This is a genomic window from Pantoea sp. ARC270, assembly GCF_003236725.1.
Lineage (GTDB): Bacteria > Pseudomonadota > Gammaproteobacteria > Enterobacterales > Enterobacteriaceae > Pantoea > Pantoea anthophila.
Window position 1 is genome coordinate 1 of record NZ_PUGA01000006.1, and the last position, 56,979, is coordinate 56,979.

51 protein-coding genes (1 of these 51 only partly in view) are annotated in these 56,979 nt (G+C 58.0%); 24 read left to right on the forward strand and 27 right to left on the reverse strand.

The features are described from left to right. The 3 genes from nlpI to CKF42_RS04485 all read left to right on the forward strand — a co-directional run. A partial coding sequence (gene nlpI / locus CKF42_RS04475) for a lipoprotein NlpI (protein WP_111207624.1) occupies positions 1-625 on the forward strand: 625 nt, incomplete at its 5' end. A 105-nt stretch (positions 626-730) separates the two neighbouring features. Further along, positions 731-787, forward strand: a complete 57-nt coding sequence (gene yrbN, locus CKF42_RS21480; protein WP_098053093.1) for a protein YrbN — start codon at positions 731-733, stop codon at positions 785-787. Positions 788-803: 16 nt separating this feature from the next. Then, a complete protein-coding gene (locus CKF42_RS04485) occupies positions 804-2,696 on the forward strand; it encodes a DEAD/DEAH family ATP-dependent RNA helicase (RefSeq protein WP_009092402.1) in 1,893 nt (630 codons plus the stop codon). 55 nt (positions 2,697-2,751) lie between these two features. Here the strand turns inward: CKF42_RS04485 and CKF42_RS04490 are convergent, their stop codons facing one another. Further along, positions 2,752-3,498 carry an SDR family NAD(P)-dependent oxidoreductase gene (locus CKF42_RS04490; protein WP_111207625.1) on the reverse strand — a complete coding sequence of 249 codons (747 nt, stop codon included), beginning with the start codon at positions 3,496-3,498 and terminating at the stop codon, positions 2,752-2,754. A gap of 173 nt (positions 3,499-3,671) precedes the next feature. Between CKF42_RS04490 and CKF42_RS04495 the strand changes: the two genes are divergently transcribed. Next, a complete protein-coding gene (locus CKF42_RS04495; protein ID WP_185155355.1) occupies positions 3,672-4,592 on the forward strand; it encodes an AraC family transcriptional regulator in 921 nt (306 codons plus the stop codon). On the opposite strand, the gene CKF42_RS04500 is transcribed toward CKF42_RS04495, so the two are convergent. The 3 genes from CKF42_RS04500 to CKF42_RS04510 form a co-directional block, all read right to left on the reverse strand. After that, entirely contained in the window at positions 4,593-5,603 is a 1,011-nt protein-coding gene (locus CKF42_RS04500) for a luciferase-like monooxygenase (RefSeq protein WP_111207627.1), read from the reverse strand. 115 nt (positions 5,604-5,718) lie between these two features. Next, the gene (locus tag CKF42_RS04505) at positions 5,719-6,597 is read right to left on the reverse strand and encodes a U32 family peptidase (RefSeq protein ID WP_111207628.1); all 879 of its coding nucleotides are present in this window, start codon (positions 6,595-6,597) and stop codon (positions 5,719-5,721) included. 9 nt (positions 6,598-6,606) lie between these two features. After that, a complete protein-coding gene (locus CKF42_RS04510) occupies positions 6,607-7,602 on the reverse strand; it encodes a peptidase U32 family protein (protein WP_058957627.1) in 996 nt (331 codons plus the stop codon). A 206-nt stretch (positions 7,603-7,808) separates the two neighbouring features. Between CKF42_RS04510 and CKF42_RS04515 the strand changes: the two genes are divergently transcribed. Beyond that, on the forward strand, positions 7,809-8,333 hold the full coding sequence (locus CKF42_RS04515) for an SCP2 domain-containing protein (RefSeq protein ID WP_009092395.1): 525 nt from the start codon (positions 7,809-7,811) through the stop codon (positions 8,331-8,333). Next, positions 8,327-8,833, forward strand: coding sequence for a GNAT family N-acetyltransferase (locus tag CKF42_RS04520; RefSeq protein ID WP_009092394.1), 507 nt, complete (start codon positions 8,327-8,329; stop codon positions 8,831-8,833). Before CKF42_RS04515 ends, CKF42_RS04520 begins: the two co-directional genes overlap by 7 nt. Here CKF42_RS04520 and CKF42_RS04525 read toward each other — a convergent pair. Next, positions 8,817-9,110 carry a GIY-YIG nuclease family protein gene (locus tag CKF42_RS04525; RefSeq protein ID WP_009092393.1) on the reverse strand — a complete coding sequence of 98 codons (294 nt, stop codon included), beginning with the start codon at positions 9,108-9,110 and terminating at the stop codon, positions 8,817-8,819. The two genes, CKF42_RS04520 and CKF42_RS04525, sit on opposite strands and share 17 nt — an antisense overlap. Positions 9,111-9,187: 77 nt before the next feature. Here CKF42_RS04525 and CKF42_RS04530 point away from each other — a divergent pair, with 77 nt between their 5' ends. Then, a complete protein-coding gene (locus CKF42_RS04530; protein WP_111207629.1) occupies positions 9,188-9,616 on the forward strand; it encodes a YhbP family protein in 429 nt (142 codons plus the stop codon). Positions 9,617-9,649: 33 nt separating this feature from the next. Here the strand turns inward: CKF42_RS04530 and CKF42_RS04535 are convergent, their stop codons facing one another. After that, a complete protein-coding gene (locus tag CKF42_RS04535; RefSeq protein WP_009092391.1) occupies positions 9,650-10,171 on the reverse strand; it encodes a type 1 glutamine amidotransferase domain-containing protein in 522 nt (173 codons plus the stop codon). A 146-nt stretch (positions 10,172-10,317) separates the two neighbouring features. Between CKF42_RS04535 and CKF42_RS04540 the strand changes: the two genes are divergently transcribed. After that, a complete protein-coding gene (locus CKF42_RS04540; RefSeq protein WP_111207630.1) occupies positions 10,318-10,953 on the forward strand; it encodes an NAD(P)H-binding protein in 636 nt (211 codons plus the stop codon). Here CKF42_RS04540 and nrdG read toward each other — a convergent pair. The 3 genes from nrdG to galR all read right to left on the reverse strand — a co-directional run bounded on the left by nrdG (position 10,945) and on the right by galR (position 14,760). After that, positions 10,945-11,412 (reverse strand): anaerobic ribonucleoside-triphosphate reductase-activating protein, encoded by a 468-nt coding sequence (gene nrdG / locus CKF42_RS04545; protein ID WP_111207631.1) that lies wholly within the window; start codon positions 11,410-11,412, stop codon positions 10,945-10,947. The genes CKF42_RS04540 and nrdG overlap by 9 nt on opposite strands. Then, positions 11,409-13,547, reverse strand: coding sequence for an anaerobic ribonucleoside-triphosphate reductase (gene nrdD / locus CKF42_RS04550; protein WP_111207632.1), 2,139 nt, complete (start codon positions 13,545-13,547; stop codon positions 11,409-11,411). The genes nrdG and nrdD overlap by 4 nt, the downstream gene beginning before the upstream one ends. Before the next feature lie 211 nt (positions 13,548-13,758). Continuing rightward, positions 13,759-14,760, reverse strand: a complete 1,002-nt coding sequence (galR, locus tag CKF42_RS04555; RefSeq protein WP_009092386.1) for an HTH-type transcriptional regulator GalR — start codon at positions 14,758-14,760, stop codon at positions 13,759-13,761. A gap of 190 nt (positions 14,761-14,950) precedes the next feature. On the opposite strand from galR, the gene CKF42_RS04560 reads away from it, so the two are divergent. The 4 genes from CKF42_RS04560 to lplT all read left to right on the forward strand — a co-directional run bounded on the left by CKF42_RS04560 (position 14,951) and on the right by lplT (position 22,954). Then, positions 14,951-17,224, forward strand: coding sequence for a molybdopterin guanine dinucleotide-containing S/N-oxide reductase (locus CKF42_RS04560; protein ID WP_111207633.1), 2,274 nt, complete (start codon positions 14,951-14,953; stop codon positions 17,222-17,224). A 277-nt stretch (positions 17,225-17,501) separates the two neighbouring features. Beyond that, on the forward strand, positions 17,502-19,241 hold the full coding sequence (locus CKF42_RS04565; protein WP_009092384.1) for a penicillin-binding transpeptidase domain-containing protein: 1,740 nt from the start codon (positions 17,502-17,504) through the stop codon (positions 19,239-19,241). Between the two features lie 375 nt (positions 19,242-19,616). Continuing rightward, positions 19,617-21,767 (forward strand): bifunctional acyl-ACP--phospholipid O-acyltransferase/long-chain-fatty-acid--ACP ligase, encoded by a 2,151-nt coding sequence (aas, locus tag CKF42_RS04570; protein WP_009092376.1) that lies wholly within the window; start codon positions 19,617-19,619, stop codon positions 21,765-21,767. Continuing rightward, positions 21,764-22,954 carry a lysophospholipid transporter LplT gene (lplT, locus tag CKF42_RS04575; protein ID WP_111207634.1) on the forward strand — a complete coding sequence of 397 codons (1,191 nt, stop codon included), beginning with the start codon at positions 21,764-21,766 and terminating at the stop codon, positions 22,952-22,954. Before aas ends, lplT begins: the two co-directional genes overlap by 4 nt. A gap of 53 nt (positions 22,955-23,007) precedes the next feature. Here the strand turns inward: lplT and ridA are convergent, their stop codons facing one another. The 4 genes from ridA to argF all read right to left on the reverse strand — a co-directional run bounded on the left by ridA (position 23,008) and on the right by argF (position 26,171). Beyond that, complete coding sequence (ridA, locus tag CKF42_RS04580; protein WP_058957616.1) at positions 23,008-23,394, reverse strand: 2-iminobutanoate/2-iminopropanoate deaminase; 387 nt, start codon at positions 23,392-23,394, stop codon at positions 23,008-23,010. Between the two features lie 72 nt (positions 23,395-23,466). Then, complete coding sequence (pyrI, locus tag CKF42_RS04585) at positions 23,467-23,931, reverse strand: aspartate carbamoyltransferase regulatory subunit (protein WP_009092371.1); 465 nt, start codon at positions 23,929-23,931, stop codon at positions 23,467-23,469. 12 nt (positions 23,932-23,943) lie between these two features. Next, on the reverse strand, positions 23,944-24,879 hold the full coding sequence (gene pyrB, locus CKF42_RS04590; protein ID WP_009092369.1) for an aspartate carbamoyltransferase: 936 nt from the start codon (positions 24,877-24,879) through the stop codon (positions 23,944-23,946). Between the two features lie 284 nt (positions 24,880-25,163). Then, positions 25,164-26,171, reverse strand: a complete 1,008-nt coding sequence (gene argF / locus CKF42_RS04595; protein WP_111207635.1) for an ornithine carbamoyltransferase — start codon at positions 26,169-26,171, stop codon at positions 25,164-25,166. A gap of 162 nt (positions 26,172-26,333) precedes the next feature. Here argF and rraB point away from each other — a divergent pair, with 162 nt between their 5' ends. From rraB to CKF42_RS04615, 4 genes are all read left to right on the forward strand, one after another. Next, positions 26,334-26,750, forward strand: coding sequence for a ribonuclease E inhibitor RraB (rraB, locus tag CKF42_RS04600; protein WP_009092365.1), 417 nt, complete (start codon positions 26,334-26,336; stop codon positions 26,748-26,750). Between the two features lie 56 nt (positions 26,751-26,806). After that, positions 26,807-27,568 carry a tRNA-(ms[2]io[6]A)-hydroxylase gene (locus CKF42_RS04605; protein ID WP_111207636.1) on the forward strand — a complete coding sequence of 254 codons (762 nt, stop codon included), beginning with the start codon at positions 26,807-26,809 and terminating at the stop codon, positions 27,566-27,568. Between the two features lie 361 nt (positions 27,569-27,929). Further along, entirely contained in the window at positions 27,930-29,249 is a 1,320-nt protein-coding gene (locus tag CKF42_RS04610; RefSeq protein WP_111207637.1) for a hypothetical protein, read from the forward strand. Positions 29,250-29,262: 13 nt separating this feature from the next. Further along, positions 29,263-30,051, forward strand: coding sequence for a histidine phosphatase family protein (locus CKF42_RS04615; protein WP_111207638.1), 789 nt, complete (start codon positions 29,263-29,265; stop codon positions 30,049-30,051). Here the strand turns inward: CKF42_RS04615 and CKF42_RS04620 are convergent. Further along, complete coding sequence (locus tag CKF42_RS04620) at positions 30,046-30,546, reverse strand: GNAT family N-acetyltransferase (RefSeq protein WP_046101110.1); 501 nt, start codon at positions 30,544-30,546, stop codon at positions 30,046-30,048. The two genes, CKF42_RS04615 and CKF42_RS04620, sit on opposite strands and share 6 nt — an antisense overlap. A gap of 96 nt (positions 30,547-30,642) precedes the next feature. Here CKF42_RS04620 and CKF42_RS04625 point away from each other — a divergent pair, with 96 nt between their 5' ends. Continuing rightward, positions 30,643-31,863: a hypothetical protein gene (locus tag CKF42_RS04625; protein ID WP_146239916.1), complete on the forward strand. Its 1,221-nt coding sequence runs from the start codon at positions 30,643-30,645 to the stop codon at positions 31,861-31,863. Between the two features lie 247 nt (positions 31,864-32,110). Here the strand turns inward: CKF42_RS04625 and CKF42_RS04630 are convergent, their stop codons facing one another. From CKF42_RS04630 to pepA, 3 genes are all read right to left on the reverse strand, one after another. Beyond that, positions 32,111-34,966, reverse strand: a complete 2,856-nt coding sequence (locus CKF42_RS04630; protein WP_111207640.1) for a valine--tRNA ligase — start codon at positions 34,964-34,966, stop codon at positions 32,111-32,113. A gap of 5 nt (positions 34,967-34,971) precedes the next feature. After that, entirely contained in the window at positions 34,972-35,430 is a 459-nt protein-coding gene (locus tag CKF42_RS04635) for a DNA polymerase III subunit chi (RefSeq protein WP_009092358.1), read from the reverse strand. 65 nt (positions 35,431-35,495) lie between these two features. After that, positions 35,496-37,007, reverse strand: coding sequence for a leucyl aminopeptidase (gene pepA / locus CKF42_RS04640; protein WP_009092357.1), 1,512 nt, complete (start codon positions 37,005-37,007; stop codon positions 35,496-35,498). A 268-nt stretch (positions 37,008-37,275) separates the two neighbouring features. On the opposite strand from pepA, the gene lptF reads away from it, so the two are divergent. Together lptF and lptG are read left to right on the forward strand one after the other, a co-directional pair. Further along, complete coding sequence (gene lptF / locus CKF42_RS04645; RefSeq protein ID WP_058957610.1) at positions 37,276-38,376, forward strand: LPS export ABC transporter permease LptF; 1,101 nt, start codon at positions 37,276-37,278, stop codon at positions 38,374-38,376. Then, on the forward strand, positions 38,376-39,452 hold the full coding sequence (gene lptG, locus CKF42_RS04650) for an LPS export ABC transporter permease LptG (RefSeq protein WP_009092354.1): 1,077 nt from the start codon (positions 38,376-38,378) through the stop codon (positions 39,450-39,452). The genes lptF and lptG overlap by 1 nt, the downstream gene beginning before the upstream one ends. Positions 39,453-39,547: 95 nt before the next feature. Here the strand turns inward: lptG and CKF42_RS04655 are convergent, their stop codons facing one another. From CKF42_RS04655 to CKF42_RS04680, 6 genes are all read right to left on the reverse strand, one after another. Next, entirely contained in the window at positions 39,548-40,660 is a 1,113-nt protein-coding gene (locus CKF42_RS04655) for a M20 family metallopeptidase (protein WP_111207691.1), read from the reverse strand. Further along, positions 40,660-41,415, reverse strand: a complete 756-nt coding sequence (locus tag CKF42_RS04660; protein WP_111207641.1) for a glutamine amidotransferase — start codon at positions 41,413-41,415, stop codon at positions 40,660-40,662. The genes CKF42_RS04655 and CKF42_RS04660 overlap by 1 nt, the downstream gene beginning before the upstream one ends. Before the next feature lie 12 nt (positions 41,416-41,427). Next, positions 41,428-42,507, reverse strand: a complete 1,080-nt coding sequence (locus tag CKF42_RS04665) for a phosphotriesterase (protein ID WP_111207642.1) — start codon at positions 42,505-42,507, stop codon at positions 41,428-41,430. A 3-nt stretch (positions 42,508-42,510) separates the two neighbouring features. Then, on the reverse strand, positions 42,511-43,512 hold the full coding sequence (locus tag CKF42_RS04670; protein WP_162484734.1) for an ABC transporter permease: 1,002 nt from the start codon (positions 43,510-43,512) through the stop codon (positions 42,511-42,513). Positions 43,513-43,534: 22 nt separating this feature from the next. Next, on the reverse strand, positions 43,535-44,281 hold the full coding sequence (locus CKF42_RS04675) for an ATP-binding cassette domain-containing protein (protein WP_199559858.1): 747 nt from the start codon (positions 44,279-44,281) through the stop codon (positions 43,535-43,537). A gap of 375 nt (positions 44,282-44,656) precedes the next feature. Then, positions 44,657-45,679, reverse strand: a complete 1,023-nt coding sequence (locus tag CKF42_RS04680) for a LacI family DNA-binding transcriptional regulator (RefSeq protein ID WP_111207644.1) — start codon at positions 45,677-45,679, stop codon at positions 44,657-44,659. Between the two features lie 323 nt (positions 45,680-46,002). Here CKF42_RS04680 and CKF42_RS04685 point away from each other — a divergent pair, with 323 nt between their 5' ends. Further along, the gene (locus tag CKF42_RS04685; protein ID WP_111207645.1) at positions 46,003-46,953 is read left to right on the forward strand and encodes a substrate-binding domain-containing protein; all 951 of its coding nucleotides are present in this window, start codon (positions 46,003-46,005) and stop codon (positions 46,951-46,953) included. Here the strand turns inward: CKF42_RS04685 and CKF42_RS04690 are convergent. Next, entirely contained in the window at positions 46,946-47,827 is an 882-nt protein-coding gene (locus CKF42_RS04690) for a ribokinase (protein WP_111207646.1), read from the reverse strand. The genes CKF42_RS04685 and CKF42_RS04690 overlap by 8 nt on opposite strands. Before the next feature lie 29 nt (positions 47,828-47,856). Between CKF42_RS04690 and CKF42_RS04695 the strand changes: the two genes are divergently transcribed. Then, positions 47,857-48,702, forward strand: coding sequence for a BtpA/SgcQ family protein (locus CKF42_RS04695; protein ID WP_058957603.1), 846 nt, complete (start codon positions 47,857-47,859; stop codon positions 48,700-48,702). 65 nt (positions 48,703-48,767) lie between these two features. On the opposite strand, the gene CKF42_RS04700 is transcribed toward CKF42_RS04695, so the two are convergent. After that, positions 48,768-50,057 (reverse strand): DUF445 domain-containing protein, encoded by a 1,290-nt coding sequence (locus CKF42_RS04700; protein WP_111207647.1) that lies wholly within the window; start codon positions 50,055-50,057, stop codon positions 48,768-48,770. A 248-nt stretch (positions 50,058-50,305) separates the two neighbouring features. Between CKF42_RS04700 and CKF42_RS04705 the strand changes: the two genes are divergently transcribed. Further along, complete coding sequence (locus CKF42_RS04705; protein WP_009092341.1) at positions 50,306-50,800, forward strand: hypothetical protein; 495 nt, start codon at positions 50,306-50,308, stop codon at positions 50,798-50,800. A gap of 32 nt (positions 50,801-50,832) precedes the next feature. Here CKF42_RS04705 and CKF42_RS04710 read toward each other — a convergent pair whose 3' ends face one another. Beyond that, positions 50,833-52,335: a helicase HerA-like C-terminal domain-containing protein gene (locus tag CKF42_RS04710; protein ID WP_111207648.1), complete on the reverse strand. Its 1,503-nt coding sequence runs from the start codon at positions 52,333-52,335 to the stop codon at positions 50,833-50,835. 160 nt (positions 52,336-52,495) lie between these two features. After that, positions 52,496-54,067 carry an ABC transporter substrate-binding protein gene (locus CKF42_RS04715; protein ID WP_111207649.1) on the reverse strand — a complete coding sequence of 524 codons (1,572 nt, stop codon included), beginning with the start codon at positions 54,065-54,067 and terminating at the stop codon, positions 52,496-52,498. 692 nt (positions 54,068-54,759) lie between these two features. Here CKF42_RS04715 and CKF42_RS04720 point away from each other — a divergent pair. Both CKF42_RS04720 and CKF42_RS04725 read left to right on the forward strand, forming a co-directional pair. Continuing rightward, positions 54,760-55,488 carry a gluconate 2-dehydrogenase subunit 3 family protein gene (locus CKF42_RS04720; RefSeq protein ID WP_111207650.1) on the forward strand — a complete coding sequence of 243 codons (729 nt, stop codon included), beginning with the start codon at positions 54,760-54,762 and terminating at the stop codon, positions 55,486-55,488. Between the two features lie 31 nt (positions 55,489-55,519). Then, positions 55,520-56,979, forward strand: partial view of a GMC family oxidoreductase gene (locus tag CKF42_RS04725; protein ID WP_111207651.1) — the 5' portion only. 310 nt of this gene lie beyond the right edge of the window; the window shows 1,460 of its 1,770 coding nt (coding positions 1-1,460); its start codon is at positions 55,520-55,522; the stop codon falls past the right edge of the window.

Below are 56,979 nucleotides of genomic sequence, written 5' to 3' on the forward strand. Positions count from 1 at the left end.
AGCGCTGTCTATAAGACCAGATATGCCTGAAGTGTTTAACTACTTAGGCATATATTTAACGCAGGCGGGCAACTTTGATGCCGCCTATGAAGCGTTCGATTCTGTACTTGAGCTTGATCCAACTTACAACTATGCGCATTTAAACCGTGGTATCGCCCTCTATTACGGCGGTCGATACAAGTTAGCGCAAGATGATCTGCTGGCGTTTTATCAAGACGATCCTAACGATCCTTTCCGCAGTCTGTGGCTCTATCTGGCTGAACGCGAGATGGATGCCGATAAGGCAAAAGTCGCGCTTCAACAGCGTCATGACAAAGCGGTCAGAGACCAATGGGGATGGAATATTGTCGAGTTCTACCTTGGAGATATCAACGAGAAAACGTTGATGGAAAGTCTCAAGGCGGACGCAACGGATAACACCTCGCTCGCTGAACATCTCAGTGAAACCAACTTCTATTTAGGTAAGTACTACCTAAGTCTGGGGGAGAAGGACGACGCGAAAGCGTTGTTCAAACTGGCGGTGGCCAACAACGTCAATAACTTTGTTGAACACCGATACGCATTGTTGGAACTGGCGCAACTCGGCCAGGCACAAGACGATTTATCAGAATCTGACCAGCAATAGCTGACGAACTAAATTTGCCCGTAACACCTGTAAAGTCATCATCTTCAGGGATGAGGGCTTTTCTGTTCGTCAAAACTTCTAATTTGAGCCGGTTCACACTTTTTGATGAAAATGACTGAAAGTTTTCACGACGAGTTATGTAGACTGGCCGCCGCAATCTAAGAGGCACGTGTACTACATGACTGATATTCAAACCACTTTTGCTGACCTTGGCCTGAACGCCGACATCCTTGAATCACTGAATGGCATGGGCTACGTAAAGCCTTCCCCAATCCAGGCTGAGTGTATTCCTCACCTGCTGGCGGGCCGTGACGTGTTAGGTATGGCGCAGACCGGGAGTGGTAAAACTGCGGCGTTCTCTCTGCCGCTGTTAAACAACATTGACCCTTCTGTAAAAGCACCTCAGATCCTGGTGCTGGCACCGACCCGCGAACTGGCGGTTCAGGTTGCCGAAGCTGTCACCGAATTCTCTAAACACATGCGTGGCCTGAACGTAGTTGCCCTGTACGGCGGCCAGCGTTATGACGTGCAGCTGCGTGCACTGCGTCAGGGACCACAGGTTGTTGTGGGTACGCCTGGCCGTCTGCTGGACCACCTGAAACGCGGCACGTTAGACCTTTCTAACCTGCGCGGCCTGGTGCTGGACGAAGCAGACGAAATGCTGCGTATGGGCTTCATCGAAGACGTTGAAACCATCATGGCGCAGATCCCGGAAGGTCATCAGACCGCTCTGTTCTCTGCCACCATGCCAGAAGCGATTCGTCGCATCACGAAACGCTTCATGAAAGATCCACAGGAAGTGCGTATTCAGTCAAGCCTGACCACGCGTCCTGACATCAGCCAGAGCTACTGGACCGCTTACGGTCGTAAAACTGACGCACTGGTTCGCTTCCTGGAAGCGGAAGATTTTGATGCGGCGATTATCTTCGTACGTACCAAAAACGCGACCCTGGAAGTTGCAGAAGCGCTGGAGCGCAGTGGCTACAACAGCGCCGCGCTGAACGGTGACATGAACCAGGCACTGCGTGAGCAGACGCTGGAGCGCCTGAAAGATGGTCGTCTCGACATCCTGATTGCGACTGACGTTGCGGCCCGTGGCCTGGACGTTGAGCGTATCAGCCTGGTTGTTAACTACGACATCCCGATGGATGCAGAATCTTACGTTCACCGTATCGGCCGTACCGGTCGTGCCGGTCGTGCTGGCCGCGCGCTGCTGTTCGTTGAGAACCGCGAGCGTCGTCTGCTGCGCAACATCGAACGTACGATGAAGCTGACTATTCCGGAAGTTGAACTGCCAAACGCAGAGCTGCTGGGTCAGCGTCGTCTGGCGAAGTTTGCCGCGAAAGTTCAGCAGCAGCTGGAAAGCAGCGATCTGGATCAGTACCGTGCTCTGCTGACTAAAATGCAGCCAGAAGACGAACTGGATCTGGAAACGCTGGCCGCGGCACTGCTGAAGATGGCACAGGGCGAACGTCCTCTGATTCTGCCACCGGAAGCGCCACGTCCGCCACGTCGTGAATACCGCGATCGTGACGATCGTGATGGCCGTCGTGACAGCCGCGAAGCGCGTGGACCACGTGACAGCCGCGATGGCGACCGTCCACGTCGCGAACGTCGTGACGTTGGCGAGATGCAGCTCTACCGCATCGAAGTGGGTCGCGATGATGGTGTTGAAGTTCGTCACATCGTTGGCGCGATCGCTAACGAAGGCGACATCAGCAGCCGTTACATCGGTAACATCAAGCTGTTCGGTAACCACTCGACTATCGAGCTGCCGAAAGGCATGCCAGGCGATGTGCTGCAGCACTTCACCCGTACACGTATTCTGAACAAGCCGATGAATATGCAGTTACTGGGTGATGCTCAGCCAAACGAAGGTCGTGGTGACCGTCGTCCGGCCGGTGGCGATCGTCGTAATGGCCCAGGCGCTGGCAACCGTGAAGGTGGTCGTCGTTTCTCTTCTGAGCGCCGTGACGGTGGTCGTGAAGGCGGTCGCAGCTTTAACCGCGAAGGCGGCCGTGGTCCACGTCGTGAAGATGGCGCAGCCGCACCACGTCGTCGTGACGCATAACGACTTCATGTCGTAACAAAAAGGGAAGCCACTGGCTTCCCTTTTTTTATGCCGATCAGGCTCCGCCGCTGATGATGACGCGCTCGCCGCTGACCCAGGCGGACTCCTCCGAGGCCAGAAACAGCGCCACCTGTGCCACATCTTCCGGCAGACCAAAGCGCCCCAGCGGCGTGGCGGCCAGCAGTTGCGCTTTAAGCTGCGGGCTCATCCTCTTCGCCGCCAGCAATCCCTCTGTCAGAATCATTCCCGGTGCCAGGGCGTTAACCCGAATGTTTCTGGCACCCAGTTCGCGCGCCAGCCCCTGTGTCAGGGTATCCACCGCGCCCTTGGTCGCCGCCCAGAGCACGGAACCCGGCGTGCTGTTCTGGCTGCTCAGGGCGCTGAGGTTGATAAGGGTGCCGCCGTGGGCAGGAAAGTGATGAATCGCCTGCTGACAGACCAGCAGCGTGCCAAGCAGGTTAACGTTGATCTGCTGCTGCATCTCCTCCTGGGTCAGCGCCTCAAAAGCGCCGTGATGAAAGCGGCCCGCGTTATTCACCACAATATCTGGCGCGCCGAAACAGGCGACGGTGGTTGCAAACAGCCGCTCCACGTCCTGCTGTACAGAGATATCCGCCTGCACCGCCACCGCGTCACTGCCCAGGGCAAGAATGTCGCTGACCACGTCAGCCGCACCCACCTCGTCCTGTTGATAATTGACGATTACCCGTGCGCCCGCCGTCGCAAAGGCGATGGCGATAGCAGCACCAATGCCTTTTGATGCTCCCGTTACCAGCGCGATTTTATTCTGTAGTGCCTTCATTATCCTGATCTCCGCCGTAATGATTGCGTTGACAGACTATGCGCGCCGCTGACCCATCCGGGTAGCGCAATCCTGCAAGCTTTTTGCCCGATCCTGCAAAAGTGTCGCTGCGACACAGGCATGGCGCACCGGCTCAGGTAATATCGGCTGAGATGATGAAGGGAGATGACCTGGTGACAGAGAATGATACGTGGCAGGCGCTGGCCCGGTTGATTGCGCGGCATGCGCCGGAGGATGGACGGCACGCGAGTGCCATTGACTACCTGTTCTTTGGTCGCAGCTCCGCACCAACGAAGCCCGTGCACTTTGCCCAATGGGCCAGTTTCGCGCTGGTCGCACAGGGCAGCAAGGCGCTGCACATCGGTGATGAGGTGCTGCATTATGGCCCGGGCGATCTGCTGCTGGTGACGCTGGATATGCCGGTGCGCGCCTGCGTCACGGTCGCCACGCCGGAAAAACCTAACCTGGGGATTGGCATCGCCATCAATGAATCCCGGCTGATGCGCTACCTCGACCAGTTTCCCCCGACGCTGTCACCCGCCACGGCCCGCAACGAACGCGGCATTACCGTGCATAAGATGTCGCCGTGGCTGGTGGAGGCGGTAACGCGGCTGGTGCGGCTGCTTGACCATCCTGAGGATATCCCGGCGCTCGCCCCGCTGATCGAGCAGGAGATTTTCTACCGGCTGCTGACCGGACCGGAAGGATCGCGCATTCTGAATATGGCGCTGGCTGAGCGGCCGGGTAACCGGGTGGCGCAGGCGGCCCGCTGGCTGCGGGAGAATTTTCATCAGCCGCTGAAGATTGACCAGCTCGCCAGCAGCGTCGGCATGAGCATCTCTTCGCTGCATCATCACTTCAAAGCGGTCACGGCAATGACGCCGATGCAGTATCAGAAACAGCTGCGGCTGAATGAGGCGCGACGGCTGATGATGGTGGAAAAGCTGGATGCCGGGACGGCAGGCTATCGGGTAGGGTATCAGAGTGCGTCACAGTTCAGCCGGGAGTATCGCCGCCTTTACGGGCAATCCCCGGCCAGGGACAGTCGTCAGTTGGCGGTGAGCGCGGAAACTGCGCCCCCACCGCAGAACTGACTACAGGCTTTTGGCGGCCTCCATCGCAATGGCGAAGGAGCGCAGGCGCGCCGCGGAGTCAAAAATCTGGCCGTTGACCATGATCTCATCCGCCTGGGTTTCACGCATCAGTGACGCCAGCCCGTGACGCACCTTATCCCCATCGCCGACCAGCGACATGCTGAGCGCCTGCTGAACCCCATACTGCTCTGACGGTGACCAGAGGTTATCCATGTTCTCAACCGGCGCCGGTAACGGGCCCGGTTTGCCGCGGCGCAGGTTAATAAACTGCTGCTGCTGCGAGGTAAACAGGAAGCGTGCCTCACGCTCGCTGTCAGCGGCGACCACGTTGATGCAGACCATGGCATACGGCTTGTCGAGTCGCGCCGAGGGCTGGAAGTTTTCGCGGTAGACGTGCAGCGCCTGGAACAGCTGATCCGGCGCAAAATGTGAGGCGAAGGCAAATGGCAGACCCATCCGGGCTGACAGTTGTGCACTGTAGAGGCTGGAGCCGAGCAGCCAGACCGGGATCTTCAGGCCGAGGCCCGGCACCGGTTGTACCGGCGGCTGTGCATCCGTTTCCGCATCAAACCAGTTAATCAGTTCAGCCACATCTTCAGGAAAGGTGTCGGCGTGCATGCTGGCCTGATGACGACGCAGCGCCATCATCGTGCGCTGGTCAGAGCCGGGTGCACGACCCAGGCCGAGATCGATACGGCCGGGATAGAGAGAAGCCAGTGTGCCAAACTGCTCGGCAATCACCAGCGGCGCATGGTTAGGCAGCATGATGCCGCCCGATCCCAGCTGCAGCGTCTCGGTATTGGCCGCCAGATAGCCGATCAGCACCGACGTCGCAGCACTGGCAATCCCCGTCATGTTGTGATGTTCAGCCAGCCAGTAGCGTTGGTAGCCCAGTTTTTCAGCCTGACGCGCCAGCGCCAGCGAATTGTGGAACGCATCCCGCGCGGTCGCACCCTGAGGGATCGGCGCGAGATCCAGCACGGACAGGCGAAGAGGTTTTTTATCAGACATGACTACTCCCGTTGTATGGCGCAGGCATTAAAGTCTGCATCATTTAGTATTACGCATCATTCCTTATATTAAAACTGCTAACCTCAGCAGGAATATAGCCGGTATGTGCTTTTACTCAGGATGCCAGCGTCATACCCGCCAGTTTGCGCCAGTAACCATTGCAATCGCAGCCTTTCGCAACCATTAACGGAGCCTGACCATTCTCATTGGCCCGGAAACGATCTATCTCTGCCAGCGTGGTGGTGTCCTGCGGAGAGAGCCGGACGCAGTCGACCCACTCCCGCATCCCTGCCAGATCGTTCCCCAGGTTGTAACAGTAGCCGCTCATGGTCTGAATGCCGTTGAGCACGAACACCGGCTGCCCCTCCTGCGAGCTGACGCGGCGGCCTGTCGGATAGTTGATGCAGCAGGTTTCGCAATCGTCCTTCGCGCGGTTTTCCGAGCGGGCGGTAAAGCAGCGCGCCGAGAGCGCCAGCGGCAGATGACCGTAGCCCATTACCTCCACCTCAAACTGCTGCCGGATACCGCGCGTTTCGCACTGTCCCAGCAGCTGCAGCAGCCAGTCGCGTGACATCTCAACCGGCATACACCAGCGCGTCATTCCCTCCCTGACCAGCAGTTGCAGGGTGTCAGCGTTGTAGACGTTCAGCGTCGGGCCTGCCACAAAGGGCAGGTGGCGCTCAGCGGCCATGTTAACCGTGCCGATATCATTCGCTTCAATCAGGAACTCGCCGTTTTCGACATAACGCTGCAGCTCTTTCAGTTCAGAGGGGGACTGCAGCAGCGCCAGGGTGCTCAGCACGACCTGTTTGCCGCTGGCCGCGACGTCACGGGCCATCTCCATCCAGCGGCCATAAGGCGTCGCGCGGCGTTTACTGCACACCGCTTCGCCGAGGTAAATAATCTCCGCGCTACTGCGGGCAGCCTGCTGATAAAACTCCTCCAGCGTGGGGGTTGGCCAGTACCAGAGCACCGGCCCGACGGCATATTGCATCATGACTCCTTATTGCCATTCACGATGATAAGCACCCAGCGTGGTTTGCGTGCCTTCAGAGAGATCGCCCAGCGTCTGCATCCACCGGGGTGCCACCTCAAACTGTTCCGGCTGGGCCTGACAGCGGTCGATCGCCTGACGCCAGACGCGCGCGACGTCAGCAACATAGGCGGGACTGCGCTGGCGACCCTCAATCTTGACCGAGGCGACCCCGGCCCGCAGCAGCTCCGGCAGCAGCTCCAGCGTGTTCAGGCTGGTGGGCTCTTCCAGCACGTGATAACGCTGGCCGCTGACCTCATACCGTCCTTTGCACAGTGTCGGGTACCCCGCGCTTTCATCCGCCGCGTAGCGATCGATCAGTACTTCGTTCAGGCGGGATTCCATACCCTGCGGCGTCTGCTGCCAGCGCACAAATTTCGCCGGAGAACAGGCACCGGCGCTGTTAGGCGACTCACCGGTCAGCCACGAGGAGAGGTAGCAGCGGCCTTCCGCCATAATGCACAGGCTGCCAAACGCGAACACCTCCAGCGGCACCGGCGTGCTGCGCGCCAGCTGCTTTACCTGATGCAGAGAGAGCACCCGCGGCAGCACCACACGCTGCAGGTTAAAGTGGCGATGATAAAAGCGAATCGCCTCCAGGTTGGTAGCTGACGCCTGCACGGAGAGATGGCGCTCCACCTGGGGGTAGTGCGTCGCCGCATACTCCAGGGTGGCGATATCGGCGAGGATCAGCGCGTCGGCCCCGTTCTGCGCCGCCACATCAATGGCCCGCTGCCAGCGTCCCATGCCGTCCGGATGGGCGAAGGTATTGATTGCCACATGCAGTTTGCGGCGATGCTGATGCAGATAGCGAGCCGCTTCGGCCAGCTTTTTGTCGGTGAAGTTCAGGCCCGCGAAGTGGCGGGCGTTGGTATCATCTTTCAGCCCCACATAGACCGCATCCGCGCCATTCTCGACGGCGGTGCGCACTGCGGGCAGGTTGCCTGCCGGGCAGAGCAGTTCCATAGGTGTTCCTCTCAACATGCAGATGGGCGTCGAGTCTAGGCATCTGCGCCGGGAGACGTATTGATTTGGGGCAGTGAATTTTCCGTTCCTCCCTGCCGGCGCGGCTTTTTTTCCCTCCCGGGAGCGCGATTTTTATTGATCCCGGATGAGGTGTGTCGAAACGGATATGGCAATATACGTAAAATTTTCTGAAGGGAGGGACAAAAGTGTTAAAGCGGATTCATGCCCATTTTGTAAAAAAGGCTCCGGAAATCTTAGGTTTACCCGCAGCGCTTACCCCATTCCCGGTCAAGAAGCGGCTTCTGCAACAACTCTTAAACTGGCAATTTCGTCATGCTTTAGCTGAAGGTGAGTTAGACTTTCTGGAAGGTCGCCTGCTGGGTATCGGGATTGCCGATCTCAATCTGCAATGGATTACCACGCTGCAGGACGGCCGGCTGGTGGTATTGCAACAGTCCGAAGCGGATGTCTGGTTTCGGGGCAATGCCAATGATTTGTTGCTGGTGGCAGCACGTAAAGCAGATCCCGACATGCTCTTCTTTCAACGCCGTCTGGTGATTGAAGGGGACACTGAACTGGGACTTGAGGTGAAGAACGTAATGGATGCTATTGAACCCGAGGCTATGCCCACCGCGTTACGCACGGCAATTCAGCAGATGGCGGCCTTTGTCGACGCCGGGATGAAACAGGACGCGAAGGCCGGACAGGCACGCGCAGGTGCCCTATGTTGATCCGTAGCGAAATTGGCGTGGATGCCGCAGGCATCGACACGCTGCTCAGACGCTGTTTCACGTCGCCCGCCGAGGCGGAACTGACGCAGTCGCTGCGCGAAGATGGCCTGTTAACCTTAGGCGTGGTCGCCACTGACGATGAGGGACAGGTGCTGGGTTATGCTGCATTTAGTCCGGTCAGCGTTAAAGGTGAAGATCGTGGCTGGGTGGCGCTGGCCCCGCTGGCGGTGGATGAGACGCTACGCGGGCAGGGCATTGCCAGCAAACTGATTTATGAAGGACTGGATACCCTCAACGAGTTCGGTTACAGCGCGGTGGTCGTGCTGGGCGATCCGGCATTCTTCAGCCGCTTTGGCTTTGAACCGGCAGCCCGCGTCGGCCTGCACAGCCGCTGGCCGGACAGCGAGGCGACGTTCCAGGTCTATCGCCTGGCAGAGACGGCGTTTGAGGGCGCAGACGGGGAGATCGACTTCGCCGAGCCCTTTAATCGCCTGCTGTAATACCCAGCCAGCTCTCCAGGCTGACCGGCTGACCCGCCACTAACTGTAGTTTCTGCTGACGGGTCAGCTGCTTGACCTGATACTCCAGTCTGGAGGCGCTGGCACGGTCACCTGCATCACAGTGAAACACCAGCGCCAGTGGACCTTTGCCGCGCAACGCGCGGGCGCCGCGTCCGGTCTGGTGCTGATCAAACCGGCGCATCACATCCGTGGTGATGCCGGTGTACAGGCTCCCTTTCGCCGTACGGACGATGTAGAGTTGCCACTGCTGACTCATTCGCAATCATTTCCCAAAAAAAAGGTGCCGGGCAGTGTAGCGCGCTTCACGCTCCGGTGCATCGCCAGGAGTTTACCTTGTCCGATCACGCCCATCTGGTTCGCTATCTCCGAAAGCAACATGTGCTTTCTCTCTGCTCTGCCGCCGACGACCAACTCTGGTGCGCCAACTGCTACTACGTCTTCGATGAAGCGCGCATGGTGTTCTGGATTATGACCGAGCCCGACACCCGTCACGGGGCGTTGATGCTGAAGAATCCGCTGGTCGCGGGCACCGTCAATGGCCAGCCCAGAAGCGTGCTGCTGATAAAAGGGGTGCAGTATCGTGGCCGGATTGTGCGGCTGGAGGAGGAAACGGAGAAAGTCGCCAGAGACGCCTATCAGAAACGGTTTCCGGTGTCGCGCAAAGTCTCAGCACCGCTGTGGGAGATTCAGCTTGATGAGGTGAAGATGACCGACAATGCGCTGGGATTTGGTAAGAAGATCAGCTGGCTGCGGGAAAGCTGAAACGCCCTTTTCAGCGAAAAGGGCGCAACGGATTTACAGCGCTTCGAGGATACGCAGAGATTCGCGATTGAAGGCAGGTAAATCGGCCGGGGTGCGGCTGGTCACCAGCTTATCGCCGTCAACCACCACTTCCTTATCATGGAAGTCGGCACCGGCGTTGATCAGGTCGATGGCAACGGCTTTTACGGTGGTCATCTTGCGACCACGCACGCCGTTGGCGCTGATCAGCAGCTGGGGTCCGTGGCAGATAGCAAAGATAGGCTTGCCGCTGGCAACGAACTCTTTGGTGAAAGCGACAAAGCGGTCATCGCCACGCAGCGAATCCGGCGAGTGACCGCCTGGCAGCAGCAGCGCATCAAACTCAGCCGGGCTGACGTCGTCAATGCTGCGATCGATGGTCACTTCGGCTTCGCCTTTTTTGCCTTTTACGACATTTCCGGCCTGGTTCTCAATGGTCACTACCTCAAACCCGGCGCGTTTGTAGACCTCAGCAGGTGACGTAAATTCTGAGTCTTCAAATTCATCGGTAATCAAAACCGCAACTTTCTTGCTCATTTTGTTTCCTCCTTAAAGCAGTGGAGCGCGAGGCGCGCTTTCCGGATCAGGATTTAAGCCTGGCCGCTATGGGCGAGAACGCAAGCCAGACCGTTAAGATCAGCTATCTTTTAAGCTGTCAGCAGTGAAATAAGGATGAATCTGAGATGAATCGCGTATTACTGACCGGAGCCACCGGCTTAGTCGGGTCGCATCTGCTGCGCTTACTGATTGAGGATCCGCGCGTCGATGAGATCATCGCGCCAACCCGTCGTCCGCTGCCTGTCCTGCGTAAGGTCGTCAACCTGGTGGAGGCCGACCTGACCGATGTACTCGGGCCGTTGCACTCTTCGCTGGATACGGTGTTCTGCTGTCTGGGCACCACGCGCCGGCAGGCGGGCAGCAAAGCGGCGTTTATTCACGTCGATTACACCCTGGTGGTGGACAGCGGATTGAGCGGACTGCGGCTGGGGGCAAAACAGATGCTGGTGGTGAGTGCCCACGGTGCCAGCCGTCACTCACCTTTCCTGTACAGTCGCGTGAAAGGCGAAATGGAAAACGCATTGCGCCATCAGGGCTGGCCGCACCTGACGCTGGTACGGCCTTCGTTACTGCTGGGCGATCGGGCGCAGAAGCGTCCGGGGGAACGCCTGATGGCCCCGCTCTTTTCTCTGCTGCCGGGTCACTGGCGGGCGGTGAGCGCACGTGACGTGGCCCGCTGTCTGCATCAGCAGGCGTTCACCCCGGCGGGCGAAAGCGTCACTATCATTGAGTCGGGCGACATCCCGCGTCACTCAGCGTAGCTGCCAGAGGATCTGATTGCGGCTGCCGCGCCAGGGCAGCGAGGCATCCTTCTCCTCTTCGACAAAACGGCCATCTATCAGCACGTCGAGATAGATCAGCACGGCGCGCTGCGCGGCATTCAGCTCCTGCATCCGGTAACCGGTCCAGAGCCAGATATCTTTACCGGGACAGCTCTGGCGCACCCGCTTCACCAGACGGCGAATGTGCGGCACGTTGTGCGGATGCAGCGGATCGCCGCCGCTCAGCGACAATCCCTGACGCGGAATGCGCGTGTCCTGCAAATCCGCCAGCAGCTTTTCCTCCATCGCCAGCGTAAAAGGCACGCCGGAGTCGGTTCGCCAGGTACTCTGGTTGTAGCAGCCGCGACACTGATGTTCACAACCGGCGACAAACAGCGTGCAGCGGGTGCCGGGGCCATTAACGATATCCACATCGTAGTAGCGATGGATATGCATCATCCCAGCGGTCCTTCTGCCAGATGTTTCACCCGGCGCTGCACTTCCTGCTGTTTTCCGGCGTTAAAGGGCCGCGCATCCGGGCTGCCGAGATAACCGCAGACCCGCCGGGTGACGGAGACGCGCGCCGGATCGTGGTTGCCGCACTGCGGACAGGTAAAGCCGCGGCTGGTACAGGTAAACTCACCGTTGAAGCCGCAGTCGTAGCACTCATCAATCGGGGTGTTGGTGCCGTAGTAGGGCACGCGGTCGTAGCTGTAGTCCCAGACATCCTCCAGCGCCCTGAGGTTGTGCTGCACGTTCGGGTATTCGCCGTAACAGATGAATCCGCCATTCGCCAGCGGTGGATAGGGGGCTTCGAAGTCGATTTTATCGTAGGGATTCACCTTCTTCTCAACGTCGAGATGGAAGCTGTTAGTGTAGTAGCCCTTGTCCGTCACACCCGCCACCAGACCAAACTGCGCCGCGTCCAGACGGCAGAAGCGGTCACAGAGATTCTCGCTCGGCGTGCTGTAGAGGCTGAAGCCGTAATGGGTTTCCGCTTTCCAGCGATCGGTGGCAGCGCGCAGATAGGCGATGATCTCCACCCCTTTAGCGCGCAGCGCCGCGTCATCATAGGGGTGCTTCTGGCCGCCGCTGAGGGCATTCAGGGTTTCATGCAGGCCGATATAGCCCAGCGACAGGGAGGCGCGGCCATTGCGGAAAATCGGCCCCACCTCATCATCGGCGTTGAGCCGGACACCGCAGGCCCCTTCCATGTAGAGGATGGGGGCCACGCGCGCTTTGGTTTTCTCCAGCCGCGCCACCCGCGTCATCAGCGCCCGCTTCGCCAGCAGCAGACGCGCATCCAGCAGTTGCCAGAAGCGCGCTTCATCGCCGCCCGCTTCCAGCGCGATGCGCGGCAGATTGAGGCTGATCACCCCGATGTTGTTGCGGCCCTCATGGATCTGTTCGCCGTTCTCTTCGTAGACGCCAAGAAAACTGCGGCAGCCCATCGGGGTTTTAAACGAGCCGGTGACTTTCACCACCTGATCGTAGTTGAGGATGTCGGGATACATCCGCTTGCTGGCACACTCCAGCGCCAGCTGTTTGATGTCATAGTTAACGTCGCCTGCACGCCGGTTAACGCCTTCGCGAATGGTGAACACCAGTTTGGGAAAGACGGCGGTTTTACGGTTTTTACCGAGTCCGGCCAGGCGGTTGAGCAGAATCGACTGCTGGATCAGGCGGGCTGCCCAGTCCGTTCCCAGACCAAAACCAAAGGTGACAAACGGAGTCTGTCCGTTGGCGGTGTGCAGGGTATTCACCTCATACTCCAGCGACTGAAAGGCGTCATAGCACTCTTTGTCGGTGCGCTGGCGCGCATACGCTTCTGCCTGCGGGATCTGCCACTGTTCCGCGATCGCCAGATGCCGGGCATAGCTCTGCTTAACAAACGGCGCCAGCACCTCATCAATGCGATTGATGGTGGTGCCGCCGTAAATGTGGCTGGCGACCTGCGCGATGATCTGGGCCGTCACGGCGGTGGCGGTGGCGATCGATTTGGGCGGCTCGATCTCGGCATTGCCCATTTTGAAACCGTTGGTCAGCATGCCTTTGAGATCGATCAGCATGCAGTTGAACATCGGAAAGAAGGGGGAGTAGTCGAGATCGTGGTAGTGGATCTCGCCGCGCTCGTGCGCCAGCACCACATCGCGTGGCAGGATCTGCTGCTGCGCATAGTGCTTCGCCACGATCCCGGCCAGCAGGTCGCGCTGCGTCGGGATCACTTTGCTGTCTTTGTTGGCATTCTCATTCAGCAGCGCGGCGTTGGTCTGATCGACCAGCCCGCGAATGGCGTGATGCAACTGGCTCTGCCGATCGCGGGCCACATCGCGATCGTGACGGTATTCAATATAGGCGCGAGCCAGTTGCGGCCAGGGGCCCGCCATCAGCGTCTCTTCGACTGCGCACTGAATCTCACCGATCTCCACTTCCGGACGATTGGCCAGCTGCGCCGCGACGCGCTCAGCGACCTGCGCGCACCAGGCGCTGTCATCGACCTTTACGGCCCGTGCCGCCGCCAACACCGCATGCTCAATACGCTGCGCATCGAAGCCTGTCCGGCACCCATCACGTTTGATTACCACCGTCGCCATTTTTCTCTCCATGAACCACATATTGGGGTTCTGAGGATTCTATTCCCTACATGTAGTGATTTCCGGAAATTAATGCGCGCGGTTTTGACCTGAAACAAAGAAGGCTCTACATAGTGGATCGTGCTGGCGGGTATAAAAAGAGAGGGCAGGTTACCGTCTGGTGCGGGGGAGCGGCGGGGAGCGCGGATGCGCCGGACCCGCCGCCGTGACATCAGGCCGGGCCGCTTACCGAATGGCGGCGCACCAGCGTCGGGCTGAACATATGGGTGACTTCCGGCAGCGGCTGGTCGTTGGCCAGCGCCAGCGCCAGCTGAGCCGCCTGCTGCGCCATGGTGACAATCGGATAGCGCACGGTGGTGAGGCGGGGACGCACATAGCGCGACACCAGCACATCATCGAAGCCAATCAGCGACATCTCTTCCGGCACGCGCACGCCGTTGTCGCTCAGCACCGCCAGCGCGCCTGCCGCCATGGAGTCGTTGTAGCAGGCGACGGCGGTAAAGTTCCTGCCGCGCCCTAGCAGTTCCGTCATCGCCTGCTCACCGCCCACCTCATCCGGTTCGCCCCAGGTGACCAGCCGATCGCTGCAGGGCAGGCCATGCTCCTTCAGCGCATCGTAGTAGCCCTGCAGGCGATCTTCAGCATCGGAGATGGTGTGAGTTGAACAGATAAAAGCGATATTCTGGTGGCCAAGCTGGATGAGATGGCGGGTCGCCAGCCAGGCGCCGTAGCGGTCGTCGAGCGCAATACAGCGCTTTTCAAAGCCTTTTATCAGCCGGTTCAGCAGCACCATACCGGGCACCTGCTTCATCAGCACTTCCAGCTCCGCATCGGGAATTTTCTTGGCGTGAACCACCAGCGCCGCACAGCGGTGGCGCATCAGCTGTTCAATCGCCTGCCGCTCTTTTTGCTCATTATGGTAACCGTTACCAATCAGCAGAAAGTTACCGGTGTCGCCTGCGACCTCATCCACGGCTTTCACCATGGCGCCAAAAAAGGGGTCGGAGACGTCGCCCACAATCAGACCCAGCGTTTCGGTCGATTGCTGCGCCAGCGCGCGTGCGTTGGCATTCGGGTGATACTGAAGCTGCTCCATCGCCTGGCCTACGGCCTGTCGGGAGCTGTCGCTGGCTTTGGGAGAATTATTGATTACACGGGAGACTGTGGCGACAGAAACGCCAGCCAGTCGCGCAACATCCTTTATGGTAGCCATGCGTTGACCTGTCCGGGGGAAAACGTTTACACATCGCATCAGTGTTACGGAAAAGGGCAGACACATCAACCCGACAGAATGCCAGCGTCGTCGCAAAAAGGGGCAAAATCGGACCCGCAGGCACATCTTCTGCTGAGAGGCCGCCCCATGTTATGCTCCCTCTCCCCCCTGGCTACCGTGAAAAACAACGATGAAAACCAAAGTGCCACACCTGGCGCACTGGGGCGCCTTTACCGCCGTCACTGAAAACGATCGCCTGACGGGCTGCGAACCTTTCTTCGCCGATGCCGATCCGTCACCGATGATCCACACCATTCCAGAACTGGTCTATTCCGACAAACGCATCCGTCAGCCGATGGTGCGGCGCTCGTGGCTGAAGTCACGCGAAAACAGCGACCGCACGCTGCGTGGCCGCGAAGACTTTGTTGCCGTTGACTGGGAGACCGCGCTGGACCTGGTGGCGGAAGAGAATCGCCGCGTCCGTGAGCGCTACGGTGCCTCAGGCATTTTCAACGGTTCCTACGGCTGGTCATCGGCCGGTCGCGTTAACCACGCCCGCACCCTGGTGCGCCGCTTCTATTTTCAGGGCGGCGGCGGTGTCGATCAGCAGGGCAACTACAGCTGGGGAGCCGCGCAGTTCTTCCTGCCCTATGTGATTGGCACCTACATGCCACTGACCGGCCGCGTGACCGAATGGCCGCAGGTGGTCGAACATGCTGAGATTTTTGTCGCGTTCGGGGGACTGGCGCTGAAAAACGCTCAGGTCGCCTCCGGCGGGGCGGGGCAGCACAGCCTGAAACCGGCGCTGCAGCAGCTGGCGGCCAGAGGCACGCCGGTGATTAACATCAGTCCGATGCGCGATGACTGCCCGGAATTTGTGAACGCCGAGTGGATTCCGATTCGCCCTAATACCGACGTGGCACTGATGCTGGCGCTGGGGTATGAGATCAACCAGCGTGGCGCAGTGAATGAGGCGTTTCTCGCCAGTCACTGCACCGGCTGGCCGCAGCTGCGTGCCTATCTGCTGGGCGAAACGGATGGCGTGGCGAAAACCGCCGGCTGGGCCAGCCGCATTACCGGCATTCCGGCCGATCGTATTGTGCAGCTGGCGCAGCAGCTGATCGGCAAGCGCAGCTTTATGACCTGCTCCTATTCGGTTCAGCGCGCCCATCGCGGCGAGCAGCCTTACTGGATGATGATTGCGCTGTCGTCGATGCTCGGTCAGCCGGGTCTGCCGGGGGCCGGTTTCTCATTTGGTCACGGCTCGATGAACAGCGTCGGTAACCCGCGTCAGGAGGGGCCTGCCCCGATGATGAGCACCGGTCCTAACCCCGCCGGGCTGTCGATTCCGGTGGCCCGGATCAGCGATATGCTGCTCAATCCCGGTCAGCCTTACCGTTTTCAGGGCGAGACGCTGCACTATCCCGACATTCATATGGTGCACTGGGCGGGCGGCAATCCTTTCCATCATCATCAGCAGCTGAACCGGCTGGTGGCGGGCTGGCAGCGGCCCGATACGGTGGTGGTGCAGGATATCGTCTGGACGCCTGCCGCCCGGATGGCGGATATCGTCCTGCCCGCGACCACCACGCTGGAGCGCAACGACATCGGCGGCTCGTCACGCGACCGCTTTGTGCTGGCAATGCATCAGGCGATTAAACCGCAGCATCAGGCGCGTAACGACTTCGATATCTTTGCTGACCTGGCGGAGCGCCTGGGCTACCGCGACACCTTCACCGAAGGGCGCAACGAGATGCAGTGGATTGCGCATCTCTATCAGCAGTGCGCCACGGCACATCAGCGTAAAGGGATCGATTTTCCGGAATTTGATGAGTTCTGGCAGCGCGGATTTGTGGAAATCCCCGAGGGTGGCAAGCCTTATCAGTTTATGGAGGATTTCCGGGCCGATCCGCAGGCGAATCCGATTAAAACGGCCAGCGGCAAAATCGAGCTGTTCAGCCAGACCATTGCGGATTATCAGCTGGACGATTTCGCCGGGCATCCGGAGTGGCGTGAGCCGCAAGAGTGGCTGGGATCGCCGGTCAGCCGCGACTATCCGCTGCACATGATCTCCATTCAGCCTGCCGACCGGCTGCACAGTCAGCTGGACGCCACCGATACGGTGCAGGGGAATAAAACCGCCGGCCACGAAACGCTTTACATGCATCCGCAGGATGCGGCGGCACGCGGGCTGGCAGAGGGCGATGAGATCGAGGTGAGCAACGCTCGCGGGGTGATGCTGGCGGGTGTGCGGATCACCGACGGGGTTACGCCGGGCGTGGTGATCATCGCCACCGGGGCCTGGTTTGATCCCGGCTTCGGCCAGGCGTGGCAGCCTTACGATCGCGCAGGGAACCCTAACGTCCTTACGCTCGACATCGGTACCTCGTCGCTGACCCAGGGGCCAAACGCCATGAGTTGTCTGGTGGAAATCAAAAAACATCAGGATTGCAGAATAGCGTAAAGATCTCATGGCTGGTTACATTTTGCCGGTAACTGTTGCGTTTGAGTGATGGCAGCCGATCAATCGCCCTTGCTACAGTCAGGGTCCCAGAGGTATTGATGGGTGAACATCAATAGATTTTCTTGATTACACCAACCTGCGCAGATGCGCAGGTTTTTTTTTGCCGCCAACCGGTGTCCGATAACGAACTGATACACAGTTTTCCTGTTATCCGGACCGCGCTTTCTTTATAACTGCTGGCTTAGCCCCTTTTCTTTATTTTGCGCAGCGGAACGCCATGCCCCGGATTAAAAAACTACTGGGAAAAGACCAGATAAAAGCCCCCTTTAACCCTTTCCGATTCCGGCTGATCTGCCTGGGTGTGATGACCTGTCTGGTGGTGCTGCTGGCGCGCGTCGCGGACCTGCAGTTCCTGAATCAGCCGATGCTGGAGCACGAAGCGGATCAGCGATCGCTGCGAACCGTCACGCTGCCTACCAGTCGCGGCACCCTGCTGGATCGTAACGGCGAAGCCCTGGCGCTCAGCGTACCGTCGCGCGATGTGATCGCCGATCCGCAGCGCGTGCTGGAGAGCAACCCCGATTTTACCAGTGCCAAATGGGCCTATCTTGCCGCGGCACTGAATACCCGTCCCGAAGTGCTGGCCGCGCAGATCACCGCCAACCCGAAACGCCGCTTTCTCTACCTGGGGCGCAAAATCGAACTGGGGATCGCCAAAGATATTAAAGAGCTGAAGCTGAAGGGGATCAGCGAAGTCTATGATGACAGCCGCTTCTATCCGATGAGCGAAGCCTCTGCGCCGCTGATCGGCATCGTCGGGGCCGATAACGTCGGTCTGAACGGGCTGGAAAAAGGCTTTGATAAGGTGCTGCAGGGCGAGCCGGGCAAAGAGGTCTATCGCCAGGATGCGGCGGGCAACATTATCTCGATGATTAACTATCAGCCGCCAACGCAGCCGCCAACGGTGCAGCTCAGCATCGACAAATACGATCAGTACACCCTCTACAGCAAACTGCGCGACGGCGTGCTGCTCAACAAGGCGGATTCCGGTGCCGCCGTGCTGGTGAAGATCGACACCGGCGAGATTCTGGCGATGGCCTCCTATCCGTCGTTCAACCCCAACAACTATGAAGGGGCCACGCCGGCGCAGATGCGTAACTCGGCCATCAACGACAGCTATGAACCGGGGTCGACCGTCAAGCCGTTAGTGGTCATGGAGGCGCTGGAGCGCCATCTGGTGCGGCCCGACTCGGTGATCGACACTACGCCTTATCGGGTTAACGGGCACCTGATCCGCGACGTCGGCCACTGGCCGCGCCTGACCATGACCGGCATCCTGCAGAAGTCGAGTGACATCGGCGTCTCGCATATGGCGCTGGCGATGCCCGCCGAAGCGCTGGTCAACACCTATCATGCGTTCGGACTGGGTAAACCGACCGGCTTAGGCCTGACCGGCGAAAGCGTGGGCTACTTCCCGCTGCATCGCGCCCGCTGGGCCGATATCGAACGTGCCACCTTCTCGTTCGGGTATGGTCTGCGCGTCACGCCGCTGCAGATTGCCCGTGAATACGCCACGCTCGGCTCCTATGGCGTCTACCGTCCGCTGTCGATCACCCGCGTGACGCCGCCGGTTCTGGGCAAACAGGTCGCGAATCCGGAAACGGTCAAAGAGGTGGTGCATATGCTCGAGAGCGACGTGCTGCCAGGCGGCACCGGGGTGAAGGCGGCGGTGCCGGGCTACCGGCTGGCAACCAAAACCGGTACGGCGGAAAAGATGGGCACCAGCGGCAAATATGATGGCGGCTACGTCAACTACACCGCCGGTCTCGCGCCCGCCAGTCATCCTGAAGTGGCGCTGGTGGTGATGATTAACCATCCGACGGCGGGCGATCACTTCGGTGGCTCGGTGGCCGCACCGGTGTTCGGCAACATCATGGGGCCGGTGCTGAAGCACATGAACATCGCGCCGGACGCAATCTACAGCAAGCCGGTCACCGGTGCTTCAGATAAATCCTAGAAAAATCAGAGTGTAAGCGCGGGGTGGCTAATTTTCACACCTCGTTGCACTTCCCCGAATTCGGTTGCGTTTTCACGCTGTCACCGCAGGGCAAATCAGTGCGACGATAGCGATCCCAGAGGTATTGATGGGTGTGAAAACAACACCGCTTCGGCGGTGAGACCCTGTTATTACACCAACCCACGCAGAAGCGTGGGTTTTTTTTTGCCTGTCCGGCGTGCCTCTGACGGATGTGGTCAGACACGCAGTGGGCCGCCCCCGGCGGCGGCTGGCAGGCACCCTGATGCGGTGTCGGTATGGCGATAATTCTGTTGTCGAACTGCCTCAAATCCTGCATCGTGAGGGCCTATTTTTCCCCGATGCTAAGGAGCCGGCATGGTTTTCACACTCTTGCGCCTCATCTTCCGCCTGTTATGGCGGGTCGAACTGCGTGGCGACGTCGCCGAACTGCATAAACAGAAGGTATTGATCACGCCGAACCATATGTCGTTTCTCGACGGCATATTGCTGGCGCTATTTTTGCCGGTCAGACCGGTCTTCGCCATCTACTCGACCATCGGCGAAAGCTGGTTTATGCGCCTGGTCAGGCCGTTTATCGACTTTGTGCCGCTGGACCCGACCCGGCCGATGGCGCTGAAGCAGCTGGTACGGCTGATCGACAGTGGCCGTCCGGTGGTGATCTTCCCGGAAGGGCGGATTACCGTCACCGGCTCGCTGATGAAGATCTACAGCGGGGCGGGCTTTGTCGCGGCCCGCTCGGGTGCGAACGTGGTGCCGATGCGGATTGAAGGCGCAGAGTTCACGCCGTTTGGTCGCCTGGCGGGCGTGTTTAAACGCCGCCTGTTCCCGCGCATCACCCTCTCTGTGCTGCCCGCCACCCGCATTCCGATGCCGGAGGCGAAACGGGCGCGCGACCGGCGTATGCTGGCCGGGGAGCATCTGCACCATATCATGATGGAAGCGCGCATGGCGGTGCGTCCGCGTGAAACCCTGTTTGAGGCGCTGCTCTCCGCCCGGACCCGCTACGGCGCGTTTAAGCGCTGCATCGAAGATGTCAGTTTCAAACCTGACAGCTACAACGGACTGCTGAAAAAGTCGCTGGGCGTGGGCCGGATTCTGGAACGCTACAGTCAGCCGCGTGAAGTGGTGGGGCTGCTGCTGCCGAATACCACCGTGACGGCCGCAGCGATTTTCGGTGCCTCACTGCGTGGTCGCGTTCCGGCGATGCTTAACTACACCGCAGGCGTGAACGGCATGCGGGCGGCGCTGACCGCCGCGCAGATTAAAACGGTCTTCACCTCACGGCAGTTCCTGGAGAAAGGCAACCTGTGGCATCTGCCGCAGGGGCTCGGTGAGGTGCAGTGGATCTATCTGGAAGATCTGAAAGAGACGGTGACCGCGAAAGATAAACTCTGGATCGTCGCGCACCTGCTGATGCCGCGCCGCGCCCAACTGCCGCAGCAGCCGGAAGATGCCGCGATGGTGCTGTTTACCTCCGGCTCGGAGGGCAATCCCAAAGGGGTGGTGCATTCGCATAAAAGCCTGCTTGCGAATGTCGAACAGATCCGCACCGTGGCGGACTTCACGCCGCGCGATCGCTTTATGTCGGCGCTGCCGCTGTTTCATGCCTTTGGCCTGACCGTCGGCCTGTTTACGCCGCTGATGACCGGTGCGCAGGTCTTTCTCTACCCCAGCCCGCTGCACTATCGCATCGTGCCGGAGCTGGTCTATGACCGCAACTGCACCGTGCTGTTTGGCACCTCCACCTTCCTGGGCAACTATGCGCGCTTTGCCGCGCCCTACGATTTTGCCCGCCTGCGCTATGTGGTGGCGGGGGCCGAGAAGCTGCAGGAGAACACCCGCCAGCTCTATATGGAGAAGTACGGCATCCGCATCCTTGAAGGCTATGGCGTCACCGAGTGTGCGCCGGTGGTCGCCATCAACGTGCCGATGGCGACGAAGGCGCACACCGTCGGACGGATTCTGCCGGGCATGGATTCACGGCTGATGTCGGTGCCGGGCATCGAGAACGGCGGACGGCTGCAGCTGCGCGGGCCAAACGTGATGAAGGGCTATCTGCGCGTCGAAAACCCTGGCGTACTCGAAGCGCCGGTCGCCGACGATGGTGAAGGCAATATGGAGGCGGGCTGGTATGACACCGGCGATATCGTCAGCTTCGATGAAGGCGGTTTCTGCCAGATTCAGGGCCGTGCCAAACGCTTTGCCAAGATTGCCGGTGAGATGGTGTCGCTGGAGATCGTCGAGCAGATCGCCCTGAAAGCGTCGCCGGACAAACAGCACGCCGCCTCACTGCGTCCCGATGGGCAGCGCGGCGAAGCGCTGGTGCTCTTCACCACCGACGCTGAACTGGCGCGCGACACGCTGCAGAAAGCGGCACGCGAGCTGGGCGCGCCGGATCTGGCGCTGCCGCGCGACATCCGGGTGGTGAAACAGCTGCCGCAGCTCGGCAGCGGCAAACCTGACTATGTGACGCTGAAAAAGATGGCGGAAGAGGAGCAGACATGAGCCCTGATCGCACTGCACCGCTGATGTCACGCGGCATGATCGCCGTGATTGTCGCCCAGTTCTTTTCCGCCTTCGGCGATAACGCGCTGCTGTTTGCCACGCTGGCGCTGCTGAAAAGCCAGTTCTATCCCGACTGGAGCCAGCCGATCCTGCAGATGCTCTTTGTCGCGGCCTACATTCTGCTGGCGCCTTTTGTCGGTCAGGTGGCGGACAGCATGGCAAAAGGGCGGGTGATGATGCTTGCCAACAGCCTGAAGCTGCTGGGGGCGCTGACCATCTGCTTCGGCTTCAATCCGTTCATCGGCTATACCCTGGTCGGCGCGGGGGCGGCCGCCTATTCCCCGGCCAAATATGGCATCCTGGGTGAGATTACCCACGGCGAGAAGCTGGTGAAAGCCAACGGGCTGATGGAGGGCTCGACCATCGCCGCCATTCTGCTCGGCTCGGTGGCGGGCGGAATGCTGGCGGACTGGCATCTGCTGGCGGCGCTGGGGATCTGTGCGCTCACCTACGGCATTGCGGTCGCCGCGAACCTCTTTATCCCGAAACTGCAGGCGGCGCGGCCAGGCCAGAGCTGGCGGCCGGGCGTCATGGTGCGCCGCTTTTTCGATGCCGTTGGTCTGCTGTGGCGCGACGCAGAGACGCGCTTCTCGCTGCTCGGCACCAGCCTCTTCTGGGGCGCTGGCGTGACATTGCGTTTCCTGCTGGTGCTGTGGGTGCCGGTGGCGCTGGGCATCAGCGACAACACCACCCCCACCACCCTGAATGCCATGGTGGCGATCGGGATTGTGCTGGGAGCGGCGGCGGCGGCGAAGCTGGTGACGCTGGAGACGGTGCGCCGCTGCATGCCCGCGGGCGTCCTGATTGGCGTGATGGTCGTCGTCTTCTCGCTGCAGCATTCGCTGGTCAGCGCCTATCTCCTGCTGATGCTGATTGGCGCGCTGGGCGGTTTCTTTGTGGTGCCGCTGAACGCGCTGCTGCAGGCGCGGGGCAAAGAGAGCGTCGGTTCCGGCAACGCGATTGCGGTGCAGAATCTCGGTGAGAACAGCGCGATGCTGGTGATGCTGGGGCTCTATACGCTGGCGATAAAGGTGGGTGCGCCTGCTGTCGCAACGGGCGTCGGGTTTGGCGTGCTGTTTGCGCTGGCGATAGCCGTGTTGTGGCTGTGGCGACCGGCTAAGCGTTAAGCGCGTCACCGCCTCTCTCCGGCCTGCGCGGCGGAGAGAGGCGCACGAACGAATCAGCGACGGACCGCGATCGCTTCGATTTCAATCTTCACATCTTTTGGCAGACGCGCCACTTCGACACAGGAACGCGCCGGGAAGTGTGCGTCATGCTCGGTGAAAAACGCCTCGTAGGTGGCGTTGACCGTGGCAAAATCATTCAGGTCCTTCACGAACACCGTGGTCTTCACGATATCGCCCACCTTCAGGCCCGCCGCTTCCACAATCGCCTTCACATTCTCCAGCGACTGACGCGCCTGTGCGGCAATGTCATCCGCCACCTGGCCGGTCACCGGATCGACCGGGATCTGACCTGAGGTGATGATCATGCTGCCCAGATCGACACCCTGAACATAGGGACCGATCGCGGCAGGGGCTTTCTCAGTACTGATTTCACGGGACATCATGGCTCCTTTAATTATATCGTCAGGCGGCGGTGCCGCCGGTGTTGCCCATTATAAGGTCGGGCAGGGCGATTACCAGTGACCTAGCACCACGTGGCGGGCGAACTCTTTTTCGCAATATTTGCATTTGAGATGCACATCGTCGGCGCGCTGCTTCACGGCAAAACTGGAGAAGACCGGCTCGCTGCGGCTGATGCAGTTGCTGTTGGGACAGGTCAGCACCCGCTCGATGCGATCCGGCAGCGTCGGGGCGATCTTGGCCACCACCTCATAGTCGTCGATGCGGTTAACCGTGGCATCGGGCGCATAGACCGCCAGCTGATTGATCTGATCGTCGGTGAGAAAGGTATTTTCAATCTTGATCAGATCTTTGCGGCCCATCTCGCCCGACGGCAGATTCAGGCCGATGGTGATGCGCTGGTCGGTTTCGGTCAGCCGGAACAGAGAGAGCAGCTTAAAGCCGATCTGTGCCGGAATGTGGTCGATGACCGTGCCGCGTTTAATCGCTTCGACCTGCAATTTGTTGTCCTGCGTCATGATGAGATCTCCTTACAGGGCGAGTTCGCTGTTTAAAACCAGTGCCAGCAGAGCCTGGCGTGCATAGATGCCGTTACCCGCCTGCTGGAAATACCAGGCGTAAGGGGTGCTGTCGACATCGGTGGTGATTTCGTCGATGCGCGGCAGCGGGTGCAGCACTTTCATATTGTCACGCGCCGTGGCGAGATCGGCGGCGCGGAGGATGAACTGCGCTTTGACGTTGGCATATTCAGACGGATCGAGCCGCTCTTTCTGCACCCGCGTCATGTAAAGAATATCGAGCTGCGGCATGACCTCTTCAAAGCTGTCGTGGCGTGACCAGGGGATACTCTTCTCGTCCAGCATGTCGGTGATATAGGCGGGCATCGCCAGCGCATCGGGCGCGATAAAGAAGAAGCGGTTGCCATCAAACTTCGCCAGCGCCTGGGTCAGGGAGTGCACGGTGCGGCCATATTTCAGATCCCCCACCATTGCCACGTTCAGGTTATTCAGGCGGCTCTGGGTCTCCTGGATGGTGAAGAGGTCGAGCAGGGTCTGGGTCGGATGCTGATTGGCCCCGTCACCGGCGTTCAGAATCGGAATGCCGCCGGAAAACTCCGTCGCCAGCCGCGCCGCGCCCTCCTGTGGATGACGCATCACAATCGCATCCACATAGGTGCCGATGACGGAAATGGTGTCGGCCAGGGTTTCGCCTTTTTTGCCCAGTGACGTGTTGCTGCCGTCAGCAAAGCCCACCGCTGACGCCCCCAGACGGTGAATGGCGGTTTCAAACGACAGGCGGGTGCGGGTCGAGGCCTCAAAGAAGCAGCTGGCAATCACCTTGTGCTTCAGCAGTTCCGGCTGCGGATGGGCTTTCAGCTGAGCGGCGGTGTGCAGCGCCAGCTCCAGCTCTTCACGACTGAGGTCGTTAATTGAAATGATGTGCTTGCGGTATAGCGGGTTAGCCATAACTCTCTCCTCTGCGCGGCCGGATTGCGGACAAAAAAAAGCCCCTGCTTAAGGGGCTTTTTTATGATCGGGTCGATGACCGAAAGAAACAGCAGCACCGCCTGCGGTCAGGCGTGATGGCGCGTCAAATTGTCCGCTGTGCTGTCGCATATTTCCTCCGGCAAATTGGGGCGCATTATACCCGTATGCGGTGGCGCAGCAAGGGAAAACGTTTGCGCTGCGTAGAGGGCCGGGGCGGCAGGCGGGCGACAACCTGTGGCGTCAGCCCGCCTGCCGCCGGACGATCAGCGCTGGCCCAGCGTGGCCACCATCACTGCTTTGATGGTGTGCATCCGGTTCTCGGCCTGGTCGAAGACAATGCTGTTCGCCGACTCAAACACCTCGTTGCTCACCTCCATGCCGTTAGGCAGATCGTACTGTTCCGCCATCTGCTGACCCAGCGTGGTCTGATCGTCATGGAAAGCGGGCAGGCAGTGCAGGAATTTCACCTGCGGGTTGCCGGTCAGATCGAGCATCGCCCGGTTAACCTGATAGTCACGCAGCAGGGCAATACGCTCTGCCCAGACCTCTTTGGCTTCGCCCATCGACACCCAGACATCGGTGTAGATGAAGTCTGCGCCTTTGACGCCGTCGGATATGTTGTCGGTGAGGGTGATGGTACCGCCGGTCTGACGGGCGACCTCACGGCACTCAGCCACCAGTTGCGCCTCGGGCCAGCAGCTTTCCGGGGCCACCAGGCGCAGATCCAGTCCGGTCAGCGCCGCCGCTTCCAGCATGGTGTTACCCATGTTGTTGCGTGCGTCACCGACATAGACCAGCGTCATGTCGCTGAGTTTTTTGCCCGGCAGGTGCTCCTGCATGGTCAGCAGGTCGGCCAGCAGCTGGGTCGGGTGAAATTCGTCTGTCAGGCCGTTCCAGACCGGCACACCGGCATGTTCCGCCAGCGTTTCAACCAGCGCCTGACCGTAACCGCGATACTGGATGCCATCGTACATCCGGCCCAGCACCCGCGCCGTGTCGCGCATCGACTCTTTATGGCCGATCTGGCTGCCATTCGGGCCGAGATAAGTGACGTTAGCACCCTGATCGTAAGCGGCAACTTCGAAAGAGCATCGGGTACGGGTCGAGTCTTTTTCGAAGATGAGCGCGATGTTTTTGCCTTTCAGGTACTGCACTTCGCTGGCGCTTTTTTTCGCCTGCTTTAATTCAGCGGAAAGGGTAAGCAGGTGATCCATTTCGGCGGGGGTAAAATCCAGAAGCCTGAGGAAATGGCGCTGATACAGCTGACTCATACAACACTCCGGTAATCATTAAAGTGAATTAAAATTCAATCTAACCGTATGAATATGCATTTTCAAGAGTGGGTACCAATAAACTTGTCGTTTTGTGTAGTGGCGCGACAGGCAGTGTGGGAAAATAGCGGTTTATTGCCGAACTCAGAGAGGAACATCGTTATGGCATATGAAGCATTGCTGGAAGAGCAGCGTGAAGAGACGCGGCAGATTATCGAAGAACTGCTGGAGGATGGCAGCGATCCCGATGCGCTCTATACCATCGAGCACCATCTCTCATGCAATAATTTTGATTCGCTGGAAAAAGCGGCCGTTGACGCCTTTAAGCTGGGTTATGAAGTGACCGAGCCGGAAGAGCTGGAGCTGGAAGATGGCACGACCGTCATGTGCGTTGACATCCTCAGCGAATCGGCGCTGAAAGCGGAACTGATCGATGTGCAGGTTGAGCAGCTGGTTAACCTGGTCGGTAAATACAACGTCGATTATGACGGCTGGGGCACCTATTTCGAAGATCCCGATGCCGAAGAGGAAGATGACGACGCTATCGACGATGAAGATGATGATGGTGTTCGCCACTAAGTCGCCCGGGCGGAGCCCTCTCCGCCTCTTACCTTCTCCTGTTCTGTTCTGACATCATGAATTACGCACCGCTAGTCGAACCGATCTGTCAGTTTCTGCACTGCCGCACGCCGCAAGCCTGGATTGATGAGGCGCGCAAGCCGGAAAACCTGACCCTGCTGCTGACCGACCATCTGGTGTGCGAACTGAAAGCCGCGCAGACCGCGGTATGGCTAATCCGTAAGTATGTGGCCGACAAGCCGAGCGGCGAGGCGATTCTCGCCTGGCTGAAGCCCTATGAAGACTTCATCTTCCGCGAAGATGGCGACAGCCACTTTATCAATGCCCATAAAAATCTGACCAAACGCATCATCGTGCGCAATGCGCTGCCCTGGGCTGATGAGCTGGTGGAAAAGATGGTGCTGCTGATTAAAGAGGAGCTGCATCACTTCTATCAGGTGTGGGAGATTATGCAGTCACGCGGACTGGTCTATCAGAAGATCACCTCCAGCCGCTACGCAAAATCTCTGCTGCGTGAGGTGATCACCCATGAGCCGGAAACGCTGGTGGATAAGCTGATTTGCGGCGCTTACATTGAGGCGCGCTCCTGCGAACGTTTTGCCAGTCTGGCTCCCTGGCTGGATGATGAGCTGGCGAAGTTCTATCTGTCGCTTCTCCGCTCCGAGGCGCGCCACTATCAGGATTACCTGACGCTGGCCGCGCAGATCGCGGCAAAAGATATCGCGCCACGGGTGCAGGCGATTGGCCGGGTCGAGGCGAAGCTGATTAGCGAGCCGGACACGGAGCTGCGTTTTCACAGCGGCGTACCCGCCTGGTGAATCCCTGAGGGCACCCTGATCGGGGTGTCTCTTTTTCTGGTTGGGTGACCGCGTTTATATTTTCTGCGTGGCGCTGTTTTAAATAACGCGCTGTGTAACGCTTTATTTTAAATCACGCTGGCAGACAAAGATATTTTGTGCCACCTATCACATAACGGCTTTTTTACGCTGACTTTGCATCCTTAAATAAATATAGTCCCGGAGTCAGTGCGGGATTGTTATTTTTTAAAGCAAAACCCGACTCGCTGCCCTTTTTAACAGAGGGCAGTGGGTCGGGTTTTTTTATGGGTTAACGGCACCAGGTCACCCTTATTGTCATGGGATGACGGATTTTTAATATTGCCAGGTGAAGGACTTCATAATGAAAGGAAAACGTTATTCTCTGTTATTTGTTTCACTATTTTTGACCCTTTATTGGGGAAATGTTAATGCGTCCGGCATTCAGACCTCTTCCGGATTATGGCGTGACGCTGCGCTCGATCTCAGACTGCGCAACCACTGGAAGTATCTCAAGGAGAACGAAGCGCAGCCCACAGCAGTTCACAACGCCTGGGGCCAGGCCGCGACGTTCGATTTTCGTTCCGGTTATCAGTGGGACCTGCTCGGGTTTGATGCGACCTATACCCGCGCCGTACGCCTGGGCGCCAGCGACTACTTCTCCACGCGTGGTCTGCTCTATGACAGCGGCGGGAACATGGAAAAGCGGGATGCGCACGGCTTCAGCAAGTTCAGTCAGCGCTATCTTAAGCTGAAGCTCGGCAACCGCGCGCTGCGGTTCGAGGGGAAGGCAGGCTGGCAGGAACTGAAAAATATCGGTGTGCTGACGACCACGGATCGCCTGTCGCGCAACAGCTATGCCGGCTACAGCGGTGCAGTGACGTGGCAGAATGCCCGGCTGGATCTTGCCATGGTTAACAAAGCCATACGGCACGACTCAGGTAAAACGCTGGCGCTGCAAACCCAGGCCCGGCAAAAAATCGACGCCATTTACACCGCGGTGCTGAGCTACAAAGATAGCGGTCACGCGCTGGCCTATGCGTTTGGTGAGGCCGAACGCTATCAGCGCCGCCATGTCATTGAGGCAGGCTATTCCCTCTCGCCACACTGGTCACTGGCTTCGCAGATCTATGGCAGTCAGGCGCTGGAAAAGTATAAAAGTATGCCCGCCAGCAAAAGAACCTTTGATCACCAGGCATGGCACTATGTCGGGGAGGCCATCTGGAAGCAGGGCGCCTGGACGCAGAGGCTGGCTGCTGGCTGGACATCCGCCCCTAAAAAGCAGGCGGTGGGATATTATGCCCGACCCCTGACTAAAAATACCCGGGGACGTTTCACTTCACTGACCTCCGCGGGTAAAGACTATATGCGCGACAGAGAGCTGGCGCTGGTCTCTCTGAGTCAGTATGAAATCACAAAGGGGATCAGCAGTGGAATACAGCTTAATTATGGTCAGTTCCATTATCGTAATAATCTTGTACGAACTGGCGAGGTTTCATTAATTAATCAGTTCAGTAATCAGCATCCCTCCTTTAAAAATCTGACGCTATTTACGCTGACCGGTTATGGCTGGTCATATAAAAACAGTAAAGAGACTCCACGCCTGAATAGTCAGGGAAAAGTTCAGCGCTCCCGCAGTTTATCCGCCGAAGTGGTCATTCAATATAAATTCAATCTTTTTTAACCCGGAGAGTAAAATGAAAACGAAACTGAAAACCCTGATGTTAATTGCCCTCATCTCCGTCAGCACTGCCGGCTCCGCCTGGGCCGCGGATGTGATGCTCTATGTGACCCGGCATGGCAAGACCATGTTTAACACGGTGCATCGCGCTCAGGGATGGGCCGATACGCCGCTGACCGCTTCCGGGGCTGCGGTTGCAGAGCAACTGGGGCGGGGTTTACAGCCGTTGCCCTTCGTCGCGGCCTGGTCCAGCGATTCGGGTCGGGCGAGAGAAACCGCGCAGCTGGTGATGAAGAACTGGAAAAATCCGCCTGTGCTGAAGGAGATGAAAGGGCTGCGCGAGGTGGGATTTGGCCTTTATGAAGGCGATCTGGATAAAAATCTGATTACCGCTGCCGCCCTTCAGGCGGGTTATCCCTCCGACACGGCGCTGCTGGAGGCATTCAACGCCGGTAAAATTCAGATGGACAGGATGATCGATGCGATTCATGAGGCGGAAGCCGCAGGCACGCCATCGCTGCCTGGGATTAAATCCTCCGGCCAGGCCGAAACCTATCAGCAGGTAGCTAAGCGCATGGTGGAGAGTATAACGGCAATCGCGAAGCAGGCGCAGCAGCAGGGCGGAGGCAATGTGCTGGTGGTCAGTCACGGTATGGCTATCACTACGCTGCTGCAGGCGCTGGGCGATACTTCGTTACGCGAGCAGCTTAAGAATGCCAGCGTGACGCTGCTGCGCTACACCGATAACGGGCAGTTTAAAATCGAGTCCATCAACGATATGCGTTACGTGGAGCGCGGTTTATAAAGTCTTCAGCATGCGTACTTCGCAATCCACATGGCCGGTGCAGCCCATCGCGCCTTCGATGTGCGCAAAGCCCAGCGACTCATAGAGTCTGATGGCGCGGGTGAGGCTGGCGGTGGTTTCAAGGTAGCAGCGACGGAAGCCGTGGCTGCGTGCATGATCCATCGCCCGCAGCGCCAGCTCGCGCGCCAGGCCCTGGCCGCGCACCACGGGCAGGAAGTACATTTTCTGCAGTTCGCAGATGTCTGGCGCACTGCAGGCGAGAGGCGCCACGCCTCCGCCGCCCACCACCTTGCCCTGATACTCAACAATCCAGTAGGCGCTCTGATCGGCACTGTAGAGCTCAAATAGCTGGTCGAGCTGGGGATCGGAGACGGTATAGCCCTTGTCAGCCGTCAGCCCAAATTCCGCCGAAACAACGCGGATGACATGAGCGATATGCGGATTATCGGCGGCAGTAATCGGCCGCACCTGGAGGTGTTGAGAGTCAGAAATCATGTTGGAGTTGGGTTATGCGAATCGGTTAGACATTTACCAGAAGTAACATTATCGTCATCTAAAAGCAATATTACTGATAATGCAGCGAGGCAGAGAATGACAGCATTTCGTTGGCTATGTAAAAACTATAAAAACTTATCTTTTGTTTTTATAGTCATAGGGTTTGTAAATGTTTGGGCATACTTCAAATGGATTGGGCGAGTTGACTTCTTTCCGTTAGTTATTGGTAATTCTTCAGGAATCTTATCTATATTAATTTCTTCATTGGTATTCTTTCTTACTATCTCTATTATGTTTTTCATTCCTTCAACTCTTTGTTCTTTAATGGGTCTGAAAAGTACAGTTGGAGATAAAAAGAAACTAAGCGTCCGGGAAAGACTTGGGGTTGAATATAATGAAGGGTGTACGGCGCTTACTGCATTAATAACTATTCTTAGCGCGCTTGCGGTGCTTCTTATTAATGATGAGGCGGGTATTTGGATTTTTATTATCCCTGCTATGCTAGGTTTAATTACACACATAGCTTGTAATTATTTCATAAATAAAGAAAGGCAAGACTATTTGCGGTATTTTCTTTGCCGATTGGAAAGGATGTATGCACGTGATAATACCGTAAGCAATGATCTGAGGAAATGGTTCGCGTGGGAAAATTTTAAAGCAAACCAAATGACGATAAACTTTTTTTACTGTGCCATGTCGCTCTGTGTTGCTTTTATTTCGATTTTGCCTCTTTTTATTCTTATTGATTTAGAAGTGTATTTTACTGGTGAGGAGTTGGTTGTTCAATACACGATTGTAGTAATTTTATATGTATTGCTTTTTATGCCTGCACTTATGGCTCTGTTTAAGAGTAAATTCAGGCGAGTCCAGCCTATTCATCCTTCATTATTACTCTCACCTATTATACTTGCTATTATCTTCGGTGTTTTTCCTGCTTTGCTTATTCAAATTAATCAGCGTGGAATTGAATTGGTGGGGATGGCTTCCTGGAAAGCTAAAGTTTTTTCCTTCAAAGCAGATGATTTTCCTGCATACTATTTTCCCGAAAAAGTATGGGGGGTAACAAGAGTAATAGGTCAATACCGTCTTGTTAAAGGTGTCCAGGCTTTTTCTAATGGCGAAGTCTGGCTTGTTTGTCCTTCTGATCTGCAGGATTTAAGAACTAAAGCCTTACAAAAAAATGCATTAATATGGAAGGTGGACGAAGATTCTAAATCTAAATTAAGAGAATTAAGTCAGTATTGCCTGATAGCCAGAAATAATCAGATCAGAACCGAGGCTGCGTTAATTGTTTTGTATAGCTCTATGATGCGTTGAATAAAAGTAGAGAGGTAAGTCTATTATAGAATCTGCTTCTTTTGTCATTTCTATTGGAGAGCTCCAGTCAAAATTGTTATGTAAGAAGATATCAATCATACGTGGCTCGATTGTGAGTTTATGCGATTGCGTGTTTAACTGGATAAATGAGTGGGGCAAAGACGCTTGAGTAATGGCGAGCTTTAATAACGATAATAATAAAAAACCCCGCGCTCTTGCGCGGGGTTTTTTCAGAGCAAACTGTTAATCAGAGTGCCGCAATGACCGCCTGCTGTTCAATCAGTTTTGCTTTTGATTGTTGCAGGTCTGCCACGCGCTCGCGCTCTTTCGCCACCACGGCTTCCGGCGCGCGTGAAACAAAGCCTTCGTTCGCCAGCTTGGTCTCGATCTTCTCGATTTCCACATCCAGCTTAACCAGCTCTTTCGCCAGACGCTCCAGCTCAGCGGTTTTGTCGACCAGATCCGCCATCGGGATCAGCAGCTCTGCGCCTTCCACAATTTTAGTGACCGAGACCGGACCTTTATCGCCTGCCGGCAGAATGGTCAGGCTTTCCAGACGCGCCAGGCGTGACAGGAAATTACGGTTCTCTTCAACGCGGCGCTGGGCAGCCGGTGAACAGTCACGCAGCAGCACATCCAGCGGCTTGCTCGGCGCAATGTTCATCTCCGCACGGATATTACGCACGGCAACGATCGCCTGCTTCATCCACTCGATATCGGCTTTCGCTTCCGCATCTTCCTTGGCGGCATCAAACTGCGGGAACGGCTGCAGCATGATGGTGTCATCGCTGATGTTTTTCAGGCCTTTCACGCGCTGCCAGATGGTTTCCGTGATAAACGGAATGATCGGGTGCGCCAGGCGCAGCAGCGCTTCCAGTACGTGAACCAGCGTGTGACGGGTGCCACGCAGCTCCGCTTCACTGCCACTGTTCATGACCGGCTTGGTCAGCTCCAGATACCAGTCACAGAACTGGTTCCAGGTGAAGTCATACAGGATGTTCGCCGCGATATCGAAGCGATAGGTATCCAGCGCTTCACGGTAGGCTTTCACCGTGTGATTGAACTCGGTCAGGATCCAGCGATCCGCCAGCGACAGCGTCATCTCGCCGCCATTCTGTCCGCAATCCTGCTCTTCGGTGTTCATCAGCACAAAGCGGCTGGCGTTCCACAGCTTGTTACAGAAGTTGCGATACCCTTCCAGGCGCTTCATGTCCCAGTTGATGTCGCGACCGGTTGAGGCCAGTGCCGCCAGCGTAAAGCGCAGCGCATCGGTGCCTGATGGCTCGATGCCGTTCGGGAACTGCTTCTCGGTACGTTTGCGGATCTTTTCGGCCAGCTGAGGCTGCATCATGTTGCCGGTACGTTTTTCCAGCAGCGCTTCCAGCGAGATGCCATCAACCATATCCAGCGGGTCAATCACGTTGCCCTTGGATTTTGACATCTTCTGACCCTCTTCATCACGGATAAGACCGGTCATGTAGACGGTTTTAAACGGCACCTGCGGTTTGCCATTTTCATCTTTGATGAAGTGCATGGTCAGCATGATCATGCGGGCAATCCAGAAGAAGATGATGTCGAAGCCGCTGACCAGCACGCCGGTCGGATGGAAGGTGCGCAGCGCTTCGGTGTTCTCCGGCCAGCCCAGGGTAGAGAAGGTCCACAGGCCTGAGGAGAACCATGTGTCCAGCACGTCATCATCCTGACGCAGCGCCACATCGGCGGCCAGGTTGTTTTCCGCGCGCACTTCGTCTTCAGTGCGGCCGACGTAGACGTTGCCGTCGTTGTCATACCACGCCGGAATGCGGTGACCCCACCACAGCTGACGGGAAATACACCAGTCCTGAATATCGCGCATCCAGGAGAAGTACATGTTTTCGTACTGCTTCGGCACGAACTGGATATCACCGTTCTCAACGGCTTCAACCGCCACTTTCGCCAGCGGGGCGGTACGCACATACCACTGGTCGGTCAGCATCGGTTCAATCACTACGCCGCCACGGTCACCGTAAGGAACGGTCAGGTCGTGGGGTTTGATCTCATCCAGCAGGCCCAGTTCATCCACCGCGGCGACAATTGCTTTACGCGCGGCAAAGCGTTCCATGCCCTGGAAGGCGGCCGGGATGTCGTCGGAGCAGACATCGCTGGCTTCGCCGTTGGTGTCATACACCTGAGCGCGGTCGCGGATATCGCCGTCAAAGGTCAGGATGTTGATCATCGGTAAGCGATGACGACGGCCGACTTCGTAGTCGTTGAAGTCATGAGCCGGGGTGATTTTGACGCAGCCGGTGCCTTTTTCCATGTCCGCGTGTTCGTCGCCGACGATCGGGATCAGGCGGCCAACCAGCGGCAGCATCACGAATTTGCCGATCAGATCTTTATAGCGCGGATCTTCCGGGTTCACGGCCACGCCGGTGTCGCCCAGCAGGGTTTCCGGACGGGTGGTGGCGACGACCAGATAATCTTTGCCGTCAGCGGTTTTAGCGCCATCCGCCAGCGGATAACGGATATGCCACATCGAGCCTTTGCTCTCGCGATTTTCCACTTCCAGATCGGAGATTGCGGTGCGCAGTTTCGGGTCCCAGTTCACCAGGCGTTTGCCACGATAGATCAGGTTCTCTTTGTAGAGGCGAACAAACACCTCTTTAACAGCGTTGGAGAGGCCCTCGTCCATCGTGAAGCGCTCGCGCTCCCAGTCAACGGAGTTACCGAGGCGACGCATCTGGCGGGTAATGGTGCCGCCGGATTCCGCTTTCCACTCCCAGATTTTTTCGATGAACGCATCGCGGCCATAATCCTGGCGCGTTTTGCCCTCTTCAGCCGCAATCTTGCGCTCAACCACCATCTGCGTGGCGATGCCCGCGTGGTCCGTTCCCGCCTGCCACAGGGTGTTTTTGCCCTGCATGCGCTGGTAACGGATCATGGTGTCCATGATGGTTTGCTGGAAGGCGTGACCCATGTGCAAGCTACCGGTGACGTTCGGCGGCGGGATCATGATGCAAAAGCTTTCCTGGCTGGTGTCGCCATTCGGTTTGAAGTAGCCCTGCTTTTCCCAGTGCTCGTAAAGCGGCTGCTCGATATCTTGCGGGTTATATGTCTTTTCCATTTCTGCTATGTCGTTTGCGGCTGTGGTGGCGCTGCCGTATTCAATTGGAAACCCACGCTGCGATACGCTTTGTAGCGGTCGCGCGCGAGTTGTTTGAGAGCGTCTTCGTAAGGAACGAAGTCTATCACTTCATGGAAAGCAGTAGCAAAATCTGCGAAGTGGGGCAGCAGGCTAATCAGCAGGTCGCGCGGTGAACTGCCGCGACGCTGTGGCCAGGCCAGCTCAACCGGCGCACCGTAGCGCGGGCCTTCACCCGCCAGGTTGTGCGGCACGAAGGCATTGGCCGGTCGTTGCCACAGCGCTTCGTCGAGACGAATGGCTTGCTGTTCATCTTCGCAGGCAATCAGCACCCGCTTTCCGGCCCGCCAGCGTGTTTCCGCCAGATTGCACACCAGCGCTTCAACAGCGCTCAGGCCATCCTGGGTGGCATCGGTTTCCAGCACGTAGAAGGTTGCGTTTTTCATCGGTTTGCTCATCAGAAGATCAAGGGCGGAATCAGATCCGCCCTTGCTGTCAGAAAAGAGGGCGCTTAATCGTCGCCGTTCAATCCTGCCCGATTCAACAGAAACTGTGACAGCATCGGCACCGGACGACCGGTGGCGCCTTTGGCCTTGCCGGAGCGCCAGGCGGTTCCGGCGATATCCAGGTGCGCCCAGTTATATTTGCGGGCGAAACGCGCCAGGAAGCAGGCGGCGGTGATCGCGCCGCCCGGACGGCCTCCAATGTTGCCCATATCGGCAAAGTTGGACTCCAGCTGCTCCTGGAACTCATCCGCCATCGGCAGACGCCAGGCGCGATCGCCGGACTGCTCGGACGCGCTGATCAGCTCATGCGCCAGCGGATTGTGGTTCGACAGCAGGCCGCTGATGTGATGGCCCAGCGCAATCACGCAGGCACCGGTCAGCGTCGCGACGTCGATCACCACTTCCGGGTCGAAACGCTCGACGTAAGTCAGCGCATCACAGAGTACCAGACGGCCTTCGGCGTCGGTGTTCAGTACTTCGACCGTCTGGCCTGACATGGTGGTCAGCACGTCACCCGGACGCATCGAACGGCCATCCGGCATATTTTCACAGCCCGCCAGCACGCCGACCACGTTCAGCGGCAGGTTCAGCTCGGCCACCATACGCATGACGCCATAGACCGCGGCGGCGCCGCACATGTCATACTTCATCTCATCCATGCTGTCGGCAGGCTTGATGGAGATGCCGCCGGAGTCAAAGGTCAGCCCTTTACCTACCAGCACAATCGGGCGCGCTTCGGCGTCCGGATTGCCTTTGTATTCAATGACCGACATCAGCGACTCATTCTGCGACCCGGCGCCGACGGCGAGATAGGCGTTCATGCCCAGCTCTTTCATCTGCTGTTCGCCGATCACGCGGGTGGTCACATTTTTGCTGAAGGCATCGGCCAGCTGGCGCGCCTGTGACGCCAGATAGGCGGCGTTACAGATGTTAGGCGGCATGTTGCCGAGATCTTTCGCCGCTTTCATACCGGCGGCAACCGCCAGCCCGTGCTGGATCGCCCGCTCGCCGCTGGTCAGCTCGCGACGGGTCGGCACGTTGAACACCAGCTTGCGCAGCGGGCGACGTGGCTCGGCTTTGTTGCTCTTCAGCTGATCAAAGTTGTAGAGCGCCTCTTTTGAGGTTTCCACCGCCTGACGCACTTTCCAGTAGGTATTGCGACCTTTGACATGCAGCTCGGTCAGGAAGCAGACCGCTTCCATGGAGCCGGTGTCGTTCAGCGTATTGATGGTTTTCTGAATGACCTGCTTGTACTGGCGTTCGTCCAGTTCACGCTCTTTCCCGCAGCCAATCAGCAGAATACGCTCAGACAGGATATTTGGCACATGATGCAGCAGCAGTGTCTGGCCCACTTTTCCTTCCAGCTCGCCGCGGCGCAGCAGGGCACTGATGTAACCGTCACTGATTTTATCCAGCTGTTCGGCAATCGGTGACAGACGACGCGGTTCGAAAACGCCAACGACAATGCAGGCACTGCGTTGTTTTTCCGGGCTTCCGCTTTTTACACTGAACTCCATGCACTCTCCTGAATCTTAAAGACAACGGCCGCTGCTGCCGCTAGAATGTAGCGCGCTCATGACCCATTTATTCATTGTCGCAGCATGACATTCTGCCGCTGGAGGTCATAATGAATCAGGGTGACAAGATGTTGTTTTTTCACCACCCGGACGCGTTTTTCATACAATTTTAGCTACGACGACGGCCATTGATGAAGAAAAATGGCTGATAAGCGTTGAAACTAGCGATTTTCCTGCAAAAAGACAAGTTTTCACAGGCGTACTAAGCGTGATCATCATTAGATATCTGGTTCGGGAAACGCTCAAAAGCCAGCTGGCTATCCTGTTTATCCTGCTACTCATCTTCTTTTGCCAGAAGTTAGTCAGGATCCTGGGAGCCGCGGTGGATGGCGAAGTGCCGACAAACCTGGTTCTGACACTGTTAGGACTCGGCGTGCCTGAAATGGCACAACTTATACTGCCCTTAAGTCTGTTTCTGGCGATCCTGATGACGCTGGGACGGCTTTACACGGAAAGTGAAATTACCGTGATGCACGCCTGCGGCCTGAGTAAGGCTGTGCTGGTTAAAGCGGCGATGGTATTGATGCTGTTTACCTCGCTGGTGGCGGCGGTGAACGTTATCTGGCTCGGCCCCTGGTCATCCCGTTATCAGGATGAGGTAACGCAGAACGCCAAAGCGAACCCGGGAGCCGCGGCGATGGCCGCTGGCCAGTTCCAGACCTCCAGCGACGGCAGCGCCGTGCTGTTTGTCGAGGATGTAAAGGGCAACCAGTTTGGCAACGTTTTCCTGGCGCAGCTGCGGCCTAAAGGCAATGCGCGTCCGTCGGTGGTGCTGGCTGACAGCGGCCACATGGAGCAGCGTAAAGATGGTTCGCAGGTGGTGACGCTGGATAAGGGTACCCGCTTTGAGGGCACGGCCCTGCTGCGTGACTTCCGCATTACCGACTTCACCAACTATCAGGCGATTGTGGGCTATAAGGCGGCGACGCTCGATCCGAATGATGCAGAGCAGTCGAGCTTTACCGGCCTGTTCAGCAACAACACGCCTGAGTTTAAGGCCGAGCTGCACTGGCGTCTGACGCTGGTGTTCGCGGTGCTGGTGATGGCGCTGATGGTGGTGCCGCTCAGCGTGGTGAACCCCCGTCAGGGACGCGTGCTGTCGATGCTGCCTGCGATGCTGCTCTATCTGATCTTCTTCCTGCTGCAGAGTTCGCTGAAGTCGAGCGGAGCAAAAGGCCGCCTCGATCCGGGTGTGTGGATGTGGGTGGTGAATATCAGCTATCTGCTGCTGGCGATAGTGCTTAACCTGTGGGATACGGTGCCGATGCGTCGGGTTCGCGCCCGCTTTACACGCGGAGGGTCAGTCTGATGTTTCGCGTTCTTGACCGTTATATCGGTAAAACGATTTTCAATACGATAATGCTGACGCTGTTCATGCTGGTGTCGCTTTCCGGCATCATCAAGTTCGTCGATCAGCTGCGTAAGACCGGGCAGGGGAGCTACAGCGCGCTGAGCGCCGGCTATTACACCCTGCTGAGCGTACCCAAAGATATTGAGATTTTCTTCCCGATGGCGGCCCTGCTGGGTGCACTGCTGGGACTGGGCGCGCTGGCGCAGCGCAGTGAGCTGGTGGTGATGCAGGCGGCGGGCTTTACCCGCATGCAGGTGGCGCTGTCGGTGATGAAAACGGCGATTCCGCTGGTGCTGCTGACCATGGCGATCGGGGAATTTGTGGCGCCGTCAGGCGAGCAGATGGCGCGTAACTACCGGGCGCAGCAGCTTTACGGCGGCGCACTGGTGTCGACGCAGAATGGTCTGTGGGCGAAGGATGGCAACAACTTCATCTTTATTGAGCGCATTAAAGGCGACAATGAGATTGACGGCGTCAGCATCTATAACTTTACCGATCAGCGCCGTTTACAGAGCGTGCGTTATGCGGCGACGGCGACCTGGGATAAAGACAAAAAGCGCTGGATACTGTCACAGGTCGATGAGTCGAACCTGACCGATCCGAAGCAGATTACCGGCTCACAGAGTCTGAGCGGCGAGTGGAAAACCAATCTGACGCCCGACAAGCTGGGCGTGGTGGCGCTCGACCCGGATGCGTTATCGATTCGCGGTCTCTATAACTACAGTAAGTATCTGAAGCAGAGCGGCCAGGAGTCAGGACGTTACCGGCTGAATATGTGGAGCAAGATTTTCCAGCCGCTGTCGGTGGCGGTGATGATGCTGATGGCGCTGTCGTTTATTTTCGGTCCGCTGCGCAGCGTGTCGATGGGGGTACGGGTCGTGACCGGTATCAGCTTCGGCTTCCTGTTCTACGTGCTGGATCAGATTTTCGGCCCGCTGAGTCTGGTTTACGGACTGCCGCCGGTGCTGGGGGCGATTCTGCCAAGCTTTGCGTTCTTTGCGATCAGTATGTTTATGCTGATTAAGCGGCGCTAAGCACCGTGAATGAAAAAAGGCCGCCTCTCAGGGCGGCCTTTTTTATGGCGGGCGCCGTGCGCCCCTTTGTTCGCCCGGCCGTCTGAGGCACCCCTCTATGACCTCATCCAGTCGTTAATCAACGCACCATACAACAGCTCCGCTTCCGCTAACCGGCTCAGCAGGCAATATTCATCGGTCTGGTGAGCCATGGATGGCTCGCCGGGACCAAGGATAATGCAGGGCGGCGTACCCAGTGCGGGCAACAACAGTGACGCATCAGTAAAATAGGGCACAATGCGCGGCGTTAGCGGAGCGTCATGTAACGCCTGACAATGCTGATAAACGGAATGAATCCAGGCGTGATTCTCTTCGCTCAGCACGGCCGGCAGATCCACCAGCGTCGTCACCGTTACGCTCTCTCCCAGTAAGGTTGTCAGTTGCTGTCGGATGGTGGCGTGCTGCAGATTGGGTGCGCTGCGGATATCCACATCAAATTGGGTGCGATCGGGCACAGAGTTAATGTTCAGGCCGCCTGAAATGCGTCCGACGTTAACGGTCGGCTGCTTCATCAGCGGATGTGGCGCGCCAGGCGAGAAGTGCTGGATCCTGCCCAGAGCCTCCGCCGCCAGATAAATGGCATTAATGCCCAGTTCCGGCATCGCGCCATGGGCCGTTTTCCCGCGCGTTTCACAGCGTAGCCAGAGTGCGCCTTTATGGCCGATAACCGGATAGTTGGCGGTGGGCTCGCCGACAATCAATGCGCCGACATCGGGCAGGTCAGCGGCAGCAATCAGCGCCCGCGCGCCGTCACAGCCCGTCTCCTCCCCGCCGGTGATCATCAGCACGACGCCGGAGCCCTGCTGAATCGCCTGCTGATGCGTCACGCAGGCCACAGCAAAAGCCGCGACAGCGGCCTTCATGTCACTCGAACCGCGACCGTAAAGCCGGTCACCCACGATTTCACCAAACGGATCGAACTGCCAGTCAGCATTGCCGAGCGGGACCGTATCCAGATGGCCGGTAAACGCCAGCTGCGGGCCGGGCTGACGGCCAGGGAGACGGGCAATCAGGTTCAGGCGATTTTCACCGAAGGGGGACAGGGTGACCTCAAAGCCCCGTTCCGCCAGCCACTCTGCCAGAAAGTGCATACAGGCCGCTTCGTTGCCCGGGGGATTAATGGTGTCAAAGCGCAACAGCTGCTGCGCCAGCGTCTGGCTCTGGCTCATCATCCGCGCACCGTTAACCAGTCCAGGCAGTTGATCCACAGCTGGCGGTAACCCGGCCACTGAGCAAATTCCTGCGGCAGCCAGTGCGCAGACATATCGCTGGTCCAGACCAGTGAGCGACCCTGCTGATACTCGCGCACCGCCAGCAGCGGATGTGAGGTGCCGGCGATGGTCGCCAGCAGTTTACCTTCCGGGTGCATCTCCACTTCGTTATAGCCCAGTAGCCATGGCCAGTCGTCTGGCATACCGGCGAACAGCGCGTGAGATTCGGTCACGCAGGGATAAACGCCTTCGGGCGTTTCGATGCGATCATCCCAGGCCAGGCAGCGCACCGGCAGGACGTTCTCGACCGCCGTGTTGCGATAGCGCGCGCCGCCATTGATACCCTGAAAACTGAAGTAGCCGCCAATCATCATCAGCGCGCCGCCCGCCGCCACATAGTCGTGGATCAGCGTCAGGCGATTTGCCGTGCGCTGGCTCTTCAGCCAGGTATCCGGGTGCAGCAGCAACGTATTGGCGCCGATGTCGGACAGAATGATCGCATCCCACTGCTGAAGCCCGTCCGGGGTTAAAGGAAAGTCGGTGGCGGCAGCATGGGCGGGCATGTAGGTGATGGCATAATCGCTGTCGGCCAGCGCCGCCATAAAGTCGGTCGCGCCATTATGCCAGGTGGCGGTGGCAAACTGATCGAAGCCTTTGACGTGAACAGACGTGCTGGTCCAGGACTCGCCGACCAGTAAAATTTTCTTCTGCATTCAGGTTCTCCCTTACCCACCAAAAACGCGCTGTGGGTTAGCAATCAGTAAGGTTTCAAGTTGTTCGCCGCTGACGCCATGGCGTTTCAGGCGCGGGACAAAATGTTTAAGGATGTAGCCATAGCCGTGACCGCCGTAGCGGGTCAGCATGGTTTTCAGGAACACGTCCTGCGACAGCAAAATCTGTTCGATAAAGCCGTCATCGATCAGCTCGCGAATGGCGCGGGCATTCTCCTCATCGGACGGTGACTGCGCGGTCTCATCGGCGTAGTAATAGCTCATGCCGATCATGTCATATTCCAGAAAGGCGCCGCGCTGTGCCAGATCGCGCTGGTAGCGCTTATCGGCAAAGCTGGGGTTCATGTGGCACAGCACCACATGACGCAGGTCAGCGCCTTCTTCTTCCAGGATATCCAGCACCCGATGACCTAAGCGCTCCCAGCCGGGCAGATGCACCTCAACCGGCACCCGTGTCGCGGCACTGGCGCGGCCCGCCGCCCGCAGGGATTTCTCCTCGTCAGGGGTAAAGCGGCTGGACACACCGATTTCGCCGATCAGGCCAGCCAGCACCTCGGGTTTCTCCTCTCTGCCGCCCAGGTCGTAAATCAGCCTGTCAGCGAGTGCGTCGATGCTGATCGATTTGACCCAGTCGGGATGTGAGGGCTCCAGATACAGCCCGGTGCTCATGATGATGTTCAGCCCGGTCAGGCGCGCGATGCGCTGCAGCGCTTTCGGGTCACGGCCAATGCCGATATTGGTGGGATCCACCACCGTCTCGCCGCCCAGTGCCCGGAACTTCATCAGCTCTTCAATCGCCAGATCCACATCAAACAGCTGACAGTTATCGCGGCTGATCAGCGGATTAAGCGACAGCTCGCCCAGGTTTTCGATGCTGACCGGCATTTCCGCCAGGTGACGCTCGCCACAGCAGCAGGGCGGAACCCACTTGCCGGAGGCATCCAGCAGAATGTGCTCGTGCATCAGCGTCACGCCCATCTCACTCACCGGCAGCGGGCCAAGGACGGTCATCACATAGCCGCTGTTGCTGCCCAGCGGCAGCGGATCGGGATGACGAAAAATAGAGTGTTTCATCAGCTATCCTTTCGCCGCCGATCGCGTCGGGTTGAGAATGCGGGTGTTGAGCCAGATGGCCAGCAGAATAATCGTACCGGTGGCGATCTGCGTGTAAAACGGGGAGATATGCGACAGAATCAGGCCGTTCTGTATGATGGCAATCGACAGTGCGCCGAGCAGCGTGCCGATAACGGTTCCGAAGCCGCCAAACAGGCTGGTACTGCCCAGCACCACCGCCGCGATCACCTGCAACTCGAAGCCTTCGCCCTGGTTGGAGGAGCCGCTGCCCAGACGCGCGGTGATGATCATGCCCGCCAGCGCCGCCGCCATACCGCTGAGGATGTAGACCTTCATGGTTACGGCTTTGGTGTTAATGCCGCTCCGGCGCGCGCCTTCCGCATTCGCGCCAATCGCCGTGACATAGCGACCAAAACGCATATGATTCAGCGCGATATGGCCGACGATCAGCGCCACGATGCCAATCAGCGCGGGCATTGGCACGCCCAGTACCCAGGCGCGGCCCATTAAAGCGAACGGGCTGTCGGCAGGGATGGGAATGGAGTAGCCCTGGGTAATCAGCAGCGCCACGCCGCGCACCACCGCCAGGGTCGCCAGCGTGACGATAAAGGCCGGAATGCCTTCGTAAGCGATAAAGAAGCCGTTAATGGCCCCCACCAGCGCGCCCAGCAGCAAGCCGCCCAGCAACACCACCGGCCAGGGCAGGCCCCAGTTATTCAGCGCGATAGCGGAAAGGGCGCCGACCAGCGCCAGCGTCGATCCTACGGAAAGATCGATCCCGCCCGTGGTGATCACCAGCGTCATCGCCGTGGCGACAATCAGCAGCGGCGCGCTCTGGCGAATGATATTCAGCCAGTTAGCACTGCTGAGGAAGTTGCCGGTGATCAGGGAAAAGACCACGCAGCAGAACACGAAAAACAGCGCGATGCTCACCACGCCAGAGTGGTTGTGCAGCAGACGACGCGGCAGCGAGTGCTGTGTCATACGGGAACTGCTCAGATTCATAATAGTCATCCTGTTACCTCGCTCAGTGCACGGCGGCCGAGCGGGCGACAAACTTCTCACCCACGATCAAATTGACGATCTCGGTCAGATCCGTTTCGGCCACGCGGCGCTCCGCCACATTGGTGCCTTCGTACATCACCATGATGCGATCGCACACCAGGAAGAGATCCTGTAAGCGATGGGTGATCAGGATGACGCTCACGCCCCGTGCCGACACCCGGCGGATCAGCTCCAGCACCGCCTCCACTTCGGCGACGGCCAGCGCGGCGGTGGGTTCATCCATAATCAGTACCTTGGGATCGAAGGCGGCAGCGCGTGCAATGGCAATCGCCTGGCGCTGCCCGCCGGATAAGTTGCGCACCAGCAGCCGGGTATCCGGGATAGAAATTCCCAGTCCTTTCAGCATTTCCCGCGCGTCAGTGTGCATTTTTTCTTCGTCCAGAAACGGGATGCCGAAAATGGACTTCATCGGTTCACGTCCCATAAACAGGTTGCCTGCCACATCGACGGTGTCGCACAGCGACAGGTCCTGATACACCATCTCGATATGGCAGCGGCGCGAATCCGCCGGGTTAGAGAAATGCTGCTCTTCACCATCAATACGAATCGTGCCGCTGGTCGGGACGACCGCACCTGACAGCACCTTAGTCAGCGTGGATTTTCCCGCGCCGTTATCGCCCACCAGACCCAGCACTTCACCCGGAGCCAGTTGCAGGTTGACGCCCTGCAGAGACCGGATTGCGCCATAAGTCTTGGTAATATTCACCATCTCTACCCGTGTCAGGGCAGTGTGTGCCTGCTGCATATGATTACTCCCATCACCACTAACGGGACCGTTACTCTGCATGTAAAAAGGGGCTATCCGGCACGGTTTACGCCCTTGTAAACCGGTTTACCTGCAGGATAAACCCTTTGTCACAACACACAGAACAACACGCTACACGATATTTGTTTGCCGGGTGAGACAGTGCAGCTTCCGTGCCAGTCTGTGACCCGGCGTGGCACTTAGGATCTAACTCACTGTAATACAGCACATTTGCCGTTTGACTTCTGGTAAACCGGTTTACTGAACAGAAACCGGCAAAATAAAGGCGCTCACTTTTTGCGCCACTATTGTGCGCTTTTGCGCCATTCTGGGTCGTGGTTAACGGATCCGTATCGAGTCGCGCGCCACCCATTCAACCTGCAGACGGGTTTCGGCGGGGACGGGGAGGTCATCATTCAGGATACGCAACATGATCTCTACGGCCGTGCGGCCCAGTTCACGTGCGGGCTGGCGGATGGTGGATATACGCGGCTGGGTGAAGTCAGCATAGGTGGCGTCATCAAAGCCCACCAGCGACAGCGCGTCGGGCGCGCTGAGTCCGCGCGCGCGCAGGCCATCCATCAATCCCAGTACCAGAAAATCGCTGGCGGCAAAGACGGCGGTGGGGCGCTCTGCGCGGCTGAACAGCTGTTCCAGCGCCTGTTTACCGAACTCACGCTGGTATTCGCCGTACATCACCCATTCGGGCGGGACACGCAGGCCAGCCTGCTCCATTGCGGTGCAGAACCCCTGGTAGCGTTCGCGTACACTCATCAGTTCCGCCGGGCCGCCGACAAAGGCGATATCCCGATGACCCGCAGCAATCAGATTTTCGGTAGCCATCCGTCCACCCTGAACGTTGTCGGCAAACACCTTAGGCACGACGCTGCCAGGGATGTCCTCATCCAGCAGCACGATGCGCTGGTGGCGGTTAATCTCTTTGCGTAACAGACCGTTATCAGGATGGTTGGTGGTAAACAGCAGGCCATCCACCTGGCAGGTATCCAGCCAGCGGATAAACTGACTCTCTTTGTCCGGATGGTTGCGGGTAATACAGAGTACCAGGCTGTAGCCATGGGCAGAGGCGGCTTCTTCGGCGGCATCTGCCAGTTCGGCAAAGAAGGGATTGGTAATATCGGGCAGCACCAGCCCCAGGGTTTCGCTGCCGCCCTTGCTCAGGCGACGCGCCAGGCTGTTACCGCGATAATCCAGCTGACGAATCGCCGCTTCAATGCGATCAATCGTCTCCTGCGGCAGCATAATGCTTTGATTCATATAGCGGGATACGGTCGCTTTAGAGAGCCCGGCCAGCGCTGCCACATCCGATAACAGCACCCGTTTTTTACTCATATCACCTGCCATCTTGCCCGGAATCGGCTATCAGTAACACAGTTGCGCGCAGCGGAGACAGTTTTTCCATGCCCGCTGACGATAAAATAATCGCTTGACAAAATTTAGCCAGAAGCGAATGTTAAAGGCAGTTTACCGCACGACCCGGGAGTCACTCCCAAACCCGATTAATTCCTTTCACACGTGCACCATAATGGACGGTGTGCAGAAAGTCGATTATTCAGGTTCTGGCTGAAGCAGCCATTCAGACGATATTTGCCCGCCAACACTATTCCCTCTGCATTTTAATGCGGAGATCAACTGGTTATCGCTCATTCCCGACGAGGAATTTTAAGATGATGGCATTTAACACCAGAAAACTGCGTGCTGTTGCGCTGGCAACCGGCTTACTGTCTGCGGGTTCATTATTTTCACTGGCAAAAGCCGCCCCCACTTATGCGCTGGTTCAGATCAATCAGCAGGCCCTGTTTTTTAATCAGATGAATAATGGCGCCCAGGAAGCAGCGAAAGCCAGCGGTAAAAATTTAGTGATCTTTAACGCCAACGATAATCCAGTGTCTCAAAACGACGCCATTGAAACCTATATTCAGCAGGGTGTGAAGGGCATTATGGTGGACGCGATTGACGTCAACGGCATTATGCCAGCGATTAAAGAAGCGGCCGCCGCCAGAATACCGGTTATTGCGATTGATGCGGTATTACCGGCGGGCCCACAGGCGGCACAGGTGGGCGTGGATAACCTGGAAGGCGGCAAAATTATTGGTCACTATTTTGTCGACTACGTGGCGAAAAATATGGGCGGCAAAGCGCGACTGGGCATTGTGGGCGCGCTGAATTCAGCCGTGCAGAACCAGCGTCAGAAGGGGTTTGAAGAAACCATCAAAAGCAATCCGGGCATCACCGTCGCGGATGTGGTTGATGGCCAGAACGTGCAGGATACGGCGATGACGGCGGCAGAAAACCTGATCACCGGTAACCCGGATTTAACCGCTATCTACGCGACCGGCGAGCCGGCACTGCTGGGCGCGATTGCGGCGGTGGAAAACCAGGGCCGCCAGAAAGAGATCAAAGTCTTTGGCTGGGATCTGACGTCCAAAGCCATCAGCGGGATTGATGGCGGTTATGTCACGGCTGTCCTGCAACAGGATCCGAAAAAGATGGGTGAAGAGGCGGTAAAAGCCCTGAACGCGATTACCGCAGGCAAAACCGTGCCGAAAACCATTCTGGTTCCGGCCACGGTGGTGACCAAAGCCAACGTGGACAGTTATCGCGCAATGTTTAAATAACCGCTGGCTCGCCGCCTGACTGGAGCAGCGCGGCGAGTTCCTCTGCGGTGGGGAAGGCCTGACGTGTCCCGTGACGGCTGACAGTCAGCGCCGCAGCCTGACTGGCATGCGTCAGTGCTAATGCATCGATTTCCCCCCCGCGCCGGATCGCGGAAGCCAGCATCACGGCAAGAAAGGTATCGCCTGCGCCGGTAGTATCTGTGGCATGAACGGGTTGCGCCGGACAAAACGTTCGCTGGTCGCCCTGCGTCAGCCAGGCGCCCGCACTGCCCAGTGTGGTCACTAACGTTTTCACTGCGCGGGGCTGCAGCTGCTGCGCTTCGTGCTGATTGACCACGGCGATATCGACCAGCGACCAGCATGAGGCAAAAGCGGCGTGCACGGGTGAGGGGTTAAATACGGTTATCAGGCCGCAGGATTTGGCCAGGCTGAACAGCGCATGGGTTTTTTCAGGCGAGAAATTGCCCTGCTGCACCAGCAGATCGCCCGGACGCGCGCTGGCCAGATGGTGGCTAAGCGTAGTGATATCCAGCGCATCTGCCGCCGATGTACTGGTAATAATGGCGTTATCGCCATCGGCGCTGTGCAGAATAAGCGAGGTGTCGCTCAACGCGGTCATGGGCTGCGTGGGCAGTAACGTCACGGGCTCGTTCATGAGCTGCTGACGGATCCATTTTCCTTTGCTGTCGTGACCGGTCGCGGCAATTAAACAGGTTTCAATGCCGCAACGGGATAACACTATCGCCTGATTCGCGCCTTTTCCGCCGATATCCTGCGATCGCTGATAACCGTGAACAGAGGCGCCCTTAGCCGGAATATCGGTAACAGACCAGGTTTCATCGACAGTAATATTTCCAGCCACATAAACACGCATAGTGTTTTCCCGAACAGGATAAAGAAGCGATGGTTGCTATATCAGCAGGAAAAATTGATGCAATACAAGCGATATTTTCACGCCCTAAAGCGGTTATTGGCGTCATTCACTGTGACCCCTTCCCGGGCTCACCAAAATATCGGGGCAAACCTGTCAGCGCGATAATTGATCGCGCATTACGCGATGCGGAAAATTATATTGCTGGCGGGGTTCACGGCCTGATTGTGGAAAATCATGGCGATATTCCTTTTTCAAAACCTGAGGATATTGGCCCGGAAACGCCGGCGCTGATGGCGGTGATTACGGAAAAAGTGCGGGAGCGTTTCGGCGTGCCGCTGGGCATTAACGTGCTGGCGAATGCCGCGCTGCCTGCCTTTGCCACCGCGCTGGCGGGCGGGGCGGATTTTATCCGCGTCAATCAGTGGGCGAATGCTTATATCGCCAACGAAGGCTTTATTGAAGGGGCTGCCGCGAAAGCGCTGCGCTACCGTAGCCAGCTGCGGGCCGAACATATCCGGGTATTCGCCGACAGCCATGTTAAACACGGCAGCCACGCGATAGTGGCCGATCGCTCCATTCGGGAACTGACCCGCGATGTCGACTTCTTCGAAGCGGATGCGGTTATCGCCACCGGACAACGCACCGGCGACAGCGCCACGCTGGAGGAAATCGACGAGATCCGCGCTGCCACCACCTTACCGCTGCTGGTGGGATCGGGCGTGACGCCCGCCAACGTCTGCCAGATTCTGGCGCGCACGCAGGCCGTGATCGTGGCCAGTGCGCTCAAAGTCGATGGCGTCTGGTGGAACGATGTGGATCGGGAGAGGGTAAAAGCGTTTATGGCGGTCGCGCAGCCTGCGCTGGAGCAGCCATAACCGCCCTTTATTGCCTGACGCAGAGATCAAAAAACCCCGCAGGGAGGCGAGGTTTTTTGGGTACGTCAGCCCAGCCAGCCTTTCACCACCGGCAGCACGGCGGGAAGCTGCGACAGCAGGTAGAGGATCAGCCCGATGGTGCCACCCACCAGCGTCCCGTTGATGCGGATAAACTGCAGATCCTTACCGATGTTCAGCTCTATCTGCTGCGACATATCCCGCGCATCCCAGCTTTTCACCGTGTCGCTGATATGGCGCGTCAGGAAGCGGGCAAACTCCGGCGCGACGCTGCGGGCGGCCTGCTCCAGGTGCTGATTCATTGAGTCGCGCAGCGCCGGGTCGGCGGCCAGGGTTTCGCCCAGCCAGCGTGCCGCATCGCCTATTTTCGCCTGCACGCGCGACTCTTCGCTGCTGAAATCTGCCTTGAGCCAGCTGCGCATATCATTCCAGAGCTCGCCGATGTAGCGGTTGAAGGAGGCATCCTCTTTCAGCCAGCCTTTGATCTCGTCGGCGCGGGCCGCCATTTCCGGGTCGCTCTGCAGCTTCACGATGAGCTTCTCAACCGCCCGGTTAAAGCCCAGCCGCAGCTCATGGCCCTGATCCAGCGCCACATCATCCAGCAGGGAGTCCACCGCGTTCGCCACCAGTTCTGCGCTGTGCTCGCCCAGCCACTCGGTCGGCAGCATTTTCGCCTTGATGGGATGCTCGCGCTTCAGCCAGCGCACCAGCTGGTTAGCGATAAATTCCCGGGTGGTGGGTTTGTGCAGCAGCTTCAGCAGCTGGTCGATTGCCGCGTCCAGCAGCGCCTGGTGACGATTGTTCTTCGTCAGGCTTTCCAGCACCAGGGCACTGGTCTGGCTAAGATCGACTTTGTCGATAGCGCGATGCACCGCACGACGCATAAAGGTCTGGATGCGGGTGTCATCGGTCAGATCCAGGAAGCCGCGCATCACCTGCAGCAGATGGCGGCCCACGCGGTCGGCGTTACCTGGCGCATTGAGCCACTGCGCCAGCAGGGTGGAGGGATCGTAGCGGCGGATCAGATTCAGCAGCGAATCGGTATCCAGAAACTTCTCCTGCACAAAGCGCCCGAGATTCTCACCGATGCGATCTTTGTTGCGCGGAATAATGGCCGTATGGCGGGCAATAAATGGCACCGGCACGCGGCGAAACAGCGCCACCACCGCAAACCAGTCGGCCAGTGCACCGACCATCGCGGCTTCCGCTATGGCTTTGATGCCGCTGACGTAAAAGCTGGGCGGCAGAAACAGTGTGACGACAAAGGTGAGGGCGGCCAGCAGCAGCAGCGAGAGCGCCAGGCGTTTGGTCCGTTTGAGTTCGCGTTGTTTATCCATATCCTGATCTTAGCAGTTTGCCTGCTTAACAGGTCAACGTTCTCCTCTCCCGGTCGAAAAGTGCAGTTAAGTCTGGCACGGATTTATGCGGTCTTAACCGGACGGGCGAGGCGCTGACCAGACTGTTCCTAAAAACTAATCACCTTAAAAATTACCACTCTGATAAACAGTTACGGCGGTGTACATTCCGCAGGCAGTCTCCTTACGTTGACACACCCTATCCATGGAACCAGACCAGGAGAATTCACGTGAAAGCAATCGCAACGGCAACCGCCAGTCTGTTGATGTTAATGAGTGGTATCGGCGCGCATGCAGAAGGGCTGACCACCTCTGCCGATGGAAAAAATCTGACCGTCAGCTTCGGCAAGCCCACCATTAAGCAGGTCCTGCATTACCGTAAAATGTACGACAAAAAACCCTTTCCCGATGCCGAAATTTATTACTACGACAACGGCACCTATAAAATCATCTCGCAGGGTGAAAACCATTACGGCGTCTACGTGATGCAGGGCAGTTTCGATGATGAGACCTTCACGGTGCGCTTTATCTCGCTGCCCTCCAGCGACTGGGGTAACAAGACCGCCTTCCATCAGCTGACCTTTGTGCGCGGCGATAAGCAGAATGTGTTTATCCAGAACGCGATTGTCGATACCGGCGAAGCGATTGCCCAGCAGAACGGCACCTACACGCAGGAAAAGAACACGGTCACCAACCCGGTCTCCACCCACTGGAAACATCAGTAGCGTTAAGGTGGCAGCCCGGCTGCCACCCACCTTTAGCGGCGACGACCGCCAAACAGGCTGCCCAGCACGCCGCGAATGATCTGGTGAGTAATCTGACGCCCGGCGCTCTTCGCCATGGTCTGCACCACACCATCCCGCTTGCCGCCGCGCGGACCGGTGCTGCCAAACAGGATCTCTTTTAATCCCCCCAGAATCCCGTCATCGACCGCCACCGCGTTACCTTTGGCTTCAGGCGCATTGGCCTTGTCACTGGCGGCCTGCACGCCCTGTTGCAGCCGTTCATAAGCCGATTCCCGATCGATGTCCGTGTCATATTTGCCATACAGCGGCGAATGGTTGATCAGACCGTTGCGCTCATCGCCTGTCACCGGACCCATGCGCGAACCAGGCGCAATCACCATGGCGCGCTCGACGACCGACGGACTGCCTTTGGCATCCAGGAAGGAGATGAGTGCTTTGCCGGTGCCGAGTGCCTGAATGGCCTCTGCGCTGTCAAAAGCCGGATTGGCGCGCAGGGTCTCTGCGGCGGTTTTCACCGCCTTCTGATCTTTGGGGGTGAAGGCGCGCAGGGCGTGCTGTACGCGGTTGCCAAGCTGGCCCAGCACCCGATCCGGGATATCCGACGGGTTCTGGGTAACAAACCAGACGCCGACCCCTTTGGAGCGGATCAGGCGCATCACCTGTTCGATCTTCTCCAGCAGCACCGGCGGCGCGTCGGTAAACAGCAGGTGCGCCTCATCAAAAAAGAAGACCAGCTTAGGCTTATCCAGATCGCCCGCTTCCGGCAGACGCTCATACAGCTCTGACAGCAGCCACAGCAGGCTGGTGGCATAGAGTTTCGGCATCTGGTAGAGCTTTTCAGCGGAGAGGATGTTAATGACGCCTTTACCGTTGCTGTCGACGCGCATCCAGTCGGCGATATCCAGCATCGGTTCGCCAAAGAAGTGCTCTGCACCCTGTTGCTCCAGCGTCAGCAGACCGCGCTGAATCGCGCCGATCGAGGCGCTGTTGATATTGCCATACTGGGTCTGGAAGCTCTTCGCGTTATCACCGATGTACTGGGTCATGGCGCGCAGATCTTTAAAGTCCAGCAGCAGCAGGCCCTGATCATCGGCGATGCGGAAGATAATCTGCAGAACGCCGCTCTGCACCTCATTAAGGTTCAGCAGGCGCGCCAGCAGCAGCGGGCCGAGATCGGAGACGGTTGCCCGCACCGGATGGCCTTTCTCGCCGAAGATATCCCACAGCACCACCGGATTGCTCTGCGGCTGCCAGTCGGTGACGCCGATCTTCGCCAGTCTCTCCTGAAGCTTTTCGCCGGACTGACCGGCCATCGCCACGCCGGTTAAATCGCCTTTCACGTCGGCCATAAAGACAGGCACGCCGCTGGCGGAGAAGGACTCGGCCAGCTTCTGCAGCGTGACGGTTTTACCGGTGCCGGTTGCGCCGGTGATTAAGCCGTGGCGGTTCGCCATTTGCGGTAACAGATGGAGTTCGACGTCTGGCGTCCGGGCAATCAGTAGCGGAGATGTCATGATTTTCCTCTCTCGGGCAACGGGTTATGCCTGAAGGATAGCAAGCGAAGGGCAGGGAAGAGGAGAACAATTCGTCAAAAGCGAGGCCGTTGCGCTGTCCTGCAACGGCCTCGCTTTTACTGGTGTCATGTCAGGCAGGCTGCCATCCCTGCCGGGTTTTCTACTTCTGCACCTCTTCAAAATTGAGCAGGCTGACGCCGATACCCTGCTGCAGGCTCTTCAGGTTGCTGCGCACGGCGACCTGGGTTGCGCCCTGCAGCAGCAGAACAAACGGCGAATCCTGCTGGACGCGGGTCTGCAGGGCCGTGTAAAGGCTGCGACGTTTTGCGGCGTCACTCTCTCCGGCGGCGGCGCGGGTCTGCGCGCTGAGTTCAGGGATCGTCCAGCCGACGCGCCAGGCCAGGGTTTTGCCGCCGCCGGGCACGTTATAAGCAAAGGCGCTGGCGTTGGTGTTGGGATCGATGTAGTCCGCGCCCCAGTAGGAGAAGATCGCCTGGAAGTCACGGCTGCGCATTTTGCTCCACAGCTCAGATTCCGCCACCGGCTGAAGATCGAGCTGCACATCGGCTTTAGCGAAGCTCGCCTGCAGCGCCTGCGCCACGTCGATGTAAGGCGGCTGGTTGACCACCGTCAGCGCGATATGCGTGCCCGGTTTAATGCCGCCTTTCTGCAGAATTTCCTGTGCCTTTTTCAGATCGTAGTGGAACGGCGTGGTATTCAGGGTGCCGTCAAACCCATCCGGCAGGAAGCTCTGGTGAATACGGTACTGACCCTTCAGCAGCTGGTTCGCCAGGCTCTCATAGTCCACCAGCCAGCGCGCCGCCTGCCACAGCGCCGGATTGCCCAGCGCCGGTTGCTGCGGACTTTGGGTGTTAAAGCCGAGGTAGTAAACCAGGCTCGACGGGAAGGCCTCGACGCGCACCCCCGCCCTGTTCTTCAGCGCGGCGATCTGGTCCGGGCCGAGCTGATAGGCGACATCCACATCACCCTGCTGGATCAGCAGCCGGCGGCTGCCCGGATCGGCCACCCCTTTCAGCAGAACGCGCTTCAGATGCGGTTTTTGGGTGCTGTAGGGATTGGCCTCCAGCACCAGCGCCTGCAGCGGCACAAACTGCCTGATGGCGTAGGCGGCGCTGCCTGCCGAGTGCACCTTCAGCCAGCCGTTGCCGTAGTCATTGTTACTGGCGTGCTGCCGGACCAGCCTGCTGTCGACAATTGAGGCGACCGGCGCGGTCAGCAGGCGCAGCGCCAGGTCGCGACCAATCTCCGCCGGCCAGCGCAGCTCAAGCTGGTGGTCGCTGATCACCGTGAACTGCTGGTCGATATTTTCTGGCGTCCAGCCAAACTCCCCCAGAATAAAAGAGGGCGCTTTATTCAGCTTCACCGCGCGGGTTAAGGAGAACACCACATCCTGAGCGGTCAGCGGATTACCGCTGGCGAAGCGGGCCTGGGGATTAAGATCAAATACCAGACTATGCGGTGTTTTGCCCGCCTGCCAGCGGGTCGCGGCCAGCGGGGAGAGCTGCTGCGGATTGTGATGATCCGGCTCCAGCAGCATCTGGTAGATATTGCGCAGGCTGCTGTTGCTGACCGTTTCGAAACTTTCCGCCGGGTCAAAACTGATGATCCCATCCAGCGGAACGGCCACCACCAGCGTATCGGCGGGAGTGGCGGCGTGTGCGGAATGAACCAGAGTCAGCGCCGTTAACAGGGACAAAAGCGTTTTTCGCATAGAGAGGGTTATCCTGAGTCGGTAATGGCTCTACTCTAGCGGGCGTCCGATAATCTCAAAATGCCGGTTTGTTCTGAGCTTTGCACAAATAGTCGCGTCAGGTTCAGACGGACAGAAAGGCGAATATAATGGCGGATTGTGATTATTTCTTTAAGACTCTTTTCGCTCCGGAAATATTATTCCTGCTCACCGAAGCAAAAGCCTGTTATCTGTAACTGACCACCTGAAAAAAGCGGCCTGTTTAAAGCGTGGCGTGCAGGAAAGACAGCGAACAGGCAAGCGTAATCTTTTTTAACGATCAATGAGCGTGATAATGACAATATGAAAATATCCCGCCGCATAGCTGCCGGGTAATGGCTAATTAACCGATTTTTATCGCTTTTTCCCGGCATTACCCCTTCCGGTTATGCTTTTTTCTGCCCGCTGAATGGGTGCCGTGTGATAACCTTTTTCGGCTGTGACAGCGCGTAAATTTTAAATTTACATTCAGACACATTTATATCCCTAAGATTGTCAGGTCTTTAACCGATATATTTTCTTTGTCACCGATAGATAATTCTACCCGCCCTTAACCGTTCTGCCGTCGTCTGTGCCGTGTGCGTGAATACCGGCGGGGAATACCCCTCTGCGCATCGCCTTTCAGCGTCATCAGCGATTAAGAGGGGTATTCAGCAGATGAGAGTCGTGCGGATATGCTTTTAGAAAAACCCACCACCAGGCGTAAATTTTTGCTCGGTTCACTGCTGGCGCTGCCATTAAGTGAGCTGGTGTTAAAGGGCATCACGGCGGCACAGGCGGCAGAGATGGCGGCCCCCGAGTTAGCCGATTACAGGCCGATCTTTTTCAGTGCCGACGAGTGGCAGTTCATCCTGGCGGCCACCGATCGTCTGATCCCGGCAGGCGGCAAAGGCAAAGCGCCGGGCGCGCTGGAAACCAATGTGCCGATCTTTATCGATCAGCAGCTGCACAGCGAAGCCTTCGGCAGTGAGATCTACCTGCAGGGGCCTTTCAATACCCAGGCTCCCGTGACGCTGGGCTATCAGATCCCGTTCCGTCCCCAGCAGATCTACCAGACCGGCATAAAGCTGCTCAATCAGTGGTGCCATAACACCCATCAGAAAGCGTTTGCTGCGCTGACGCTGGAAGAGAAGGATGCAGTGCTGACGCAGGTGAATAAAAACCAGATCGACTTTGCCGCGCTGGGCGAAGCCGATCTCAGACCGTCACATTTCTTCAGCCAGCTGCTTTCCGATACCAAACATGGCTATCTGGCCGACCCGATGTATGGCGGCAATAAAGGGATGAAAGCCTGGATCGCCATCGGCTTCCCCGGCGCGCGTGCCAGCTTCACCGAGTGGGTGAAGCAGCACAATGTGCCTTATCCGCTCGGCCCGGTCAGCATCAAAGGTGAACGCGCCTGAGGCGCTTCCACATCAGGTAAACAGGATTATCATGGCACAGGTTACTAAAAAAGAAGTCGACGTCGTGGTCTGCGGCCTCGGCTGGGCAGGCTCACTGATGAGTATTGAGCTGGCGCTGGCAGGACTGGAGGTGCGCGCCCTGGAGCGCGGCGGCGATCGCGATTATGACGAGTTCGCCTATCCGAAACCGGCAGATGAATATGCCTATGCGGTGCGCAACAAAGTGTTCGCCATCCCGGCGGAAGTGGCGGTCACCGTGCGCTACAACAGCAGCCAGACCGCACTGCCTACCCGTAAATGGGGGGCATTTGCACCGGGCACCGGCGTCGGCGGCGCAGGCATGCACTGGACGGCGGTACTGATCCGTCCCACTCCGACCGATATCAAACTCAAAACCTATGTCGACGAGGCCTACCGGCCCGGCATTCTGCAGGAAGATATGCGGGTGATGGACTTCCCCTTCAGCTGGGAAGAGATCGAGCCTTATTACTACAAATTCGAGCTGATCTGCGGCCAGTCGGGCAACACCGGCAACCTGCGCGGCAAAATCCTGCCGGGCGGCGATCCGTTTGAAGGGCCACGTTCTGAACCTTATCCGCTGCCCGCGCTGGAAGACACGCTGAACAATGTCATGTTCAAAGAGGCGGCGCAAAAACTCGGTTACCACCCGTTCCCGAACCCGTCGGCCTGTGTGTCGCGGGCGTGGAAAAACCCTTACGGCAACCAGATCGCCCCCTGTAACTACTGCGGCTACTGCAGCAAATATCCCTGCCTGAACTACTCCAAAGCGTCGCCGCAGACGGCGGTGATGGATGCGCTGAAGCGCATGCCGAACTTCTCTTATGAAGTGAACGCGGAAGTGATTAAGGTGGTGCTGAACGATGATAAGAAAACCGCCAAAGGGGTGATCTACATCGATGCGCAGGGCAATGAGTGCTTCCAGCCGGCGAAAATCGTCGTGCTGAGCAGCTTCCAGCTCTACAACGTGCGGCTGATGCTGCTCTCCGGCATCGGCAAGCCTTACAACCCGATAACCGAAGAGGGCGTGGTCGGCCGTAACTACGCCTTCCTGTCGAACGGCGGCGCGACCCTGTTCTTCAAAGATAAAAACTTTAACCCCTACGCCACTGCAGGGGCGACCGGGCAGATGTTTAACGATATCTCGCCAGGCAACTTCGATGGCCCCGGACTGGGCTTCCTGGGCGGCGCGAAGATCCACAGCTCACAGGCGACCGGCACGCCTATCAGCACCGCGCTGCCAAAAGGCACGCCCTCCTGGGGCATGGGCTACAAGGAGGGCCTGGAGGAGTGGTACGGTCATTCGATGAAGATCAGCATTACCACCACCTGTCAGTCCTACCGCGATATCTATCTGGATCTCGATCCGAACTACAACGATCACCGCGGGCTGCCGCTGCTGCGTATGACCTTCAACTGGAAAGAGAATGAGCTGAGGCTGCAGCAGCATCTGAAAGGGATCGTCGGCAATAT

Excerpts from the sequence above, each read along its gene's own strand:
- CKF42_RS04485 (WP_009092402.1), top strand. The coding sequence starts at position 804 with ATGACTGATATTCAAACCACTTTTGCTGACCTTGGCCTGAACGCCGAC.
- CKF42_RS04490 (WP_111207625.1), bottom strand. The coding sequence starts at position 3,498 with ATGAAGGCACTACAGAATAAAATCGCGCTGGTAACGGGAGCATCAAAA.
- CKF42_RS04500 (WP_111207627.1), bottom strand. The coding sequence starts at position 5,603 with ATGTCTGATAAAAAACCTCTTCGCCTGTCCGTGCTGGATCTCGCGCCG.
- CKF42_RS04505 (WP_111207628.1), bottom strand. The coding sequence starts at position 6,597 with ATGCAATATGCCGTCGGGCCGGTGCTCTGGTACTGGCCAACCCCCACG.
- CKF42_RS04510 (WP_058957627.1), bottom strand. The coding sequence starts at position 7,602 with ATGGAACTGCTCTGCCCGGCAGGCAACCTGCCCGCAGTGCGCACCGCC.
- CKF42_RS04520 (WP_009092394.1), top strand. The coding sequence starts at position 8,327 with ATGTTGATCCGTAGCGAAATTGGCGTGGATGCCGCAGGCATCGACACG.
- CKF42_RS04525 (WP_009092393.1), bottom strand. The coding sequence starts at position 9,110 with ATGAGTCAGCAGTGGCAACTCTACATCGTCCGTACGGCGAAAGGGAGC.
- CKF42_RS04535 (WP_009092391.1), bottom strand. The coding sequence starts at position 10,171 with ATGAGCAAGAAAGTTGCGGTTTTGATTACCGATGAATTTGAAGACTCA.
- CKF42_RS04540 (WP_111207630.1), top strand. The coding sequence starts at position 10,318 with ATGAATCGCGTATTACTGACCGGAGCCACCGGCTTAGTCGGGTCGCAT.
- nrdG (WP_111207631.1), bottom strand. The coding sequence starts at position 11,412 with ATGATGCATATCCATCGCTACTACGATGTGGATATCGTTAATGGCCCC.
- nrdD (WP_111207632.1), bottom strand. The coding sequence starts at position 13,547 with ATGGCGACGGTGGTAATCAAACGTGATGGGTGCCGGACAGGCTTCGAT.
- galR (WP_009092386.1), bottom strand. The coding sequence starts at position 14,760 with ATGGCTACCATAAAGGATGTTGCGCGACTGGCTGGCGTTTCTGTCGCC.
- CKF42_RS04560 (WP_111207633.1), top strand. The coding sequence starts at position 14,951 with ATGAAAACCAAAGTGCCACACCTGGCGCACTGGGGCGCCTTTACCGCC.
- CKF42_RS04565 (WP_009092384.1), top strand. The coding sequence starts at position 17,502 with ATGCCCCGGATTAAAAAACTACTGGGAAAAGACCAGATAAAAGCCCCC.
- aas (WP_009092376.1), top strand. The coding sequence starts at position 19,617 with ATGGTTTTCACACTCTTGCGCCTCATCTTCCGCCTGTTATGGCGGGTC.
- lplT (WP_111207634.1), top strand. The coding sequence starts at position 21,764 with ATGAGCCCTGATCGCACTGCACCGCTGATGTCACGCGGCATGATCGCC.
- ridA (WP_058957616.1), bottom strand. The coding sequence starts at position 23,394 with ATGTCCCGTGAAATCAGTACTGAGAAAGCCCCTGCCGCGATCGGTCCC.
- pyrI (WP_009092371.1), bottom strand. The coding sequence starts at position 23,931 with ATGACGCAGGACAACAAATTGCAGGTCGAAGCGATTAAACGCGGCACG.
- pyrB (WP_009092369.1), bottom strand. The coding sequence starts at position 24,879 with ATGGCTAACCCGCTATACCGCAAGCACATCATTTCAATTAACGACCTC.
- argF (WP_111207635.1), bottom strand. The coding sequence starts at position 26,171 with ATGAGTCAGCTGTATCAGCGCCATTTCCTCAGGCTTCTGGATTTTACC.
- rraB (WP_009092365.1), top strand. The coding sequence starts at position 26,334 with ATGGCATATGAAGCATTGCTGGAAGAGCAGCGTGAAGAGACGCGGCAG.
- CKF42_RS04605 (WP_111207636.1), top strand. The coding sequence starts at position 26,807 with ATGAATTACGCACCGCTAGTCGAACCGATCTGTCAGTTTCTGCACTGC.
- CKF42_RS04610 (WP_111207637.1), top strand. The coding sequence starts at position 27,930 with ATGAAAGGAAAACGTTATTCTCTGTTATTTGTTTCACTATTTTTGACC.
- CKF42_RS04615 (WP_111207638.1), top strand. The coding sequence starts at position 29,263 with ATGAAAACGAAACTGAAAACCCTGATGTTAATTGCCCTCATCTCCGTC.
- CKF42_RS04620 (WP_046101110.1), bottom strand. The coding sequence starts at position 30,546 with ATGATTTCTGACTCTCAACACCTCCAGGTGCGGCCGATTACTGCCGCC.
- CKF42_RS04625 (WP_146239916.1), top strand. The coding sequence starts at position 30,643 with ATGACAGCATTTCGTTGGCTATGTAAAAACTATAAAAACTTATCTTTT.
- CKF42_RS04630 (WP_111207640.1), bottom strand. The coding sequence starts at position 34,966 with ATGGAAAAGACATATAACCCGCAAGATATCGAGCAGCCGCTTTACGAG.
- CKF42_RS04635 (WP_009092358.1), bottom strand. The coding sequence starts at position 35,430 with ATGAAAAACGCAACCTTCTACGTGCTGGAAACCGATGCCACCCAGGAT.
- pepA (WP_009092357.1), bottom strand. The coding sequence starts at position 37,007 with ATGGAGTTCAGTGTAAAAAGCGGAAGCCCGGAAAAACAACGCAGTGCC.
- lptG (WP_009092354.1), top strand. The coding sequence starts at position 38,376 with ATGTTTCGCGTTCTTGACCGTTATATCGGTAAAACGATTTTCAATACG.
- CKF42_RS04655 (WP_111207691.1), bottom strand. The coding sequence starts at position 40,660 with ATGAGCCAGAGCCAGACGCTGGCGCAGCAGCTGTTGCGCTTTGACACC.
- CKF42_RS04660 (WP_111207641.1), bottom strand. The coding sequence starts at position 41,415 with ATGCAGAAGAAAATTTTACTGGTCGGCGAGTCCTGGACCAGCACGTCT.
- CKF42_RS04665 (WP_111207642.1), bottom strand. The coding sequence starts at position 42,507 with ATGAAACACTCTATTTTTCGTCATCCCGATCCGCTGCCGCTGGGCAGC.
- CKF42_RS04670 (WP_162484734.1), bottom strand. The coding sequence starts at position 43,512 with ATGAATCTGAGCAGTTCCCGTATGACACAGCACTCGCTGCCGCGTCGT.
- CKF42_RS04675 (WP_199559858.1), bottom strand. The coding sequence starts at position 44,281 with ATGGTGAATATTACCAAGACTTATGGCGCAATCCGGTCTCTGCAGGGC.
- CKF42_RS04680 (WP_111207644.1), bottom strand. The coding sequence starts at position 45,679 with ATGGCAGGTGATATGAGTAAAAAACGGGTGCTGTTATCGGATGTGGCA.
- CKF42_RS04685 (WP_111207645.1), top strand. The coding sequence starts at position 46,003 with ATGATGGCATTTAACACCAGAAAACTGCGTGCTGTTGCGCTGGCAACC.
- CKF42_RS04690 (WP_111207646.1), bottom strand. The coding sequence starts at position 47,827 with ATGCGTGTTTATGTGGCTGGAAATATTACTGTCGATGAAACCTGGTCT.
- CKF42_RS04695 (WP_058957603.1), top strand. The coding sequence starts at position 47,857 with ATGGTTGCTATATCAGCAGGAAAAATTGATGCAATACAAGCGATATTT.
- CKF42_RS04700 (WP_111207647.1), bottom strand. The coding sequence starts at position 50,057 with ATGGATAAACAACGCGAACTCAAACGGACCAAACGCCTGGCGCTCTCG.
- CKF42_RS04710 (WP_111207648.1), bottom strand. The coding sequence starts at position 52,335 with ATGACATCTCCGCTACTGATTGCCCGGACGCCAGACGTCGAACTCCAT.
- CKF42_RS04715 (WP_111207649.1), bottom strand. The coding sequence starts at position 54,067 with ATGCGAAAAACGCTTTTGTCCCTGTTAACGGCGCTGACTCTGGTTCAT.
- CKF42_RS04720 (WP_111207650.1), top strand. The coding sequence starts at position 54,760 with ATGCTTTTAGAAAAACCCACCACCAGGCGTAAATTTTTGCTCGGTTCA.